Below are 57,671 nucleotides of genomic sequence, written 5' to 3'. Positions count from 1 at the left end.
GCCGTCGGCGATCTGCAGCAGCTCCGCCGACATCCCGAAGTTGGCCGCGATCGGCTGCAGCAACTGGTGGCGGACCATCAGCGCGGCCCGCTCGACCGCGCCGCCGGAGACCCAGGTGTGCCGGCCGCGGGCGGAGGGCCCGGCGATCGACTGGTCGCTGTCGGCCGGCGCGATGTAGACCTCGCTGACGCCCAGCACGGTCTGCACGATCTGCCGGGCCAGTGTGGCGAAGCCCTGCCCGGCGTCGACGGCCGCGCAGATCACCGTGGCGTGGTCCCCGCTGACCCGCACGGTCGCGGTGGACACCTCGTCCTCGCCCTCGGCGCCCAGCATGTGCACCATGCCGACGGCGTAGCCGATGCCGCGCCGCACCGCCGCCGGGTCGCCCGCACCACCGGGCCCGCCGGGCAGCAGCCACTCGGCGTCCGGGTCGTCCACCGGCAGGGCCGGCAGCGGCTCGTCCGCGACGGCGTCCAGCAGGGCGAGCACCGGCGCGGGGCAGGTGACGGCCTGTCCGGTGGGCAGCGGGTCGCCGGTGGACATCGCGTTGCGCCGGCGGATCTCCACCGGGTCCACGCCCACCCGGGCGGCCAGCTGGTCCAGCTGCGACTCGTACGCGAAGCAGGCCTGCAGCGCGCCCTCGCCGCGCATCCGCCCGGCCGGCGGGTTGTTGGTGCGCACCGCCCAGGCGTCCACGAAGACGTTCGGGCAGACGTACGGGCCGACCGAGAACGCCGTCGCGGCGGCCAGCGCCTCGGCGGAGACGTCCGCGTAGGCGCCGCCGTCCAGCAGGATCTGCGCCTCCACCTTCACCAGGGTGCCGTCGGCGTCGGCGTGGTGGCGGTAGCGCAGCAGCGCGGGATGGCGCGAGGTGTGGGTCTGGAAGGACTCCTCGCGGGTGAGGGTCATCTTCACCGGGCGTCCGGTGCGCAGCGCCAGCAGCGCCAGGGTGACCTGGAAGGAGAGGTCCTCGCGGTCGGTGGTGGCGCCGGGCACGCCGGTGACGACCAGCCGGACCCGGTCGGGCTCCAGGCCGAGGCAGGCGGCGGTGCGGTCGCGGTCGCCGTGCGGGTCGGTGGAGGACAGGTGCAGCTCGACACCGCCGTCCGGGCGCGGCACGGCCAGCCCGGCCTCGGCGCCCAGCGGCGCCGGGTCCTGCCGGCCGACCTGGTAGAGGCCCTCGACGACGATCTCGCCGACCGCGTCCGGGTCCCCGGTGCGCAGCGGCAGGTGGCGGAAGAGGTTGCCGTCCGGGTGCAGCGCCGGCGCGGTGAAGGCCTGCTCGGGGTCGGTCACGGCCTCCAGCGGCTCGTAGTCGACCATGATCAGGCCGACCGCCAGCCGGGCGGTGTCCGGGTGGTCGGCGGCCACCGCGGCGATCGGCTCGCCGTGGTGGCGCACCACACCGGAGGCCAGCACCGGCCGGTCGGCGACGACCGGGCCGGCCGGGGCGCCGTCGGGGGCGCCGTCCGGGCCGGGCGGCAGGTCCGCGGCGGTGACCACCGCGTGCACGCCGGGCAGCGCGAGTGCGGCCGAGGTGTCGATGCCGCGGATCCGGGCGTGCGGGTGCGGCGAGCGCAGCACCGCGCCCCACAGCAGCCCCTCGGCCCACAGGTCGGCGGCGTACGGGTAGATGCCGAGCGCCTTGGGCAGCGCGTCGCTGCGCAGCGGGGAGCTGCCCAGACCGAACGGCTCCGGTGCGCCGCCCTCGCCGCCGTCCTGCTGGAGTGCTGCGCCGATGTCGGTAGGCGACGTCATGATGCGTGGTCGTCCTCGGGGAGCCGGATGCCGTGGGCGGGGGTGGCACCGTACGGGACGCCCTCGACCGGGGCGGCGTACGGGGTGCCGTGCGGCGGCGTGCCGTCGAAGGCGGGGCCGTCGAAGGCCTCGCCGGGCAGCGGGGTGCCGTGCGCGGGGGTCGTCTCGTAGACCGGGGCGTCGTACCCGGTGTCGTAGCCGGTCTGCTGCTGGTGGCCGTCCGGGTAGGGCAGGTAGGTGCCGTGGGCGGGGGTGCCCTGGTACGGCTGCTCGGGGTAGCCCTGCGGCGGGTAGTAGACCTGGTCGTCGGTGGTCTGGGCGGGGATGGCCCCCTGGACCTGGGTCAGGGCGGTGGTGTCGTACACGCCGGTGTCGTAGCCGCCCGACCCGTCCCCGTACGGCGCCCCGGGCTGCTGCGGGGCCGGGTGCGCTTCGAGGGGTTGGGACCCGAAGGGCTGGGCCTCGAAGGACTGGGCCTCGAAGGACTGGGCCTCGAAGGGCTGGGGCTCGAAGGGCTGCTGCGGGACGTGCTCGATCCAGGCGTCGGCGTCGGTGTAGACCGGCGGCTCGACGGCGGGCCCGGGCTCGGCGGCCACGAGCGGCGCCTCGGCGACCGCCTCGACGGGCTGTCCGGCGGCTTCCGGGGCGGGGGCGGCGGCGGTCTCGGCGAGCGCCGCGGCCTCCTCCGCCTCCTCGGCCTCCAGCGCGCGGGCGTCCGCGACGGTCTGGACGGCGGCCAGCACGCCCTTGTAGCCGGTGCAGCGGCAGAGGTTGCCGCAGAGCGCCTGCCGGGCCTCGACCTCGGTGGGCCGGTGGTTGCGCTGGAGCAGGTCGTGCACGGCCATCGCCATGCCGGGGGTGCAGTAGCCGCACTGGACGGCGCCGGAGGCGGCCAGCGCCTGCTGGACGTCGCTCGCGCCGTCGGCGGCCGACAGGCCCTCGACGGTGTTGATCTCGCTGTCCGCGGCGAGCGCGGCGGGCACCAGGCAGCCGGCCACCAGCTGGCCGTCCACCTGCACCGAGCAGGCTCCGCACTCGCCCTGCTCGCAGCCGTCCTTGGCGCCGGCCAGGCCCAGCCGCTCGCGCAGCACGTAGAGCAGGCTCTCGCCGATCCAGGCGTCGGTGACGGGCCGTTCGAAACCGTTGACCCGCAGCGTGTAGGAGGCGCACGGGCGCAGCTCGCGGCTGACCTGCGGGGAGAGGCCGAGCGGGTCGGCGTCCAGGGTCTCGATGGGGTCTGTGGTCACTTCAGCGCCCTTCCCAGTGCCCGTCGGGCCAGCACCGCTACGGTACGCCGCAGCCGAACGGCCGCTGCGGTCGGCCCCTCGGTGACGGCCTCCCAGGAGCCTTCGGCACCGTAGTTGTCGGGGACGCACGCGGTGGCCACGTACTCGCCGAAGGCGGCGTTCGCGGCCGGGTCGATCTCCCGGCTGCCGTCCCAGTCGATGCAGCCGGCCACCCAGGCCTCGGCCTCCAGCGGGCGCAGCGGCACCGGGGCGACGGCGCCGACGGCGCAGCGCACCGAGCGCCGGGCCGGGTCGAGGACGAGGGCGACGGAGGCGGTGGCGCGGGCCGGGCCGCTGCGGCCGGTGGCCTTGAGGAAGACCTGCGGGGCGTGCAGCAGCGGGACGCGCACCCAGGTGAGCAGTTCGCCGGGGCGGACCGGGTCGAGTCCGGTGATCAGGTGGCTGACCGGCACCTCGCGGCTGGCTCCGGCCCGGGCGAGGGTGACGGTGGCCTCCAGGGCGGCGAGCACCGGGAGGGTGTCGCCGGCCGGGGCGGCGGTGACGATGTTGCCGCCGAGGGTGCCGACGTTGCGGACCTGCGGCGGGCCGGCGGTGCGGGCGGCGTCGGCGAGGGCGGGGATGAGCGCGGCGAAGTCGGGGCGGTCCATCCGGGCGTGGGTGAGTCCGGCGCCGAGGACGGCGGTGCCGCCGTCCTCGTAGCGCCAGCCGCGCAGTTCGGTGATCCGGCCGAGGCCGACCAGGGCGGCGGGGCGCAGCCGTCCGGCGTTGACGGCTTCCATGAGGTCGGTGGCTCCGGCCACCGGTACCGCGGCCGGGGCGGCGGCCAGCGCGTCGACGGCCTCGTCGAGCGAGGCCGGCAGCATGATCGTCCGGTTCACCTGGGTCCCACCGTGCTCCACTTGCTCATCGATCGCCTGCCGCCCGCGGCCTTGGGCCGTGGTGTCCGCGTCAGCAGCCCGGCCTGGCCCGTAGGGTACGGGCGATCGGGCCGGGTTGGGCAACTCTGGCACACAATGCTCGATGATCACTTCGGGGCCGGTGAACGGGACTGCCCGTTTGGGACGGATACCGGGCGGTATCTGCCCCGACCCGGTCCAGGCCAGGGCAGATGTTCATCTGTTCTTGACGTCCGACGACCACTCAGAAGTTCCCGGGAGCCACTCGGGCAGTCGCGGTCAGCGCACCGGCGGCGGGCCGTCGATCGGTCGGCCGACCACACCGGGCCGGCGCTGCCAGGGCAGCGGCCCGTCGGCCGGGCGGTACTCGACGCCGAGCGCGTCCAGCGCCTTCAGGTGCGTCGTCAGCCGCCGCTCGAAGCCGGCGTAGTCGCGCTCGGCCGGCTCGGCGGGCAGCTCGGACCAGGCGACCTCGGCGAAGGCGACCAGCCGGGGGAAGGCCCGGTAGTCGATGTCCCGCGCGCTGTCCGCGAACTCGCTCCACAGGTTGGCCTGGGTGCCGATCACGTGCCGCGCCGCGGCCTCGTCCAGCTGCCCCGGCACCGGCTCGAAGCGGTAGACGTCCTCCAGCGTGCGCACGAAGCCGACCGGGATCGGCTCGTCCGGCCCGTCCGCCTGCCGGTGGTCGAAGTAGACGTGCTGCTCGGGGCACATCACCACGTCGTGCCCCGCCCGCGCGGCGGCGATCCCGCCGCCGAAGCCCCGCCAGGAAGAAACCGCGGCGCCCGGGGCCGGCCCGCCTTCCAGGATCTCGTCCCAGCCGATCAGCCGGCGGCCTCGCTCGGCCAGCCAGCGGTCGAAGTGCCGGATGACGTGGCTCTGCAGCTCGTCCTCGTTGGCCAGGCCCAGCTCGCGTATCCGGGCCTGGGCGGCGGCGCTGTCCTTCCACTGCCCCTTGGGGCACTCGTCGCCGCCGAGGTGGATGAACTCGGACGGGAAGAGCTCCAGGACCTCCTCCAGCACGCCCTCGAAGAAGCGCAGCGTCTCCTCGGAGGCGTTGAGCACGTGGTGGCTCACCCCCCAGTCCGTCCAGACGCCGAGCGCGGCGGTGTCCACCACGTCGGTGTTGCCCAGCTCGGGGTAGGCGGCGACGGCGGCCTGGGTGTGGCCGGGCAGGTCGATCTCCGGGACGACGGTCACCCCGCGCGCGGCCGCGTACGCGACGATCTCGCGCAGGTCGTCCTGGGTGTAGTAGCCGCCGTGCGGACGGTCGTCGCGGCGCCGCCCGGTCCGGTAGCCGACCATCGAGCGCTCCCGCCAGGAGCCGCGCCCGGTCAGCCTCGGGTAGCGCTTGATCTCCACCCGCCAGCCCTGGTCGTCGGTCAGGTGCAGGTGCAGCACGTTCAGCTTGTGCGCGGCCAGCAGGTCGACGAACCGCAGCACGTCCGACTTGGGCAGGAAGTGCCGGGCGACGTCGAGCAGCGCGCCGCGCCAGCCGAACCGGGGGGCGTCCTCGATGTCGGCGCCGGGCAGCACCCAGCCCTCGCGGCGCAGCGGCGCGCGGCGGTAGGCGTCCGGCCCGAGCAGCTGCCGCAGGGTCTGCGCCCCCCACAGCGCGCCCGCCGGTCCGCCCGCGGCGAGCAGCGCGTGGCCGGGGCGCACCGTGATCCGGTACGCCTCGGCGGCGAGCGCGTTGTCCCGGACCAGTTCGATGCCCGCGCCCGGCCGGCCCGGGCCGAACGGCAGCCCGGTGGCGGCGGACAGCGTGCCGCGCAGCCAGCGCTCGGCGTCGGCCAGCGCGGGCGGGGCGGTCAGCGTGGTGGCGGCGTCGAGCGGGTAGTCCTCGTCCGGGCGGCGGACGGCACGCGAAGGTGCGGGAATGAGGTCCATTCCGACATCCTGCCCACGCCCGGAGCGATTGGCATAGACCACTGCGCGAACGCGGTGCTATGCAAAACGGCGCAGTGCAACGGCGCTGTGCGGAACGGCGCGACTACTTGTTGTCGCCGTCGCCGCCCTGCGGCTTGCCGATGCCGTCGTAGATCTCCTTGCACATCGGGCAGACCGGGTACTTCTTCGGGTCGCGTCCGGGCACCCACACCTTGCCGCAGAGCGCCACCACGGGAGACCCGGAGAGCGCGCTCTCCATGATCTTGTCCTTCTGGACGTAGTGCGCGAAGCGCTCGTGGTCGCCGTCCCCGTGGGACACCTGCGGGACGGGCTCGACCAGGGTGCCGGTGCCGAGGCCGCGCTCGGGCTCAAGAGTGCTCATGAGTGCCAAGTCTATGGGGGCCCCGGGAAAGCGGGCCAGTGTCGCGCCGCGGGGCCGCGGCTCAGTTCATCGTCGGATCGTCCGGGTAGGTCGCCAGCAGGGCGAGCGGACCGCGCTGGCGGCGCAGCACCGAGCGCCACAGCCGCTCCGGCTCGGGGCTGGAGACGTCCCCCGGCTCGCAGTCCACCAGGTACCAGGCGCCGCTCTCCAGCTCCGCCTCCAGCTGCCCCGGCGACCAGCCGGCGTACCCGGCGAAGATCCGCAGGCTGCCCAGCTCCCCGGCCAGCACCTCGGGCGGCGCCTCCAGGTCCACCAGCCCGATCGCGCCGTGCACCCGCCGCCAGCCCAGCGGCTCGCCGCTGCCCGGCTCCCCCGGTGCCACCGCGAGGCCGAGCGCCGAGTCCAGCGCCACCGGGCCGCCCTGGAACACCACGGCCGGCTGTCCGACGAGTCTGCCCCAGCCGTCCAGCACGCTGCCCACCTCGACCGGCGTCGGCCGGTTGAGGACCACGCCGAGCGCCCCCTCGGCGTCGTGGTCGAGGAGGAGCACCACTGCCCGCGCGAAGTTCGGATCGGTGAGCAGGGGCGTCGCGACGAGCAGACGGCCGGTGTGGGACCGGCCTCCGTGCGAATGGGCCGCCGTCATGCCTCACATGATCCCGCAGAACCGCACCGGCCGGACACCGCAACGCCCGAAACCGCCGCCCCCGACGAACACCCGTACGGCCGCACCGGCGGGCGTCCGCGGGCCCGGGGAGAGCACCATCACGGGAGAGGCTCACGGGAACCGTCGGCGCGCCTACTACCATCTACGTCTGGTGGACGCCCTTATACGGTGCCGACTCGGTTTCGCCGGGGGCCCGAACGCGCCCGTACGACCGGTCCACCACCGGCTCTCTCCCGGAGCCCCACCCCAACTCCTCTGGCACCCCGGATTGCGAGAACGATGACCGACGACGTCCTGCTGGTCCACGGCGGAAACCCGCTCGAAGGCGAGATCCGCGTCCGCGGTGCGAAGAACCTGGTCCCCAAGGCCATGGTCGCCGCCCTGCTCGGCCAGGGCCCCAGCAGACTGCGCAACGTCCCGGACATCCGCGACGTCAAGGTGGTCCGCGGCCTGCTCCAGCTGCACGGCGTGACCGTGCGCACCGGTGACGAGGAGGGCGAGCTGATCCTCGACCCCTCGCACGTCGAGAGCGCCAACGTGGCCGACATCGACGCCCACGCCGGCTCTTCGCGGATCCCGATCCTGTTCTGCGGCCCGCTGCTGCACCGCCTCGGCCACGCCTTCATCCCGGGCCTGGGCGGCTGCGACATCGGCGGGCGCCCGGTCGACTTCCACTTCGAGGTGCTGCGCCAGTTCGGCGCCACCATCGAGAAGCACCCGCAGGGCACCTACCTGGTCGCCCCGCAGCGCCTGCGCGGCACCAAGATCGAGCTGCCCTACCCCTCGGTCGGCGCGACCGAGCAGGTGCTGCTCACCGCCGTCCTCGCCGAGGGCGTCACCGAGCTGCGCAACGCGGCCATCGAGCCGGAGATCGTCGACCTGATCTGCGTCCTGCAGAAGATGGGCGCGATCATCACGCTGGGCACCGACCGGACCATCCTGATCACCGGCGTGGACGAGCTGAACGGCTACAACCACCGCGCGCTGCCGGACCGCCTGGAGTCCGCCTCCTGGGCCTGCGCGGCGCTCGCCACCAAGGGCGACATCTACGTCCGCGGCGCCCGCCAGCTCGAGATGATGACCTTCCTCAACACCTTCCGGAAGGTCGGCGGCGCCTTCGAGGTGGACGACGAGGGCATCCGCTTCTGGCACCCGGGCGGCGAGCTCAAGGCGATCGCCCTGGAGACCGACGTGCACCCGGGCTTCCAGACCGACTGGCAGCAGCCGCTGGTCGTCGCGCTGACCCAGGCCACCGGCCTGTCCATCGTCCACGAGACGGTGTACGAGTCGCGCCTCGGCTTCACCGGCGCGCTGAACCAGATGGGCGCGCACATCCAGCTCTACCGCGAGTGCCTGGGCGCCACCCCGTGCCGCTTCGGGGCCCGCAACTTCCTGCACTCCGCGGTCGTCTCCGGCCCGTCCAAGCTGATCGGCTCCGAGCTGGTCATCCCGGACCTGCGCGGCGGCTTCTCGTACCTGATCGCGGCGCTGGCGGCCGAGGGCACCTCGACCGTGCACGGCATCGACCTGATCAACCGCGGCTACGAGAACTTCATGGAGAAGCTGCGCGACCTGGGCGCGCACGTCGAGCTGCCCAGCGAGCAGCTGGTCGAGGCCTGACCGACCGGCACCTGACACGACGAGAGGCCGGGCTCCCCGCGGGGAGCCCGGCCTCTCGGGCGTTCAAGGGGTGACTCAGGCGCCCTTGGCGGCTTCCTTCAGCTTGGAGCCGGCGCTCACCTTGGCGCTGTAGCCGGCCGCGATCTGGATCGGCTCACCGGTCTGCGGGTTGCGGGCGGTGCGGGCAGCGCGGTGGGTGCGCTCGAAGGTCAGGAAACCGGGGATGGTGACCTTCTCGTCGCCCTTGGCGACGACCTCGCCGACGATCTCGGCGAAGGCGGCCAGAACGGCGTCGGCGTCCTTGCGGGTCACCTCGGCGCGCTCGGACAGCGCGGCCACCAGCTCACTGCGGTTCATGTGTACTCCTGTGGTCTGTTCGCTTGCGGTGTGCGGGGGCCCATCGGTGCTCCCACCGGGGGGCACCCGGATGGGCCGCAGGTCCGCACACTGTGCTCATGCAGGCAATGCGTGGTCGCAGGCCGGGTCCGTACCCGATGCCGCGCGCCGGAGCCTTCGAAGGCCCGCCCGCCTGCCTGGATACGAATCCTGCCCCGACCGGCCCCGAGAAAGCCAATCGGGCCCCGGCCGAGACACCCGAACATCGCCCGCCCGTTGGAGGTGTGACGCTCCGTCGGCTCCGGCGGACCGGGCGCGGACGGCGGTCGGGACGACTCGCCGGAAGACCAGGGGGACGTTCCGTACTTGTCGGACACGCCTGCCCCGTGCAGGGCTACCGTACGCCCTGGGACTGACAAGCCCAAACACGCCCCTCGCCCTTGTGTCGCAAGGGTTCGGGGCGGGCTGGGCGGGTATGACCGCTATTCGCGCATTTGAGCGATCGGCGACACGTCCGCCGGTCGTGCCGTCAGAGCTTGACGACGGGGAAGGCGGAGGTGTCCAGGGTGCCGACGATGCCCGGGGTCGGACGGGCCGGCGCGGGGGCCTCCTGACCGCCGGCCAGGGCCGCCTCGCGCACCGCGGCGGCGACGGTCTTGGCGACGTCCTTGTGGAAGACGCTCGGGATGATGTAGTTGGCGTTCAGCTCGTCGTCGGCGACGGTGGTGGCCAGCGCCCGGGCGGCGGCGATCATCATCTCGGTGTTGACCGTACGGCTCTGGGCGTCCAGCAGGCCGCGGAAGACGCCCGGGAAGACCAGCACGTTGTTGATCTGGTTCGGGAAGTCGCTGCGGCCGGTGGCGACCACGGCGGCGGTCTGCCGGGCGACGTTCGGGTCGACCTCCGGGTCCGGGTTGGCCAGCGCGAACACGATCGCGTCCTCGGCCATGGTGGCCAGGTCGTCGCCGTCCAGGACGTTCGGGGCCGAGACGCCGATGAAGACGTCCGCACCCGCCACGGCCTCCTTGAGGGTGCCGGTACGGGCCGAGCGGTTGGTGTGCTCGGCGATCCAGCGCAGGCTCTCGTTGAGGTCCTCGCGGCCCTGGTGGACCACGCCGTGCACGTCCGCGACGGTGGCGTGCTCGACGCCGGCCGCCATCAGCAGCTTGAGGATCGCGGTGCCGGCGGCGCCGGCGCCCGACATCACCACGCGGATCTCGCCGATCTCCTTGCCGACCACCTTCAGCGCGTTGGTGAGGGCGGCCAGCACCACGATCGCGGTGCCGTGCTGGTCGTCGTGGAAGACCGGGATGTCCAGGGCCTCGCGCAGCCGGGCCTCGATCTCGAAGCAGCGCGGCGCGGAGATGTCCTCCAGGTTGATCCCCGCGAAGCCGGGGGCGATCGCCTTGACGATGGCGACGATCTCGTCGGTGTCCTGGGTGTCCAGGCAGATCGGCCAGGCGTCGATGCCCGCGAAGCGCTTGAACAGGGCCGCCTTGCCCTCCATGACCGGCAGCGCGGCCTCCGGGCCGATGTTGCCCAGGCCCAGCACCGCGGAGCCGTCGGTGACCACGGCGACGCTGTTGCGCTTGATGGTGAGGCGGCGGGCGTCCTCGGGGTTCTCGGCGATCGCCATGCAGACCCGGGCGACACCCGGGGTGTAGATCATGCTGAGGTCGTCACGGTTGCGGATCGGCAGCTTGGACGACATCTCGATCTTGCCGCCGAGGTGCATCAGGAAGGTGCGGTCCGAGACCTTGCCGATCGACACGCCGTCGATCGCCCGGAGCTTCTCGACGATCTCCTCGCCGTGCGCGACCGAGGAGGCCGCCACCGTGACGTCGATCCGCAGCGCCTCGAGGCCGGAGGCGGTGACGTCGAGACCGGTCACCGATCCGCCGGAGGACTCCACGGCCGTGGTGATCGCGCTGACGGCGTTGCCCCGGGCCGGGACCTCCAGCCGTACCGTGATCGAGTTGGAGACACTGGGCACCGTCGCCATCGACGCTTCCTTCTTCCGTCCGTCCCGCAGGTTCAACATTTTGTTGAAGGCATCGCCTGCGCATGCTAGACCTCGATCGTCGCACCTTCCAAGGGGAAGCCAGAAATAACGTTCATTGAGTGTGCGGATCCGACAATCCCGACCGATCGCGGCCGCCCTCCCGACGCCTTCCGGCCTTTCTCCGGCCGACCTCCTGCCGTCCACTCCTTGCCTCTGCGGGCCGATGCGTTACATTGGACAGGCACCGGCTCGATCCAAGCCCCCGGGCCCAACCTTCGTCCCTTCGAGGGACCACTTGCCGCGAGGCGAGCATGGCGGGTCGGTGTACTAAACGTCTGAAGGCCCCTCACCAAGCGGTGGGGGGCCTTCTTCCGTCGGTCCGTAGGGTCCGTCAGCCGTGCAGCAGCGCGGGCACGCCGGCCGAGTCCGGCAGGTCGTCCGGGCCGGACAGCACGGTCAGCCGCTGGGTCGCACGGGTCAGCGCGACGTACAGCACCCGCAGTCCGGCCTCCGACTCACCGGCGATGCCGGTCGGGTCCGCCACCACGGTCGCGTCGTACTCCAGGCCCTTCGCCTCCAGGCTGCCCAGCGCCACCACGCGCTCGCCCAGGCCCTCAGCCCACCCGGCCGCCTCGGCCCGGCGGTCCATCGGCACCACGATCGCCACGGTGCCGTCCACCTCGGCCAGCAGCCGCTCCAGCTCGGCCCGGGCGGCCTTGCCGAAGGCCTCCGGCGAGGGGTCGGAGACGGCCGCGAAGCGCGGCTCCACGCCGACGTGCCGCACCGCGCTCGGCGAGGGCGTGCCCGGCGCGGCCAGCGCCAGCACCTTGGCCGCGACCTCGGCGATCTCGGCCGGGTTGCGGTAGTTCACGGTCAGCGTGAAGCGGCGGCGCGGCTTGCCGGACAGCACCTCGTCCAGCGCGGCCTGGGCCTCCTGCGGGAACGGCCAGGAGGACTGCGCCGGGTCGCCGACGATCGTCCAGGTCGCCATCCGGGACCGCCGGCCGATCATCCGCCACTGCATCGGGGTGAGGTCCTGCGCCTCGTCCACGATGACGTGGGCGTACTCCTTGCGCTCCACCGGCTGGCGGTCGCGCCGACCGCCGGAACGGTCGGCGAAGGTGGTGACCTCCTCCAGGCCGGTCAGCAGGTCCATCGCGTCCACCTCGCGGACCTTCGGACGGGCCGGCTCGCCGAGCAGCAGCTGGAGCTCGTCCACCAGCGCGACGTCGTGCGCGGACAGCGCGCCCTCGCCCTCCGGGGACAGGTGGCGCCAGGAGGCGGCCAGCAGCCTCGCCTCGTCCGGGGTCACGGTCCGGCGGGCGATCCGGTTGGTGTGACGGTGCTGCTTGAGCGTGGCGAGCACCTTGCGCGGGGTCAGGGCGGGCCACCAGGCGTCCAGGAAGTCCAGGAACGACGCCTCGTCCGAGACGTACTCGTCGAAGCTCTCCTTCTCCTCCTGGCGCTGCTCGCGGGCGTAGTGGTCGGTGGGCTTCGGCAGGTCCTTGACGACCTCCTGCCACAGGGCGTCCAGCAGCAGCCGGCGGGCGCGCGGGCGCAGCAGGTTCAGCGGGGTCCCGCCGGAGCCCACCACGTTGCCGCGGACGGCCTTCAGCCGGCCCGCGTCCAGCTTCAGCACCTCGCCTCGGGCGACCACCTTCAGCTCCTGCGGCGCGCCCAGCTCCAGCGCCGCACGGGCGGCCCGGCGCAGCAGGTGCACCATCCGGGCCGAGCCCTTGACCCGGGCCGCCTCGGGGGTGTCGTAGGTGCCGGCCTCGATGCCGTCCACCAGCGAGCCGATCGCGCGGACGGCGACCTGGCCCTCCTCGCCGAGCGCGGGCAGCACGCCCTCCGTGTAGGAGACCAGCAGCGGGGTCGGCGAGACCACCAGGATGCCCCCGGCGTAGCGGCGTCGGTCCTGGTAGAGCAGGTACGCGGCGCGGTGCAGGGCGACGGCCGTCTTGCCGGTGCCCGGGCCGCCCGTGACCAGGGTGGCGCCCGCGGCGGCGGCGCGGATCACCTCGTCCTGCTCCTTCTGGATCGAGGAGACGATGTCGCGCATCGAGTGGCTGCGGGCGCGGCCCAGCGAGGCCATCAGGGCGCCGTCGCCGACCACCGCGAGCTCCGCGCCGCCCAGGGTCGGGGTGAGGTCGGGGCGCAGCAGGTCGTCCTCGACGCCGATCACCTTGCGACCCTTGGAGCGGATCACCCGGCGGCGGATGACCCGGCCCGGCTCGACCGGGGTGGCGCGGTAGAACGGCGCGGCGGCGGGCGCGCGCCAGTCGATCACCAGCGGGCCGTACTCGGCGTCCAGCACGCCCAGGCGGCCGATGTGGAGGGTCTCGGCGACGACCGGGTCGGCCGGGTCGAGCGGGGTGTTCGAGGGGATGCCGTGCTCCTCCGGGGCGTCCGCCTCCTGGAGGTCGATCCGGCCGAACAGGAAGTCCTCGAACTCGTTGTTGAGGCGCTGGAGGTGCGCGCCGGCCCGGTAGACCTGGGCGTCGCGCTCGGCGAGCGCTCCGGGAGTACCGACCTGGACCCGCTTGGCGGCGTCCTCCAGGATGTACTCGGCCTCGGCGAGCTTCTCCTCCAACCGGTGGTAGACGGTGTCGAGGTGCTGCTGCTCACCGGCGATCTCGCGCTCGCGGACGGTCTCGTGGTCGGCAGTGGGGGTGGTGTCCGTGTTGCTCTGCATGGCCTCGGTGGTTGCGACGGAATCCGGCTCCGGAAAACGAGCGGACGGATGATCCTACGCCGCGACCCCCGGGCCGCGCCGCTCCGGAACGTACAAAAATCGAAGGCCGCCCTCCGCGGAGCGGTGGGCGGCCTTCGGTGTGAACATGGGGTGGTGGAGATGCCGGGAATCGAACCCGGGTCCAGTGGAGTCAATTCAGGGCTTCTCCGAGCGCAGTCCGCTGTGCTTTTCTCGGCCCTGGCGGTCACGCGGACAAGCCGCCAACAGGCCCAGCTGCTGTTTGATTTCCCATCCACCCCCGCAGCCCGGGCGGACGGTTGAGTTCCCTAGATTATGCCAGGGTCCGGGTCGGGAACCCCCCGGTCTGACACCCAAGCGCTATCGGTGCTTATTAGGCAGCGAGAGCGAACTGCTGGGAATCGCGCTTAGAGTTGGCGATTATTTTTTTGCGACACGTGGTTAACGAGATCATTGCCGCGTTCCTCGGCTCGCTTCCCCTGTTTCAACATCCCCTGTCGAAACCGATCATCCCCATGTTTTTTTGAGAAACAGCTCGGACGGTGACCGTCCGTGTTGCTTGCGCCATAGTACGCGAGGCGACGGGCGAGGGTCCAGCGGATTAACGCTGGCGCCGTCGCGCCGCCGCCACCGCGCGGGCCGTCTCGCGGGTGTCCTGCTTCTCCCGGAGCGTCTGGCGCTTGTCGTACAGCTTCTTGCCGACGGCGAGGGCCAGCTCCAGCTTGACCCTGCCGTCCTTGAAGTACAGCGAGAGCGGGACCAGGGTGTGGCCCGCGTCGCGGACCTTGGTCTCGATCTTGCGGATCTCCAGCTTGTGCAGCAGCAGCTTGCGCTTGCGCCGGGCCGCGTGGTTGGTCCACGTCCCCTGGGTGTACTCGGGGATGAAGACGTTGTCGATCCACGCCTCGTGGTTCTGGATGTAGGCGTAGCCGTCGACCAGGTTGGCCCGCCCCTCGCGCAGCGACTTGACCTCGGTGCCGGTGAGGACGAGGCCGCACTCGTAGGTGTCGAGGATCGTGTACTCGTGTCGCGCCTTCTTGTTCTGCGCGATCAGCTTCTGTCCGGTTTCCTTTGCCATAGCGCGGTCATTCTCGCACTTCGGGGGCCGGTCGGGCAGCTGCTTTAGGCGCGGGTCCCGGGCGTCAGGCGCGGGTGCCCAGCCCGGCGAGCACCCGCAGGGCGAGGGCGTCCACGTCCTCGGAGCCGGCCGCCGGGACGTCGGGGGTCAGGCCGGTGCCCTCCGGGGAGCGGCCGGCCGGGGTGAAGTAGCGCCCGACGGTCATCTCCAGCACCGCGCCGTCGGCGAGCCGGCTGGGCTGCTGGACGGTCCCCTTGCCGAAGGTCCGGGTGCCGACCACCATGGCGCGGCTGCGGTCCTGCAGGGCGCCGGCGAGCAGTTCGGCGGCGCTCATCGTGCCGCCGTCCACCAGCACCACCAGCGGGGTGCGCTGGTCGCCGCCGCGCGGGGCGGTCAACTCCCTGGTCCCGCCGCGCTCCTGGTACGAGCCGACCGGGCCGCCGTCCAGGAAGACCCCGGCGGTGCCGGCCGCCTCGTCGACCAACCCTCCGGAGTTGCCGCGCAGATCGAGCACCACACCGGTGTGCGGGGCGCGCAGCGCGGCGCGCACCCGGTCGGTCACGCCGCTGGTGAAGGCCCGTACGGTGATCCGCAGCACGCCCCGGTCCAGGTGCTCCGCGGCGACCTGCTGACTGTCCAGCAGCGCGCGCCGCAGCCGCAGTTCGCGCACGTCGCCCGCGCCGCGCCGGACCTCCAGGGTGACCTCGGAGCCGGCCCTGCGCTCGTCGCCCTGCCCGCGCAGCCGCGCGACCACCTCGGTGACCGGCAGGTGGTCGGCCTGGTCCTCGCCGATCCGCAGCAGCCGGTCGCCGGGGGCGATCCCGGCCGCGGCGGCCGGGCCCTCGGGCGCGACCTGGGAGACCTCGGTGACGCCGTCCTCGCCGCGGCCGACCGAGAGGCCGACGCCCAGGTAGCGGCCGTCCAGGCCCTGGCTGAACTCGGCGTACTCCCGCGCGCTGTAGTACGCGCCCCAGCGGTCGCCGTTGGCCCCGAGCAGGTGCTCGGCCTGCTGCTCGGACAGCGCGGTACCCGCCGGGTCCGCCAGGAGCCCGCCCGCGGCCCGGGCGGCGTCGGCGGAGGGCCGGGGCGGCAGGTCGCTCGGGCCGCCCCAGGCCCCGGTGGCCGCGCCGGCCAGCAGGACGGCACCGAACACCAGGCCGAGGGCGGCCACCTGACCTGCCCTGCGCGGAGTTTGCAGCATGGCACCGGAGTGTAGACACCGCATCGCGCGCGACGGGCCGGAACGGGGGAGCGCGGAAAGGCGACGGCCCCGGACGGCGCAGTGCCGTCCGGGGCCGTCGGGGCGTCCGGGGATCAGACCTTGAGGTACTTGCGCAGCGTGAAGAACGCCGCGATGCCGGCCATGCCCATACCCACCACGACCAGCAGCGGTATCACCGCGAGCACCGAGCCGAGGCCGATGAAGTGGATGAACTGCACCCGGTCGGCCAGCCAGCTGTGGACGAAGAAGTGCCCGCCGATCAGCAGCCCGGAGGCCATCACCGCGCCGAGCAGCGCGGAGAACGCGGCCTCGGCGATGAAGGGCATCTGGACGTAGAAGTTCGAGGCACCCACCAGGCGCATGATGCCGGTCTCGCGCCGCCTGCTGTACGCCGACACCCGGACGGTGTTGACGATCAGCAGCAGGGCGACGAAGAGCATCAGCACCATGATCACGAAGGCGGCCTTCTGCAGACCGTTGAGCAGGCCGAAGAGGTTCTCCAGGATCTTCCGCTGGTCCTCGACCGACTTGACGCCGGGCTTGCCGGCGAAGGCGCTCTGGATGACGTCGTACTTGGTCGGGTCGTTGAGCTTGACCCGCCAGGACTGCGGCATCGCGTCCGGGCCCAGGACGGCGATGAGCGGGTTGTCCGGGTTCATCTCCTTCCAGTGCTTGTACGCGTCGGGGGAGCTCTCGTAGGTCGAGGACTGGACCACCGAGCTCATCTTGTCCAGCTGGTCCTTGATGTCCTGGACCTGCTGGTCGGTGGCCGCGCCCTTGTCGCACTGGGGCGAGTTCCGGGCGTCCGCCTTGGTGCAGAAGTAGATGCTCACCTCGACCTTGTCGTACCAGTACCCCTTCATGGAGTTCACCTGGTCGCGGACCAGGAGCGAGGAACCGGCGAGGGCGAGGGAGAGCGCGACGCTGACCACGACCGCGATGGTCATGGTCAGGTTGCGTCGGAGACCCACACCGATCTCCGACAGGACGAACTGGGCACGCATGCGGGAAACAACTCCAGGGTCGGTACTGCGGGGTCGGGCGGTTCGGGCCTGCGGCCCTACGGGCTCAGCGCTGGTGGGTCAGTGCTGGTACCCGTAGACGCCGCGGGCCTGGTCGCGGACGAGCAGCCCCTTGTCGAGCTCGATGACGCGCTTGCGCATCTGGTCGACGATCGCCTGGTCGTGGGTGGCCATCAGCACCGTGGTGCCGGTGCGGTTGATGCGGTCGAGCAGCTTCATGATGCCGACCGAGTTCTGCGGGTCCAGGTTGCCGGTGGGCTCGTCCGCGATCAGCAGCATCGGACGGTTCACGAAGGCGCGGGCGATCGCCACGCGCTGCTGCTCACCACCGGACAGCTCGCCCGGCATGCGGTCCTCCTTGCCGCCGAGGCCGACCAGCTCCAGCACCTCGGGCACCACCTTGTTGATGGCGCTCTTGGGCTTGCCGATCACCTCGAGGGCGAAGGCGACGTTCTGCGCGACCGTCTTGTTGGGGAGCAGACGGAAGTCCTGGAAGACGGTGCCCAGCTGGCGGCGCATGTGCGGCACCTTCCAGTTGGACAGCTTGCCGAGGTCCTTGCCCAGCACGTGCACCGAGCCCGTGGAGGGACGCTCCTCGCGCAGGCACAGGCGCAGGAAGGTGGACTTACCCGAGCCGGACGAGCCGACCAGGAAGACGAACTCACCCTTCTCGATCTCCAGCGAGACGTTGTCCAGGGCGGGACGGTTCTGCTTGGGATAGGTCTTGGAGACGTTGTCGAATCTGATCACGGCTGCATCACGGAGGCCATCCTAGGCGGCGCCAGTCCTCGGTCGGTCCGCCCCGGAGGCCCGGGTCCGGGGGCGGGCGAAAGGAGCCGCAGAGGGCCGCTCCCGGTCTGGGACCATACGCGAATCGGCAACCGGCCCGCAGGGCCAGCCCGTGACAGCGACCCGAACCTGGGGGACAATGTCCGTTTATGCCCCGAATATTGCGAGGCATCTCACAGCCCGGGAGCCGGAACCGCCAGAACCTGGCAGAGTGGGAGGTGGCGACCGCGTCCGGCCGCTCCCCCGTACAGGGCAAGAACTGGAACCAAAGCCCCGTCCGGCGCGTTGGCTGTAGCAGCGAGGAGGAGATCGCATGACCTGCGACCATCTGGTGTGCGCCAACTGCAACGGCCGAGTCAGCGACGGGCGTTGCCCCGTGTGCCGCGCCAACCGGGCCCGGCTGCAGGAGCAGCAGGGGCCGTTCGCCGCGCTCTCCCCCGCGATGCTGCTGGCCCTGCTGGCCGGACTGCTCGCGGTGGCACTGATCGCGCGGCAGGCACTGGCCTGACGACCACGGGACGTACGAGAAGGCCCCCGACCACTGCGGTCGGGGGCCTTCGTCGTGTCCGGTGCTTACTCGGCGCCGGTCTCGCGGTGCTTGCGCCGGCGGATGCCGGCCTCGATGCTGCGCTTGATTCTCATCGAGGCCCGAATCCTCACGCCTCGTTCGAGGTCTCGCGCTGCTTGCGCCAGCGGATGCCGGCCTCGATGAAGCCGTCGATGTCGCCGTCAAGGACGGCCTGCGGGTTGCCGGCCTCGAACGTGGTGCGGACGTCCTTGACCATCTGGTACGGGTGCAGCACGTAGGAGCGCATCTGGTTGCCCCAGGAGCTGCCGCTGTCCTTGAGCGCGTCCATCGCCGCCTTCTCCTCCTGGCGGCGCCGCTCCAGGAGCTTGGCCTGGAGGACGTTCATCGCGGACGCCTTGTTCTGGATCTGCGAGCGCTCGTTCTGGCAGGAGACCACGATGCCGGTCGGGATGTGCGTGATGCGCACCGCCGAGTCGGTGGTGTTGACGCCCTGGCCGCCGGGGCCGGAGGCGCGGTAGACGTCCACGCGCAGGTCGCCCTCGTCGATGTCGACGTGGTCGGACTGCTCGACGACCGGGAGGACCTCGACACCGGCGAAGGAGGTCTGCCGGCGGCCCTGGTTGTCGAACGGCGAGATGCGGACCAGACGGTGGGTGCCCTGCTCGACCGAGAGGGTGCCGTAGGCGTACGGCGCCTTCACGGTGAAGGTCGCGGACTTGATGCCGGCCTCTTCGGCGTACGAGGTGTCGTACACCTCGGTCGGGTACCCGTGCCGCTCGGCCCAGCGCAGGTACATGCGCATCAGCTGCTCGGCGAAGTCGGCGGCGTCCACGCCGCCGGCCTCGGCACGGATGTTGATCAGCGCCTCGCGGGCGTCGTACTCGCCGGACAGGAGGGTGCGGACCTCCAGCTCCTCGACCGCCTTCTGGAGGGCGACGAGCTCGGTCTCGGCCTCGGCGCGGGTGTCCGCGTCGTCCTCGGCCTCGGCCAGCTCGAACAGCACGCCCAGGTCGTCGATGCGGCCGCGCAGGCCCTCGACCCGGCGCAGTTCGCCCTGGAGGAAGGAGAGCCGGCTGGTCACCTTCTGCGCGTTCGCGACGTCGTCCCACAGGGTGGGGGCGGCTGCCTCCTCCTCCAGGACCGCGATGTCGGCCCGGATCTTGTCCAGGTCGAGGACGGCCTCGATCGACCCCATGGTCGTATCGAGGTTCTTGAGCTCTTCGGAAGGATCGACGGCTGCCACGCCCCCCAGGGTAATGGTTCCGGGGGTGGTCATGACGACACCCCCGTTCCCATCGGGACTACGGTGCCCGCGGGGCGGTGCTGTGGACGGCCGGGCGGGCCGGGTGACCGCGGTCCGGCGTGGTGGCGGCGAAGGCCGTCCAGGCCGCGGCGGCGCCCGCCAGCAGCAGGACGGTGGCCAGCAGGACGGCCAGCAGCCGGCGGCGGCGCAGCAGGGCCTGGCGGTGGTCCCTGCGGTGGCCCGGGGCGGTGCGCTGGGCGCGGGACTCGGCGGCGTACGCGGCCAGCTCCTCGGCGGACGGGCGGCGCAGGCTGGTGTGGGTGTCCCGGGTGGAGTCCGGGGCGGTGCCGGGCACCAGCGGGACGGCCGGGCCGCGGCGGCGCTTGTGCAGGCCGGGGCCGGCGTCGACTTCGGCGTAGACGGCCTCGCCGGGGGTCAGCTGCTCCTCGGCCGGGGCGCGGCCCTGGCTGGGCACGGCGAGCACCGGCAGGCCGGCCAGCGAGGGCAGCTGCTCGCGCAGCCGGGCGGCCAGCTCGGCGGCGCGCAGGCGGGAGGCGGGGGCCTTGGCGAGGCACTCGGAGATGATCCGCCACAGTCCGTCCGGCAGGCCGGGGATCGGCGGCACCTGCTCGGTGACGTGCCGGCGCAGCACCGCGCCGGTGTGGCCGCCGCCGAAGGGGGTGGAGCCGGCCAGCAGCTCGTACAGGACGGTGGCGAGGGCGTAGATGTCGACGGCGGCGCGCGGCTCCAGGCCCTCGATGATCTCGGGGGCGAGGTAGTCGGGGGTGCCGATGATCCGGGTGGCGCGGGTGCGGCGCGGGGCGTCGACCAGGCGGGCCACGCCGAAGTCGGTGAGCTTGGCGCGCGGGGCGCCGCCGGGGCCGGGGGCGGCGGCGAGGTCGAGCAGGACGTTCTCCGGCTTGACGTCGCGGTGGACGATCCCGGCCGCGTGCGCGGCGGCGAGGCCGTCGGCGACGTCGGCGATGATCGACGCGGCGGTCTGCGGCGGCAGCGCGCCGTCCCGCTCCAGCCGGGAGCGCAGGTCGGTGCCCTGGACCAGCTCCATCACCAGGGCGAGGTCGCTGCCGTCCACGACCATGTCGCGCACGCCGACCACCCGGGGGTGGTCGAGGCTGGTCAGCGCGGTGCGTTCCTGGACGAAGCGGCCGACCAGCACCTGGTCGGAGGCGAGGTCCTCGCGCAGCAGCTTGACCGCCACCGGGCCGTCGGGCCCCTCACCGAGCCAGACCGTCCCGGCCGAACCCCGGCCGATCACCTGGTGGACGGTGTACCGGCTGCCGATCTTGCGTGCCAATGCTGCTCCGTGGGCGGCGCGGGAGCACTCCGGGGGTCCGGTGCGCTCGGTGGGGCGGGACAACAGCGACCAACCTACGCGCCCTCGGGCCCCCCGGGGGCCGCCTGAGGGGCCCCGAACGGGAGTCTCGGGCGAGAAATCTCAAGAATTGTCGACAAAGCGTCAATCTTGCCGTCCGGGACGGGTCCGGAGCCCGACTCGGCCCCGAACCGGTCCGCCGCGGCGCTACGTGCCGACGACGCTGTTCACCCAGTCCCGCGCCGAGTCGAACCAGCCCACGACGTTGTCCCAGTAGTGCGGGAGCGGCGTGAAGTTCCACAGCGCCACCGCGGCCACGGCCAGCACCAGCAGCACCATCAGGCAGCCCTTGAGGCAGCCGAGGCCCGGGATGTACATCCGGTTGCGGCTGCGCGGGCGCGGCTCGCGGGCCGGAGCGGGCTCGCGGCGGGCGGGCTCGCGCGGCGGCTCCTCGCGACGCGGCGGGGCCTCCCGGTACTGCGGAGCGGGCGGCTCGGCGCGGCGCGACACCGGGGCGGGCGGGGGTGGCGGCGGGTAGCCGCCCTGCGGCTGGCCGTACCCGGCGGGGGCCTGCCGGTAGCCGCCGGGCGGCTGCGGACGGCCCCCGGACCGACCACCCTGGCCCGCCTGGCTCCCCTGACCGCCCTGACCGGCCTGGTAGGGCGGCGGGGCCACCGGCGGGCGCTGCGCGTAGCCGGGCGGCGGCGGGGCCTGCCGGTAGCCGGCCGGCGGCTGCGGCTGGTAGCCGGGCCGTCCGCCCGGTGCGCCCTGGCCTCCCGGCTGCCCCTGTCCGGCCGGCCCCCCTTGTCCGGCTTGATAGGGCGCCGGGGCGACCTGCGGATCGCCGTAGTCCTCGTAGTCCTCCGGGCCGAAGTAGCCGACCTGGGTCTGCTGGTTGCGGTCCCGTGCCGCGCGCAGCTGGGTCTGCCACGGGTGCGGCGCCTCCTCCTGCGGCCCCGCGGGCGCGGCGGGCGGGGGCGGCGGCACGGCGGTGGGCGGCATCACCTGGGTGCGGTCCTGGGCGCCGTACGGGGGCGCGGGCGGCGGCTGGGTGCTCATCACCCGGGTCGCCGCGGCGGGGTCGTACTGCGGGGCGCCGGCCGGCGCCCCCGGGACGACGGGGACGACGGGGACGACGGGGACGGTGCCGGGCACCGCGGTGGGCTGCGGGTCCGGCTGCAGCAGGGCGGCGACCGCCAGCGCCTCGTCCACCGCCGCCGGGGAGGCGTGCACGCCGACCCCGGCCGCGACCACCCGCAGGGCGCGGGCCAGCGAGGTGGCGCTCGGCCGCTGGGCCGGGTCCTTGCGCAGGCAGCGCTCGATCACCGTCCAGAGCGGCTCGGGCATGGTGCTGGGCCGCTGCGGCTCCTGCGCCAGGTGCGCCTGGAGGACGGCCAGCGCGCTGTCGCCCTGGAACGGCTGCCGGCCGGTGACCAGCTCGTACAGCATGATCCCGGCGCCGTACACGTCCACCGCGGAGGTCTGCGGGCGGCCCTCGGCGGACTCCGGGGCGACGTACGCCGGGGTGCCGACGAACTCGTGGGTGCGGGTGACGCCCGGGGAGTCGGCGAGGCGGGCGATGCCGAAGTCGGTGAGCAGCGGGTGCATCCGCTCGACACCGTCCACCACGGTGGAGGCGAGCAGCACGTTGGCCGGCTTGAGGTCGCGGTGGACGATCCCGTCCGCGTGGCTGGCCGCCAGCGCGTCCGCGACCTGGGCCATCAACAGGGCGCCCGCGATCGGGCTGAACGGGCCGTTGGCGCGCAGGTAGCGGGCCAGGTCGGGGCCCTCCACCAGGTCCATCACCAGGGCCAGCAGCTCGCCCTCGACGACCAGGTCGCGGACCCGGACGATGTTGGGGTGGGTCAGCCGCAGCAGCAGCGAGCGCTCGCGCAGGAAGCGCATCACGACGTCCGGGTCGGCGGCCAGCTCCTCGCGCAGCACCTTGATCGCCACCCGCTGCCCGGGCTCGCTGCCCGGCACGTGGACGTCCTCGCGCACCACGCCGCGCCAGACGGTGCCGGTCGCACCCCGACCGAGGGTCTCATCCAGCAGATACTTGCTGCCGACTGGCCGCACCTGTCGCACTCCTCGCCGTGCCGCCCGCGCGGGGCGCTCCTCCGCCGGTGCGGTGAGCCTGCCGGGCCCGTGTCTGCGGCCACTCTAACGGTGTCCGTGCGGGTTTTCGGGGTGACCGGCAGGCCATCCGAGGAGGGTTGGGGGACTTCCCCTAGGGGAGTACCCGGAGTGGCCGGCGGGCCCGCTCAGGGGGCCGCGACGGCGGCGGTTGACCTGACTCACCGTCGCCTCCACCATGGCGATGATCGCAAGATCGTCAAATCCGGTACCGTGCGCGGACCGTCCGTGACGGATGGCAGGATGGACACTCGCCACTCGTGTGGCCCAATGGGGTCGCCGCGGCCGCCCGGTGCGTCCGCGACGGCGCCGGGGTACCAGGCTTCACACCAGCAGAAGGGACCCGCGGGCGAGATGCAGATCCGGCTGACCGTCCTCCGACCGCGCAGCGGCCCGACCGCCGCCGGCTCCGCCATCCCCTACGTGGACGTGCTGGTCACCGCACCCGTCGGTACCGCGCTCGGCGCCATCGCGGGCGCCCTCGCGGGCGCCGTGGGCGTACGCGGGCCGCGGGCCGCCACCCACGTGCACCTCTACGCCGGGGCGCACCGGGTGGACGAGCACACCCTGCTCGGCCACCCCCCGCTGCTCGACGGAGCCGTCCTCAGCCTCAACGAGCCCGACCCCACCGCCGACGACCCCGACGACACCCCCGCTGCCGCCGAACTGCGCGTGATCGGCGGACCGGACGCCGGCGGCGTGCACCGGCTGCACGGCCGGGAGATCCGGATCGGCCGCTCCGGCGAGGCCGACGTCCCGCTCGACGACCCGGACGTCTCCCGGCTGCACCTCGCGCTGCACCTCGCCGAGACCGGCCGGATCTCCGTCCGCGACCTCGGCTCCACCAACGGCACCGCCCAGGACGGCCGGATCGTCCCGCCCGGACCGCCCGAGGCCGCCGTCCCGCTGGAGCCCGGCGCCCTGCTGCGGATCGGCGAGTCCACCCTGCAGGTGGCCGCCCCCGACGCGGCCGAGGCCACCGGGGCCGCCCGCGCCGCCGTGCCCGACGGCCACGGCCACCTCCAGCTCTCCGCCCCCGGCCCGGTCCGGCCCGCACCCCCGGTCGTCGAGCCGCCCGCCGCCCCCGAGCCCGCCCAAGTCCGCGGCCGCGGCCTCTTCTCCCTGCTTCCCGGCCGCGCCGCCGAACCCCTCGGCCAGGAGAGCGCCGAACGCCACCACACCGCCGTACGGCTGCGCCAGGCCGCCGCCCAGCGCGAGCGCTGGCCCGACCTCGCCACCCTGCTGCTCAGCGCCATCGGCCCCGGCCCCCGGCTCTGGGAGCGCGGCCCCGGCCACCCCGACGCGCTCACCCTGCGCCTGGGCACGGCCGACCGCCCCGGCGGCCCCGGCACCACGCCCGGCGCCATGCTGCCCGCCGTCCCGGTCACCCTCGACCTGCAGACCGCCGGCAGCCTCGGCCTCTGCGGCCCGCGCGAGCGCCTGGACGCCCTCACCCGCGCCGTCGTCGCCCAGCTCGCCGCACTGCACCCGCCGACCGGCCTCAGCCTGGTCGTGGTCGACGCCGACCCGGCCCGCACCGCCGAGGAACGCACCGACACCTGGGCCTGGGCCCTGTGGCTGCCCCACCTGCGCCCGGCCGACGGCCAGGACTGCCGCCTGCTGATCGGCCTGGACGACGAGCAGGCCACCGCCCGGCTGACCGAGCTCACCGCCCGGCTCAGCGGCCCGAGCGGGCTCGGCGGCCACCCCGCCACCGTGGTCGTGGTGGACGGCCGCCCCGCCACCGAGACCGCCCGGCAGGCCCTCGACCTGCTGCTGCGCCAGGGCCCGGCGGTTGGCATCTTCCCGATCTGCCTCGCCGAACAGCCCGAACTGCTCCCCCGCGGCCTCGGCGCCACCGCCCTGATCACCGGCGAGGTCGGCACCCAGCTCTCGCTCGACCGCCCGGTCGCCCGCGGCCGCGAGACCCTGCACGAGGTCTCGCTGGACGCGGTCTCCGACGCCTGGGCCGAGCGGCTGGCCCGCGTCCTCGCCCCGCTGCGCGAGGCCGCCCCGGCCGCCCGCGGCCCGCTCCCCGACGCCTTGCGGCTGCTCGACCTGCTGCAGCTCGACACCGTCACCCCCGCCAAGCTGTCCGCCCGCTGGGCCGCGCACGCGGGCGGCATCGGCGCGGCCACCGCACTGCTCGGCACCACCCGGGACGAGCTGTGCACCCTCGACCTGGCCGACCCCGAACTCGCCCTCCCCTCCCCCGACCCGGGCGGCCCGCACCTGCTGATCGGCGGCGCCCGCGGCTCCGGCAAGACCGAGCTGCTGCGCACCCTGGTCGCCTCGCTCGCCGTCTCCGAACGCCCCGAGCGGCTGACCGTCACGATCGTCGAGGGCCGGGCCGACTCGGACGGCCAGGACGGACTGGACGGCTGCACCGAGCTGCCGCACGTCACCGGCCTGGTGAACGCCGCCGCCGACCCGCGCGCCGCGCTGCTCGCGGCCGAGGCGCTCGAGGACGAACTCGCCCTGCGGGAGCGGCTGTTCGACGGCCTGGACTTCGCCTCCTGGCACGCCGCACGCATCCTGGACGGCCAGCAGGAGGAACCCGCCGACCACCCGCAGGTGCCGGTGCCCGCCACCGTCGGAGCCGCGTCGGCCGTTGCGCCCCGGATCATCTCGCCGCGCAGCGCGGAGGGCTCCCGGCCCGCCGCCCCCGCGGCGCCCGTCCCCTCGTCGCCCGTCCCGGCCCGCCTGGTCGTCGTCGTGGACGACTACGACGCCCTGCTCTCCCCCACCTCCCCGGCCGGCCGCCCGCTCGCCCGCGCGCTCGCCGACATCGCTCGCCGCGGCGGCCCGCTCGGCATCCACCTCGCCGTCGCCACCGGCCGCCCGGAGGACAGCGCCGGCACCGAGGTGGACGAGGCCGCCCTGCTGCGCATCGCCCTGCGCACCGACGACCCGGCCGACTCCGACCTGCTGATCCACCTCGGCGACGCCGCCGCCCTCCCCGAGGACACCCCCGGCCGCGGATACCTCCGCCTGCCGGACGGCGGCGTCACCGCGTTCCAGACCGCCCGGATCAGCGGGCGCATCCCCCGCACCGCCACCCTCCGACCCACCGTGGTCGCGATAGACCCCCTCCAGCTCGGCGCCCCACCGGCCCGCCGCCCCGTCCGCGAGCTCGGCAACGGCCCCACCGACCTCGCCCTCCTGGCCAGCGCCCTCCAACGCGCCGCCGCCCGCTGACACCTCCCCCGGCTAGAACCGACAGGACGTCAAAGGGCCCCGACGGCCGGCTCGGTCCGTCGGGGCCCTCACCGGCCGTCAGCCGGTCACACGCACTTCAGCTCGCGGTTCACCACGGCCATCCCGGCGACCTTGCCGCCGTCCATGGTGAACTCGTACTGCCAGCCCTGCTGCCCCTCCACCGGGAACACGTACTTGCCGCTCTTGGCCAGCTGGAGGCCCTTGGCGCCGTAGGCCTGCTGCAGCGCCTCCAAGGTGGCGCCGGCGCCGATGCCCTCGGCGGTCTTCGCCTCCGCCGGGGCGACCAGCTCGCGCAGGCCCGCCGCGGCGAAGGAGACCCGGCCGCTGGCCAGGTACGCCTTCTCCTTGGTCTCCCGGGCGACCATCATGTCGACGATGGACTGCGTCGCGTCCGCCATCAGCTTGGCGGTGGCGGCGGAGTCCTTGGCCGCGGCGGCGGAGCCGGCGGCAGCAGCCGCGGCGTCCTTCGCGGAGGCGTTCGGCGGCAGGGTGCCCGCCGGGGCGGGCGTCTTGCCGGCAGCCGCGTCGGCCTTGGCGTTGAGGTCCTTGTAACGGGCCTCGGTGGCCGCCTCGGCGGTCATCCGGGCCTGGTCCGGCGCCGGGCCGCCCTTGTAGACGAAGTCCGTGCAGCCGTCGAGCAGCGAGACCGGTGCGGCCTCCAGCGCGCCGGTGGCCAGGCCCGCGTCCTTGGCCATCCCGGGCTTCAGCCCGCGGTAGCCGGCCGCCGCGAAGGCCTCCGGCCCCTTCGTCGTGGGCGCCGCCGAGGGCGTGCCCGTCTGGGCCGCAACCGCGCTGTCGCCCTTCGCCGTGTCCTTCTTGTCGTCGGACGTGCAGGCCGCCGCGCCGGCGACCAGCAGTGCCACCGAGATGCCCACGCCCACCGCGCGGACCGAGGCTCGGTTCTTCCCCATGTCTCAAAACCCCCACTTGATCGTTCGAGGGTCACCGTAGCGAAGGTCCGCCCACGACCCGCAATCCATTTCCGCGGCCGGGAGCAGCCACGCAAAGCGGAAGGGGCCCGCGTCCGTGGACGCGGGCCCCTTCCGTGCGACTGTCCGTCAGCGCATCGAGCCGGTGCGCAGCAGGGTGCGGATGACGCGCATCGCGACCGAGAGGCTGGACAGCTCGTAGTTGTCCGAACCCCTTATGTCGTCGAGGGTGCTCTTCGCGCGGTTCAGCAGCGTCGCGTTGAGCTCCGCCCAGGCGGTGTAGCGCTCCTCCGGGGTGGCGCCCTCGGGGCCGCAGGCCAGGATGTCGGCGGTCAGCGCCGCGTGCGCCGCGAAGAGGTCCTCGCGGATCGCGGCCCGGGCCATCGACGACCAGCGGTCGGTGCGGGGCAGCTCGATGATGCGGTCGAGCAGGTGCGAGATCTGCAGCCGGTCGCCCAGGTCGTAGTACAGCTCGGCGACGTCGGCGACGTCCTTGCCGGAGCGGTCCGCGACCTCGGTGATGTCCAGGGTCGGGAAGACCGAGGAGAGGCCGGCGATCCGGGTGGCCAGCTCCTCCGGCACCCCGGCCGCGGCGAGCTCGTTGTAGATCGACTCGTACCAGGCCAGGTCCTCGCCGCGGAGCGGCTTGGGCAGCGAGCCCCAGACCTGGTTGACCCGGTCGTGGAAGAACTCGATGGTGCCGGCGATGTCGAGCGGCTGGCGGCGGTTGTTGAGCATCCACCGGGTGGCGCGCTCGACCAGGCGGCGCGAGTGCAGGCGCATCTTGGTCTGCACCCGGGCGGGGACCTGGTTGTCCAGGCCCTCGATCTCGCCCCAGATCGACTCCAGGCCGAAGACGGCCCGCGCGGCGGTGTGCGTCCGGGCGATCTCCTCGTAGGTCGCGCCGGTCTCCTCCTTCAGGCGGAAGGCGAAGGTGCAGCCACCGCGGTTGATCGTGTCGTTGACGATCAGCGTGGTGATGATCTCGCGGCGCAGCGCGTGGTTGTCGATCGCGTCGGCGAACCGGGCCCGCAGCGCGCTGGGGAAGTACTCGTGCAGCGCGGTGCGGAAGTACGGGTCGTCGGGCAGGTCGGTGGCGAGCAGCTCGTCGGCCAGGATGATCTTGGTGTAGGCGAGCAGCACGGACATCTCGGGCTGGGAGAGCCCGCGGCCGTTCTGCTGGCGCTCGCGGATCTGGCGCTCGGTGGGCAGGAACTCCAGGGCCCGGTCGAGCCGGCCGGCCGCCTCGAAGCGGTTGATCATCCGGGCGTGGACGTTCACCATGCTGTGCGCCTGGGCGACGGCGTTGGCCAGCACCACGTTCTGCGCGTAGTTGTTGCGCAGCACCAGGCGGCCGACCTCGTCGGTCATCTCGGCCAGCAGGGCGTTGCGCTGCTTGACCGTCATGTCGCCCTCGGCGACGACCTGGTTGAGCAGGATCTTGATGTTGACCTCGTGGTCCGAGGTGTCCACACCGGCCGAGTTGTCGATCGCGTCGGTGTCGATCCAGCCGCCGGTGCCCTCCGGGCCGCCGGTGGCCGCGTACTCGATGCGGCCGAGCTGGGTGCAGCCGAGGTTGCCGCCCTCGCCGATGACCCGGGCCCGGACCTGCTCGCCGTTGACGCGGATGGCGTCGTTGGACTTGTCGCCGACCTCGGCGTTGGTCTCGGTGGAGGCCTTGACGTAGGTGCCGATGCCACCGTTCCAGAACAGGTCGACCGGCGCCTGCAGGATCGCCTTCATCAGCTCGGCCGGGGTGACGCGGCTGTCCTCGATGCCGAGGGCGGTCCGCACCTGCGGGGTCAGCTGGATCGACTTGGCGCTGCGCGGGAAGACCCCGCCGCCGGCCGAGATCAGCGACTTGTCGTAGTCGTCCCAGGAGCTGCGCGGCAGCTCGAAGAGGCGGCGGCGCTCGGCGTACGAGGCGGCCGCGTCCGGGTTCGGGTCGAGGAAGATGTGGCGGTGGTCGAAGGCGGCGACCAGGCGGATGTGCTCGCTGAGCAGCATGCCGTTGCCGAAGACGTCGCCGGACATGTCGCCGATGCCGATGACGGTGAAGTCCTCGGTCTGGGTGTCGACGCCGAGCTCGCGGAAGTTGCGCTTGACCGACTCCCAGGCGCCGCGGGCGGTGATGCCCATGCCCTTGTGGTCGTAGCCGGCCGAGCCGCCGGAGGCGAACGCGTCGCCCAGCCAGAAGCCGTACGACTCGGCGACACCGTTGGCGATGTCGGAGAAGGTCGCGGTGCCCTTGTCGGCGGCGACGACCAGGTAGGTGTCGTCCTCGTCGTGGCGGACCACGTCGGCCGGGTGCACGACCTCGCCGCCGACCAGGTTGTCGGTGATGTCCAGCAGCGCCGAGATGAAGGTCTTGTACGAGGAGATGCCCTCGGCCAGCCAGGCGTCGCGGTCCACCGACGGGTCCGGCAGCTGCTTGGCGACGAAGCCGCCCTTGGCGCCGACCGGCACGATGACGGTGTTCTTGACCATCTGCGCCTTGACCAGGCCCAGGATCTCGGTGCGGAAGTCCTCGCGCCGGTCGGACCAGCGCAGACCGCCGCGGGCGACCTTGCCGAAGCGCAGGTGCACGCCCTCGACCTGCGGCGAGTAGACCCAGATCTCGAATGCCGGGCGCGGGGCCGGCAGGTCCGGGACGGCCTTCGGGTCGAACTTCATCGACACGTAGGAGTGCCACTCGCCGTCAGCGGCGTGCTGGAAGAAGTTGGTCCGCAGGGTGGCCTTGATGAGGTTCAGGAAGGAGCGCAGGATGCGGTCCTCGTCCAGCGAGACGACCTCGTCGAGCGCGCCGGCCAGCTCCTCCAGGATGCCCTCGGTCAGCTCCAGGGCGCCCGAACGGTGGCTCGGGCTCAACCGGGCCTCGAACAGGTTGACCAGCAGGCGGGTGGTGTGGGTGTTGTTGCGGAGCGCGTCCTCCATGTAGTCCTGGGAGAACGTGGAGCCCGCCTGGCGCAGGTACTTGGCGTACGCGCGGAGCATCATCGCCTGGCGCCAGCTCAGCCCGGCGGTGAGCACCAGCTCGTTGAAGCCGTCGTTCTCGGCCTTGCCGGTCCAGGTGGCGGCGAAGGTCTCCTGGAAGCGCTCGCGGGCCTCGTCGGTGAGGTCGGTGGCCTCGCTCAGCTTCAGGCCGAAGTCGTACACCCACGCGGTGGTGCCGTCGGAGCGGCGCAGCGCGTACGGGTGCTCGTCGAGCACCTCGACGCCCAGGCGCTGGAGCACCGGCAGGACCTCGGTGAGCGAGATCGGGCCGCCGACCCGGTAGATCTTGAAGCGGCGCTCGTCGTCGCCGGCGCCGACCGGCTGGTACAGGTTGAGGCGGAAGTCGCCCTCGCCGTGCAGCGACTCGATCTGCTTGATGTCGGCGACGGCGGTGCGCGGCGGGAAGTCGGCGCGGTAGCCGTCGGGGAAGGCGTTGGCGTACTTGTGGCCGAGCTCGGCGGCCTTCTCCTCGCCCAGCTCGAGGTGCAGCTGGTCGTGGAAGCCGTCCATCCAGAACCGGGCGGCGTCGGCCAGGCGGTTCTCGATCCGCTCGATGTCGGAGTCGGTGAGCTGCGGCAGCTCGGTGCCCGGGGCGACCCGGACCACGAAGTGCAGGCGGGTCAGCACCGACTCGGTGGCGTACACCGTGTAGTCGATGGTGGCGCCGTTCAGCTCCTCCTTGAGGATGTCGGTGAGCAGCAGCCGGATCCGCGTGGTGTAGCGGTCGCGCGGCAGGTAGATGAACGCCGAGAAGTAGCGCCCGTACTCGTCCTGGCGCAGGAAGAGGCGCAGCTTACGGCGCTCCTGCAGGTAGAGCACGCTGGTGGCGATGGAGAGCAGCTCGGAGGCCGGGGTCTGGAAGATCTCGTCCCGCGGGAAGGTCTCCATGATCTGCAGCAGGTCGCGGCCGTCGTGGCTCTCGCTGGAGAAGCCGGACTCGTCCAGGACGGCCTGGACCTTGCGGCGCACGACCGGGATGCGGGTGACCGACTCGGTGTAGGCGGCGGAGGAGAACAGGCCGAGGAAGCGGCGCTCGCCGATCGGCTCGCCGGCGGCGTTGAACTTCTTCACGCCGACGTAGTCCAGGTAGGCCGGGCGGTGCACGGTGGCACGGCTGTTGGCCTTGGTGAGGACGAGCAGCTTCTTCTCGTGGGCCTTGGCGCGCACCGGCGCGGAGAGGCGGCCGAAGGCCTCGCTGACCGAGTGGTGGCGGTCGTCGTGGCTGTGCGGGTCGGCGCGCAGGATGCCCAGGCCCGTCCCGGCGACGGCCTTGAGGACCTCCTCGCCCTCGTGCTCGACCAGGTCGTACTCGCGGTAGCCGAGGAAGGTGAAGTGGTCGTCGGCGAGCCAGCGCATCAGCTCCCAGGCCTCGCCGACCTCCTGCTCGGGCAGACCGGCCGGGGGCTCCTCGGCCAGCTCGTCGGCCAGGCGCAGCGCGCTCTCGCGCATCTTGCCCCAGTCCTCGACGACCTCGCGGACGTCGCCGAGCACGCGGCGCAGGTTGCTCTCGATGGCGCGCAGGTCGTCGCGGTCGGTCTCGCGGTCGATCTCGATGTGCATCCACGACTCGACGGTCGCGTCGGCAGGCCACTCGGCGCCGGCGGCCTGGCTGCGGGAGCAGGCGTCGACGTCCAGGATCTCCAGCAGCTTGCCGGTGATGTCACGGCGGACGACCAGCTGGGGGTGGATCACGATGTGGATGCCGCGGTCCTGGCGGGACAGCTCGTTGGTGACGGAGTCGACCAGGAAGGACATGTCGTCGGTGACGACCTCGACGACGGTGTGGCCGCAGGACCAGCCGTTCTCCTCCACCGAGGGGGTGTGGACCCGCACCTCGGCGGTGCCCTGCGGGCGCTTGAGGCCCAGGCGGTAGTGGGAGGCGGCCGCGCCGTACACGTCGACCGGGTCGCGGTCGACCAGGTCCTCGGGCGCGGTGTGGAGGTAGTAGTGGTGCAGGTACGCGGTCAGAGCTCCGTTGCTCAGACCCTCCCCCGGCGCCGCTCCCCCCACCTGGCTGTTCTCAGCGGCTGCGGCTGCCTTCTTGAGCAGTTCGGCCTTGGCTGCGTCCAGCTTGGTCTGCATGACTTCTTGGCTCCTGTCGCGCGCCGTTGCGTGACTCGGTGGTGTGTGGATGTACACCGACGGGTCAGCCGCAATCCTGCCGCACCATCCGACTGAAAGGGGCTCATGGCACGCATGAAACGTCCTCCCAGTGGGTAGGACGACACGTTCGTCCTGCAAGCCACCCGACGACGCCAGCCAGCCTAACCGGATCAATCGAAGGTGCACAGGGACAGGGAGGCGCAAACCTGCAGGATGTCGGGTCCGTCCTGGACAGCATGTCCAAACCGGAGGCTGATGTTCACTCTCAGCCCATGTGCGGGTATCCGTGGTGGGTCGGCGGGACGAAGGTCTCCTTGATCGAACGGGCCGAGGTCCAGCGCAGGAGGTTCTGGGCGGCTCCGGCCTTGTCGTTGGTGCCGGAGGCCCGGCCGCCGCCGAAGGGCTGCTGGCCGACCACGGCGCCGGTCGGCTTGTCGTTGATGTAGAAGTTGCCGGCGGTGAAGCGCAGCTCCTCCACGGCCTGGGCGATGGCGTAACGATCCTGCGCGATCACCGCGCCGGTCAGGCCGTACGGGGCGCCGCCGTCGACCCGGCGCAGCACGTCGTCCCAGCGGGAGTCCTCGTAGACGTGGACGGCCAGGATCGGGCCGAAGTACTCGGTGCGGAAGATCTCGCCGCGGTGGTCGGAGGAGACCAGGACGGTGGGCCGCACGAACCAGCCGATCGCGTCGTCGTACTGGCCGCCGGCCGCCAGTTCGATCGTCGGGTCGGCCTTGGCGCGGTCGATGGCGTCCCGGTTCTTCTCGAAGGCGCGCCGGTCGATCAGGGCGCCCATGAAGTTGGACAGGTCCGTCACGTCGCCCACCGCGAGCGCGTCCACCTCGGCCAGGAAGTCGTCCTTGATCTTCTGCCAGAGGCTGCGCGGCAGGTAGGCGCGGGAGAGCGCGGAGCACTTCTGGCCCTGGTACTCGAAGGCGCCGCGGATCAGCGCGGTCTTCAGGATCTGCGGGTCGGCCGAGCGGTGGGCCAGCAGGAAGTCCTTGCCGCCGGTCTCGCCGACGATCCTCGGGTACGTGCGGTAGCCGCCGATGTTGGCGCCGATGGTCTGCCACAGGGCCTGGAAGGTGGCGGTGGAGCCGGTGAAGTGCAGCCCGGCGAGCGCCGGGTCGGACAGCGCGATCGGGGAGACCTGCAGGCCGTCGCCGGTCACCAGGTTGATCACCCCGGGCGGCAGGCCGGCCGCCTCCAGCAGCCGCATCAGGTGGTGGGCGGCCAGCGTCTGGGTCGGCGCGGGCTTCCAGACCACGGTGTTGCCCATCAGTGCGGGAGCGGTGGGCAGGTTGCCGGCGATCGCGGTGAAGTTGAACGGCGTGACCGCGTAGACGAAGCCCTCCAGCGGGCGGTGGTCGGTGCGGTTCCACACGCCGGGCGAGGAGAGCGGCTGGTCGGCCAGGATCTGCCGGGCGAAGTGGACGTTGAACCGCCAGAAGTCGATCAGCTCGCAGGCGGAGTCGATCTCGGCCTGCTGCGCGGTCTTGGACTGGCCGAGCATGGTGGCCGCGTTGAGCGTCTCCCGCCACGGCCCGGAGAGCAGGTCGGCGGCGCGCAGGAAGACCGCGGCGCGGTCGTCGAAGGAGAGCGAGCGCCACTGCCGCCCGGCGGCCAGCGCCGCGTCCACCGCCGCGCGGGCGTCCTCCCGGGTGGCGTTGCCGAGCACGCCCAGCTTGGCCGCGTGGTGGTGCGGCTGGACGACCTCGATCCGCTCCCCGCCGCCGAAGCGCTGCTCGCCGCCGATGGTCATCGGCAGCGGGACCTGCTCGGCCGCCAGCTCGTCCAGCCGCCGGACCAGCCGGTCCCGCTCCGGGCTGCCCGGCGCGTACGCGTGCACCGGCTCGTTGACCGGGGTCGGCACCTCGGTGACTGCGTCGATGGGCATGGCGGCTCCGTCCTGCTGACTGATCGGGTGGTGGAGCCGGAAGACAGGCCCTCTGCTCCAGCCTGACCAGCGCGGGCCCGATCCGCCCGCTCAGACACGCGGACGGCGGACGTGGCGCCCGCCACTACGACCCGCGGCGGCGACACCCTCAGGCGGTCAGCCGCGCCGCCAGCTCGACCGCCTCGGCCAGCGTGTCCACCACCGGGACGCCGACCGGCTCCAGCTTCGCCCGGGTGTGCGAGCCGCCGGTGTACAGCACCGCGTGCGCGCCCACGCTCAGCGCGGCCAGGGCGTCGTCCGCGGCGTCGCCGATGAGCACCGTACGGGCCGGGTCCACCTGCTCGCCGAGCGCCTCCAGGTGGCGGACCAGGTGCTCCGCCTTCTGGCCGCCGGCCGGGCCGCTGCGCCCGTCCACCCGCAGGAAGTGGCCGCTCAGGCCGAACGCGTCGATCAGCGGCACCAGCTTCTCGTGCACGTACAGCGACAGCAGCGACTGGCTGTGCCCGGCCGCCTGCCAGCCGTCCATCAGCTCGCGCACGCCCTCGGTCAGCCCGCAGGCCGCGCTGAGTTCGTAATAGCGGTCGTGGAAGGCGTCGTCCAGCTTCAGCCACTCCTCCCGGGAGGGCTCCCGGCCGAGCAGCCGCTGATAGAACCTCGGAATCGGGATCTCGTACTGCTCGCGGTACTCCTGCAGGCTCATCGGCCCGACGCCGATGGTCGCGAAGGCGGCGTTGCTCGCCCCGAGCACCGCCTCCATGTCGTGGAAGAGCGTGCCGTTCCAGTCCCAAACGATGTGAGTGCGCACGGGGCACAACGGTAACGCCGGGCACCGACGCGCCGGTAGGACCGAGCTCACGCACCCGCCCCACCCGGCGCACCCGGGGCGCGCGCCCGAGGCACGCGCCCGCTCAGCCGGGCATCAGCCGAGCAGCGCGGAGATCTCCTGGGTCGCGAACCAGAGCAGGTCGTGGTCCTCGGCGCCGTCCACGGTGAACTGGGCGTCCTGGTCGCCCGCGTCGGCCGCGGCCACCGCCGCCACCGCCGCCGCGACGTCCGTGACCACCTCGTCGTCGGCCACGTCCGCGTGCACCGCGGCGGCCTTGGCCAGCCGCACCGGGCCCGCCAGCACCACCCGGCCGAGCGAGGCCTGGTCCTGGTACTCGTCGCCGGGGAACGGCCGTACGGACGCGTCGGCCACGTCCAGCGCCACCACGACGCGCCGGCGCGGGGCGTCCGGGTCGGCGGCCAGCAGCCGCAGGGAGGACTGCGCGGCCCGGTTCAGCGCCGCGTACTCCAGCTCCTCGATGTCGTCGCTGACGTACCACTCGCGCAGCGCGGGCGTCACGGCGTACGCCGCGGACTGCTCCAGGGCGCCGCCCTCGTGCGCCGCCGCCAGGCCGGTCAGGGTGGTGGGCACGTACACGCGCATCGGTGGCACTCTCCGGTTCGGTCCAGCGGGCTTCGTCCAGCGGAACGGATTCTCCAGCGCCCCAAGAATAAGCTCCGCCGGGCTCCCGTGATCACCTCCGGTGAAGTCGGCCCCTTCCGGGGACAGCCGATCACCGTGCCGCCCGCAGCGCCTCCCGGCTGGTGCGCAGGGCGCTCTCCAGGACGGCATCGCGGCGGGCCGGGTCCATCATGTTCGGGCCCATCACCGCGAGGTCCGCCAGGGTCGGCGCGAGCAGCCGCACCCGGACGCCCTCGGCCCGCAGCAGCGCGGCCTCGCGCAGCAGCTGCCGGGTGACGGAGTGCCGGTAGCGGCTGACCAGCTGGGCCAGCACGCCGCGCGGACGGTCCCGGTCGCGCCACTCGCGCAGTGCGGCCATGGTGTCGCGCCCGCGCCCGGTCGGCCCGGACCGCTCGGGCCGGGGGTCCAGCCGCAGGGCCATCGGGGCCAGCACGTACACCTCGTCCAGGCCGCGGCCGAGCATCAGGTCGGCGTTGGTGGCCGACCAGCAGCCGCCGTCCACGTACGCCGAGCCGTTCAGGCGCACCGGCGCGAACCAGCCGGGGATCGCGCAGGAGGCCATCACCGCGTCCGCGACCGCGACCGCCGGGGCGTCCGGGTCGCCGAAGACCACCCGGTGGCCACTGCGGTAGTCCACGGCCGCCACCCGCAGCGAAGCGCCCGCCGCGCCGTCGCCCACCTCCGGACCCGACCCCGCCCAGCCGCCCGGACCGAGCAGTCCGCGCACCAGCTCGCCGACCGGCGCCAGCGAGCCCCGGCCGTGCGGCGCCATCGCCGAGACCATGGTCAGCAACGGGTACTCGCGCGGGTGCCGGACGGCGTCGCGCAGCAGCCCGGGCGAGCCGATGCCGGCCCTGGGCCGGGGCGGCAGCGCACCGCCGACGGCGGTGTCGTAGTCGAAGGCGACCCCGGCCAACGGGCCGTCGGTGATCGGCAGCCCGCCCTGGTGGTCGCGCAGCTGCTCGGGGCGGACGCCGCCGGACAGCATCGCGGCGAGGATCGCACCCGCCGAGGTGCCGAGCAGGACGTCGGCCCCGCCCGGCTGCCGCCCGGTGGCCTCCTCGACGGCGCACAGCGCGCCGACCGTCCAGGCGGCGCCGAGCATCCCGCCGCCGCCCAGCACCAGACCGCGCCGGGGTGCGCCCGCGGCGGGCGGGGCGGTGCCCGCGACCGCCGGGGCCGGCACCGCTGCTGCTACCCGTGTCGTCATGGCGGCCGCCCGTCGTCGTGGGGGCGGCTGTCCGCTCCCCGCGGTTCCCGGTCAGGCTCCGATGGTGCGCGCCGGGCCGGTACGCCGCAAATGCGGCGGCGGGGTGCCGGCCACCCGGTCCGCCGAACCGCAGCGTCCCCTTTCGGGCCGTACCGCCCGCTCCCCCACGTCAACCGGGCGCCGTACGACCGGTGTGCGGGCCCTTCGCCGCACCGGCCGGTTCACCCGGATAGGTGAACTCGGAACCCGGCTCCGGCAGCCCGGAAAAGACCTTGCCGCCCCGCCCCGGAGGACGCCAGCCTGGACCCGTCCGTACCCGCACCACCCCGTCGAGGAGCCGCCGTGACCGCCCACCTCTCCGCCCGCCCGCACCGCGGCACGCGCACCGCCGGCGGCACCTGCGACCCGGCCGGGCGCCGACCCCGGCACCCCCGCGCCGACTGCGCCGCCGCACCCGGCCACGATCCCCGTGCGCTGGCCGCCCGGTTCGCCCACCAGCTGGTCGAGGTGCTCACCGGCGCGCGGCCCTCCGGCCAGCTGATGCGGCACACCAGCCTGGACGGCTACGGACAGCTCGCCTCGCTGGTCCGGATGGGCGCGCTGCGCCGCGGCGGGGCCGCGGACCGGCCCCGGCTCGGGCCGGTGCACGACCGCTCGCCCTCGCCCGACGCGGTCGAGGCCTGCGTGCGGGTCGACCTCGGTCGGCGGCACCACATGGTCGCCTTCCGGCTGGAGCAGCGCGGCCCGGCCGGGCAGTGGCAGTGCACCGCCGTGGAGGCACGGTGAACACGCGAGGCCAGGGGACGGCGCAGGGCGCCGCCCCCGTCCGGGAGCGGCGCCCTGCGCGTCGTCCTGCCTGGTGTCCCACGGCCCGACCGGGCCGTGCGGCCGGCTCAGGCCTTGCGGCGGCGGCCCTTGGCCGACTTGGCGGCCTTGCGGCGCTCGGCGCGGGTCATCCCGTCGCCCTCGTCCTCCGGCGCGAGGTCCTCGAAGTCGCCCTCGACCACACCGCCGCCGATCTCGTCCGAGGGGGCCGTGTAGTGCAGCCGCTGCGGCTTCGGGGCCTCCAGGCCCTTGGCCTTGATCTCCGGGCGGGCGGAGTCCTTCTCCAGCTTGTCGAGCACCACCTGGGCGTCCTCGACCGGGACCTCCTCGACCTGCTGCTCGACCTGGACCTCCAGGTTGAACAGGTAGCCGATGGACTCCTCCTTGATGCCCTCCATCATCGCGGTGAACATGTCGAAGCCCTCGCGCTGGTACTCGACCAGCGGGTCGCGCTGCGCCATGGCCCGCAGGCCGATGCCCTCCTGGAGGTAGTCCATCTCGTAGAGGTGCTCGCGCCAGCGGCGGTCCAGCACCGACAGCACGACCCGGCGCTCCAGCTCGCGCATGATCTCCGCGCCGAGCTGGTCCTCGCGGGCGCCGTACTGCGCCTGGATGTCCTCCTGGATGACCTTGACCAGGAACTCGGGGGTCAGGCCGGCCGAGCCGCCGGCCTCCTCCTCCAGCTCCGCCAGGTCCAGGGTGATCGGGTACAGCTGCTTGAGCGCGGACCAGAGCTTGTCCAGGTCCCAGTCGTCCTCGAAGCCCTCGCCGGTGGCCGCCTTGACGTAGGCCTCGACGGTGTCGTCCATGAAGTGGCCGACCTGCTCCTGCAGGTCCTCGCCCTCCAGGACGCGGCGGCGCTCGCCGTAGATGACCTCGCGCTGGCGGTTGAGCACCTCGTCGTACTTGAGGACGTTCTTGCGGATCTCGAAGTTCTGCTGCTCGACCTGGGTCTGCGCGGAGGCGATCGCGCGGGTGACCATCTTGGACTCGATCGGCACGTCCTCGGGCACGTTGGCCATCGAGAGCACGCGCTCGACCATGCCGGCCTTGAACAGGCGCATCAGGTCGTCGCCCAGCGACAGGTAGAAGCGGGACTCGCCCGGGTCGCCCTGACGGCCGGAGCGGCCGCGGAGCTGGTTGTCGATCCGGCGGGACTCGTGCCGCTCGGTGCCGAGGACGTAGAGGCCGCCGGCCTCCTTGACCTCGTCCTGCTCGGCCTTGACCGAGGCCTTGGCCTTCTCCAGCGCGGCCGGGAAGGCGGCCTCGTACTCGTCCGGGGTGTCCGTCGGGGTGATCCCGCGCTGCGCCAGCTCGGCGGCGGCCAGGTGGTCGGCGTTGCCGCCCAGCATGATGTCGGTGCCGCGGCCGGCCATGTTGGTGGCGACGGTGACGGCGCCCTTGCGGCCGGCCTGCGCGACGATCTGCGCCTCGCGCTCGTGGTGCTTGGCGTTCAGCACCTCGTGCGGGATGCCGCGCTTGCGCAGCTCCTGCGACAGGTACTCGGACTTCTCGACCGACACGGTGCCGACCAGCACCGGCTGGCCCTTCTCGTGCTTCTCGGCGATGTCCTCGACCACGGCGGCGAACTTGGCCGGCTCCGACTTGTAGATCAGGTCGGGCTGGTCGATGCGCAGCGGCGTCTTGTTGGTCGGGATCGGCACCACGCCGAGCTTGTAGATCTGGTGGAACTCGGCGGCCTCGGTGGTGCCGGTACCGGTCATGCCCGCGAGCTTGTCGTACAGGCGGAAGAAGTTCTGCAGGGTGATGGTGGCCAGGGTCTGGTTCTCGTTCTGGACCTCCACCCCCTCCTTGGCCTCGATCGCCTGGTGCATGCCCTCGTTGTAGCGGCGTCCGGCCAGGATGCGGCCGGTGTGCTCGTCGACGATCATGACTTCGCCGTTCATGACGACGTAGTCCTTGTCCGCCTTGTACAGCTCCTTGGCCTTGATGGCGTTGTTCAGGAAGCCGACCAGCGGGGTGTTCACCGACTCGTAGAGGTTGTCGATGCCCAGGTAGTCCTCGACCCGGGTGACGCCCTCCTCCAGGATGCCGACGGTGCGCTTCTTCTCGTCGACCTCGTAGTCGCGGTCGATCTTCAGACGCAGCACCAGCTTGGCGAAGTCGGCGTACCACTTGGTCGCCTGGTCGGCCGGGCCGGAGATGATCAGCGGGGTGCGGGCCTCGTCGATGAGGATCGAGTCGACCTCGTCGACGACCGCGAAGTTGTGGCCGCGCTGGACGAGTTCGTCCTTCGACCAGGCCATGTTGTCGCGCAGGTAGTCGAAGCCGAACTCGTTGTTCGTGCCGTACGTGATGTCCATCGCGTACTGCTGCTTGCGCTCGGCGGGCGTCATGTTGGCCAGGATCACGCCGACTTCGAGGCCGAGGAAGCGGTGCACCCGGCCCATCCACTCCGAGTCGCGCTCGGCGAGGTAGTCGTTGACGGTGATCAGGTGGACGCCCTTGCCGGTGAGCGCGTTCAGGTACGCGGGCAGGGTGCCGACGAGCGTCTTGCCCTCACCGGTGCGCATCTCGGCGACGTACCCGTGGTGCAGGGCCGCGCCGCCCATGAGCTGGACGTCGTAGTGCCGCTGGCCGAGGACGCGCTTGGCGGCCTCGCGGACGGTGGCGAACGCCTCGGGGAGGATGTCGTCCAGGCTCTCGCCGTCCGCGAGCCGCTGCTTGTACTCGTCGGTCAGTGCGCGCAGCTCGGCGTCGGTGAGGTTGACGAAGTCCTCTTCGATGGAGTTGACCTGGGCAGCAATCCGCTGCAGCTTGCGAAGGATCTTGCCTTCGCCTGCGCGCAGGATCTTGTCGAAGACGGACACTTGAGCGGGCTCCTTGCCTGTATTGGCACTGGACGACTGCACGGCGGGTCCACCCCACCGCACGGGCCATCGTATGCGAGGAGTCCAATGCGCCGGGAGGTGCGTCAGCACGGTATTCCCGTGTCACCCGCGCGGGCACATGGCCCGATAGCCCCGCCCACCGGGACAAAACACCCTGCGGGCCGGGGAATCCACCGCATAATCGGATGCCCTCGTTCCCGGTCCGACGGAATAATCCGTACATGGAAGAGCCCCTCACCGCACCGGTCACCCTCACCACCGAGCGCCTCGTCCTGCGCGCCCCGCAGGAGTCCGACATCGACGCCGTCTTCGCCGCCTGCCAGGACGCGGAGATCCAACGCTGGACGGTGGTCCCCTCCCCGTACCGGCGCGAGGACGCGGAGTTCTTCGTGCGCGACCTCGCCACCGACGGCTGGCGCACCGGCGCGAACCGGATCTGGTGCGTGTTCGAGCGCGAGTCCGGCGCGCTGGTCGGCACCCAGGGGCTCGTCCTGCGCGACCACGACCCGCGCTGCGCCGAGATCGGCTGGTGGGCCGTGAAGGAGTTCCGCGGCCGCGGCTACACGGTCGAGGCCGCCCGCGCGGTCTCCCGCTACGGCCTGCGCGCGCTCGGCCTGCGCCGCCTGGAGTGGCAGGCCTACGTCGGCAACGAGGGCTCCCGCGCGGTCGCCGAGAAGGTCGGCTACCGCTTCGAGGGCACCCTGCGCTCGTACGCCGAGCAGCGCGGCGTCTTCCACGACGCCTGGGTGGCCTCGCTGCTGGCCTCCGACCTGGACTGACCGGGCCGCCCCGGCCGGCAGCCCGGAGAGCCGGTCCGGAGAGCCGGTCCGGCGGGCGCAGCCCGGGGCCACTGTCAGTGCCCCGGGCTACGCTCGCCGGCATGACCGCCGCAGCCGCCCACAGCGCCCCCGTCACCGTCCTGAGCGCCGACGAGGCCCGCCGGATCGCCCTGCGCGCGCAGGGACTTCTCGGCGCGCCCGACCGCCGGGCCGGGGTGCGCGGGGTGCTGCGGCACCTGGGCGCCGTCCAGTTGGACACCATCTCGGTGCTCGCCCGCTCGCACGAGTTGGTGCCGTACGCCCGGCTCGGCGCGGTCGGCCGCCCGGCCGTCGAGGCGGCGTACTGGGGCGGGGGCACGAGCTTCGAGTACTGGTCGCACGCGGCCTGCGTGCTGCCGGTCGAGGAGTGGCCGCTGTTCGCCTTCCGGCGCCGCCGCTACCGCAGCCGCGGCGGGCTCTGGGGCCACCAGGTCTCCCCCGAGACGTACCGGCTGGTGCTCGACAAGCTGCGCGCCGAGGGGCCGTTGACCTCCACCGAGCTGGGCGGTGCGAAGAAGACCGCCGAGTGGTGGGACTGGTCCGACACCAAGATCGCGGTCGAGCGGGCGCTGGCCTTCGGCGACGTGGTCTGCACCGAGCGCCGCAGCTGGAAGCGCGTCTACGCACTGGCCGAACAGGCCATCCCGGACGGACTGTTCGGGCAGGAGCGGTCGGACGAGGAGTGCGTGCGCACCTTGGTCGCCCAGGCCGGCGCCGCACTCGGTGTGGCCACCCGGGCCGACCTGCAGGACTACCACCGGCTGCGCGCCGAGGAGTTGGACCGGGCGCTCGCGGACAGCGGACTCGTCCCGGTCGAGGTGGCGGGCTGGGGTCCGGACGGCACCTCCGCCCCGGCCTGGGCCGATCCGTCCGCCCTCGCCACCGCCCCGCGCGGACGCCACCGCACCACGCTGCTCTCGCCGTTCGACTCGCTGATCTGGGACCGCCCGCGCACCGAGCGGATCTTCGGCATGACGCACCGGCTGGAGGCCTACACCCCCAAGCACAAGCGGGTGCACGGCTACTTCGCGATGCCGCTGCTGGCCGGCGGCCGGCTGGTCGGCCGGGTCGACCCGGCCCGCGAGGGCCGCACCCTGGTCGCCCGGCAGGTCTCGCTGACCGGCGACGGGCGCAGCGCCGCCCGGCATGTCGAGTCCCTGGCGGCGGCGCTGCGCGAGGCCGCCGCCTGGGTCGGCTGCGACGGAGTGCGGGTCGAGGCGCTGCACGACGAACGGCTGCGCCCCGCCCTGGAGAAGCTGCTCGCGGACTAGGCCGGCCCGGCTCACCCTATTTCGAGGATCTTCTCCCGCATCGCGTACACCACCGCCTCCATCCTGGAGTGCAGTTGGAGCTTCTCCAGGATGTTGCGCACGTGGTTCTTCACGGTGTTCTCGCTGATGAACAGCTCCTTGGCGATCTCCCGGTTGTTCATCCCGGTCGCCACCAGCTTGAGCACCTCCAACTCCCGGTCGGTGAGCCGGGGTGCGGGCACCAGGTCCCGGTCGTCGGAGCGGCGCTGGATCATCGACTTGAACTCGGTGAGCAGCTTGGAGGCCATCGAAGGGCTGATCTGCGACTGCCCGTCGGCGACCGCCCGGATCGCGGTGGCGACCTCGTCGGTGGAGATCTCCTTGAGCAGGTAGCCGGTGGCCCCCGCCTTGATCGCCTCGTAGAGGTCGGCCTCCTCGTCGCTTATCGTCAACATGATGATCTTGGTGCTGGGCGCCACGTCCTTGATCGCCGTGCAGGCCTCGATCCCGCTGCGGCGCGGCATCCGAACGTCCATCAGGATGATGTCGGGCAGCAGGTCGGCGGCCTTCAGCACGGCCTCGGCGCCGTCCCCCGCCTCGCCGACGACCTTGATGTCCGGTTCCTCCGCGAGCACGATCTCCAGCCCCCGCCGGAACAGCGCGTGGTCGTCCACCACGAGCACACGGATCGGCTCACCCCGGTGCGGCGCGTACGCGGGCTCCTCCTCCGGCTCCAACGGCAGTCCGGGCCCAGCCGCGGGCCCCAGCCCGAAGCGATCCCCCATCCGCTCCTCCCCCTTCGCGGGTCGTCGTGCGCCAATCATTCCACGCCCGGCACCCGCCACGGTCACCCTCCGGCGCCGATTCCCCCGCATCGGGTGACCCTTGCCCCGGGACCCGACCGCGTTCGAACCACCCGGCCCCCGGAACGCCGGTGACCCCGGCGGCCGCGGCCACCGGGGTCACCCCTCCATCACTGCTCGGACGGTCAGTCCTCGTCGTCGGCCTCGCCGATCGCGCCGCCCGCGCCACCGCCCGGCCCGGCCTGCAGGTCGGTCTGCAGGTGGATGACGCCGTAGTGGTAGCCGTGTCGGCGGTAGACGACGCTGGGCAGGCCGCTGTCCTTCTCGACGAAGAGGTAGAAGTCGTGGCCGACCAGCTCCATCTCGTAGAGCGCCTGGTCGAGCGCCATCGGGGCGGCCGGGTGCGTCTTCTCCCGGACCACCAGCGGGCCTTCGCCCTCCACTTCCAGGGATCCCATCATGGTCTTGCGGACGGCTCCGTTCGTCCCGCCCTCCTGCGCCGTCGTGTCGGGCAGCGCGGCCAGGGCCGCGGTCGCCTCGGCGACGCTGATGGGGGTGCGGTTCACGCCGCCCTTGTGCACCCGGCGCCGGTCTGCGGACTTGCGCATTTGCGCGTCGAGCTTCGCCGAAGCCAGGTCGAGCGCCGCGTACGGGTCCCCGGCGGCGGCTTCGGCCCGGATCACCGGCCCACGGGTACGGAGAGTGATCTCCACCCGCTCCGACCGGTCGGCCTGCCGCGGGTTGTGCTCCTTGGACACCTCGACGTCGAGGCTGATCACCTTGCCGTCGAACTTCTGGACCTTCTCCAGCTTCTCGGCCACGTGCTCGCGGAACCTCTTGGGCACCTCGGTCTTGCGGCCCTTGACGACGATGTCCACGCAGAACTCCGATCCCTCGTGCTGACGCCGATCCGGGTGCTACCGGATCGGGCTGAGACCCAGCTGGACCAGCCCATCCACTGCCGGCCCCCCGCCCCCCGCCGCCAGCGGCGGGAAACGACTGGCCCTCACCTCACTTCCTCCCCACCAGGGACGGTTGAAACCCCCTGGAGCCTTATCGAACACCTCACACGGGGTTTTCGCCTCCCCGGGCGGGAAGGAGGGTACGACCCGATACTGCGAGCGGGCGGTCAAGCTGCTGCACCCTGTCTACCCTCCCGCGAGTGAAGTATGGGTAAATACCTGGACAACGACCCCCATACGGCGCATCCTTTGCTCACTCCCCGTGCCTGTCGCCGCCAGGAGCAACCGTGCCGCCGTGCCCCTCCCCCACCCGTCCGCCGTCCGCCCACGGACCGTTCGGCCACGCACTGGCCGGGCTGTTGGACGTCCTGCTCCCCGCGAACTGCGCGGGCTGCGGCACCGAGCGCACTCAGCTCTGCCCGGTCTGCCGGCACGTCCTGGCCACCGCCCGGTCCGGCCCCACCCTGCTGCCCTGGGCGCACGCCGCCGCGCCGTACACCGACCCGGTCCGACAGTTGCTGCTCGCCCACAAGGAGCGCGGTGCGCTGCGGCTGGCCGGACCGCTCGGGGAGGCCCTCGGCCGGGCGGTGCGCTCCGCCCTGGGGTCACGGGCCGGAGCCGCGCCGCTGCTGCTGGTGCCGATGCCGTCGGCGCGCGCGGCCGTCCGCGCCCGCGGACACGACCCGACGCTGCGGCTGGCCGGGGCCGCCGCCCGCTCGCTGCGCCGGGCCGGCCTGGACGCCCGGGCCGCGTCACTGCTGCGGCACGCGCGTCCGGTCGCCGACCAGACCGGGCTGAACGCGGCGGAGCGGCGCCGCAACCTGCACGGCGCGCTCACCGTACTGCCGCGCGCCCGGGCGGGCCTGGCGGGCCGTCACCCCGTCCTGGTGGACGACCTGGTGACCACCGGGGCCAGCCTCGCCGAGGCCGCCCGGGCGCTGGCCGACGCCGGCCTGCCGGTCCGGGCCGGCGCCACCGTCGCGGCCACCGTCTCGCCCGCCGCCGCACGCCCCGCGGGCTGACCACCGCTGTCGGCACCTCAGCCCGCCCGGACGCGGCGTCAACCCGGGCGGGCTTCAGCCCTCGCAGCGTCAGCCCTCGTAGCGTCAGCCCGCGCAGCCGTCAGCCCGCGTAGAAGAACGACCGGGGCTTGTCGATCAGCGGGGCCTCCCGCCACTGGTTGTTGACCAGCCGGTAGGCCTTGACCTCGCTCGGCTTGCCGTCCGGCTGCTTGACCTCCGCCATCGCGAGCACCGGCGGCGCCTGGGTCAGGCTGTCGCCCCGGGACTCCGAGGCCGCGACGGTCATCATGCTCTCGGCGCTCTGCAGCTGGATGTCCGTGCTCTGCGAGCCGTCGGTGCTGATGAAGTAGAGCTGCTGGGTCCGGTCGGCCTCCTTGCCGAGCACCAGCAGTTGGTCGGCGTCCGCCCAGGACACCGAGGCCACGTCGGTGAGCGTGGGGACGGCCCGGCGCAGCCCGGTGATCTTCACGGTCGGCGCCTGCGGGGTGCCGCCGTGCACCACCAGCCCGAACATCAGCGAGCGGATCGCGACGCCCGGGGTCTTGACCACCAGGGCGACCCGGACGCCGTCCGAGGAGATCTTCACCGCCTGCACGGTCTGCCCGGTCAGCCCCTCGACCGGCACGGTGTACGGCTTGTTGCCGCGCACCATCACCACCCGCTGCCCCTGCTGGTTGCGGTCCACCACCCAGAGGTCGCCGCGGCCGTCCCAGCTGGGCGAGGCGAAGCCGTCCTCCTTGTCGCCGGACTTCGCCGACGAGCTGAGCACCGGCTCGCCCAGGTTCACCGCGTTGTCGGTCAGCTGCACCGAGTAGACCTGGTGGCCGTCCTCGCTGATCGCGGCGGCCTGGGCGCCGCCTCGGCCGACCGCGATGGCACCGAGCGGCGGCTTGGTGTTCGACTGCGGCTTGCCGAGGATGCCGCGGACCGGCTCGCCGGGGCCCCCCTCGTTGGTCGCCACCAGGGTGCCGTCGGCGCGCTGGTAGTACTGCGTCGCGGCCGTCGGCCCGGCCAGGGCTCCGGGGCCGGTGGCCGGCACGTCGGTGCGGCTGGCGGTACAGGAGCCGCGCCGCCCCTTCAGCTCCAGCCGCTCGACCTGGCCCTTGCCCTGGTCGGCGAGGGTGTAGAAGAGCTGGGTCGCCATCCGCCGACAGGCCATCGGCTCGCCGAGGTCGGCCGCGCCGAGCTGCACATGGGCGACCCGGTTGTCGTCGATGGTCACCCGGTCGACCTTGACGCCGCCCGGGAAGGCCGTCCGGACCACCGGCGAGAGCCAGGTCGAGGGCCCGTCGGCGACCGCTTGGGCGGCCGAGGTCAGCGGGTCTATCCGGCGCCGCAGGTAGATCGGGTCGGCGACCAGCACCTCCTGGCCGACGTTCCCGGAGGCCACCGCGGACGGGTCCGGCGCGGTGTAGAAGAACCGCTCGACCTGCCGGAAGCTGTTCCGGAAGTTGGTCTCGTTCATGATCACGCCGGGCGGCAGCTTGTCGATCCGCCACTCGCCGTCCTTCTCCCGGACGAAGGTGAACTCGGACGAGACGTTGTTGTTCTGCCCGGCCACCGGCACGTACGAGTGCCTCTCGTCGACGCCGGCGACCAGCTGCCCGCTCACCGTCACCGAGGCCTGGGTGTCCGCGTCGGTGACGTCCTGACCGCTCGGGATGCTCGTGGACGAGAGCACCTGTATGCCGGCCTCCGGCTTCCAGGCCGCGGCGGCGCTCTCGGTGAGGTACTTGCGCGCGGTCTCGTACCCCTCGTCGGCGGTCACCGCGTCCAGGAACCCGGTCATCAGCTCGTTCGGCTTGGCGCCCTTGCCGGGCGCCACCGGGTAGACCCTGGCCTGCAGGTTCTTGTCCGCCGAGCCCTGGGACAGCCCCACCTTGGTGATGCCGCCGGAGTCCGGCATGGCGGCGCAGCCGCTCGCCGCCAGGGCGAGCAGCGCGCCGGTCACCGCGAGGAGCCGCGGCTCAGTCCTCTTGCTCGTACCTCGCACGCTGCGACCCCTCCACGTCCGTCCCACCCGTCACGTCCGGCTCCGCCGTCCGCTGCGCCACCGACGGCCGTCCGGGCGTCGGGTCCACCATGACCTGGGCACCGGTCGCACCGTAACCGGCCCCTGCCGTCCGCACGTCGGACGGGTCCGCGCGCGGGCCCTCGGGCAGTCGGCGCTGACCGAGGCCGGGGCCGATGTTCAGCACCCCGCCGAGTCCGCTGCCGAAGCCGCCGCCCATGCCGTCCGGCGCCTCCGTCGGCTCCTCGGCGACGGCCATCGCCGTCGAGCCGGCCGGGCTGATCGCCCGCCGGTACGGCGTCCCGTACGTGCCCAGGCCCCGGTTGTTGCGGGAGTCCTCCGGCTCCAGCCGGAACGGCGCCCGGGAGATCTCGCCGCCGCGGGTGCGCGGCAGGGTGAGCCGGAAGTGCGAGCCGCCGCCGGGCTCGCCCCAGGCCTGGAGCCAGCCGCCGTGCAGGTGGGCGTCCTCGACCGCGATGGACAGCCCGAGGCCGGTGCCGCCGGTGGTCCGCACCCGGGACGGATCGGCCCGCCAGAAGCGGTGGAACACCCGGGACGCCTCGCCCGGCTTGAGGCCGATGCCGTAGTCGCGCACGCCGACGGCGACCGCGCCGTCCGCCGAGCCCAGCCGGACCACCACGTCGCGGCCCTCGCCGTGCTCCAGCGCGTTGACCACCAGGTTGCGCAGGATGCGCTCGATCCGGCGGGAGTCCACCTCGGCCAGCACCGGCTCGCCGTCGCCGCGGATCACCACGGCGCTGCCCTTGGCCTCGGCCAGCGGTTCGGCGGCCTCGACCACGCGGCCGACGATCTCCCGCAGGTCGACCGGCTCGGCGTCCAGGATCGCAGCGCCGGCGTCGAAGCGGCTGATCTCCAGCAGGTCGGCGAGCAGCGACTCGAAGCGGTCCAGCTGGCCCTGCAGCAGCTCCGCCGAGCGGGCCGCCATCGGGTCCAGGTCCTCGCGGCTGTCGTAGATGAGGTCGGCGGCCATCCGGACCGTGGTCAGCGGGGTGCGCAGCTCGTGCGAGACGTCCGAGACGAAGCGCCGCTGCACCCGGGACAGCTCCTCCAGCTGGCGGATCTGCGCCTGCAGGGCGTTGGCCATGCGGTTGAACGACTCCCCGAGGCGGGCGATGTCGTCCGTCCCGGTCACCTTCATCCGCTCTTCCAGGTGCCCGTCGGCGAGCCGCTCGGAGATCCCTGCGGCCATCCGGACCGGGGTGACCACCTGGCGCACCACGACCCAGGCGATGCCGCCCATCAGGATCACCACGAACACGCCGGCGGTCGCCAGAGTGCCGGTGACCAGGTTGAGGGTGTCGGTCTCCTGGCCGAAGGAGAACACGTAGAACATCTGGTAGCTGTTGCCGTTCACGGCCGGGCCGCTGAACTGCATGCCGAGGGCCAGCCCGGGCTCGGACTTCCCGCCGCTCTCGGGCGAGCGGTGGATCCGGGTCGGCTGGTCGAACATCTGGCCGGGCTCGGCGACGAGCTTGGCGCGCAGGGTGTCCGGGATGCTGCTGGGCTGGATGTCGCCCGAGTAGCGCGGCGCGAAGCCGGCGGCGTCCGGGACGACGGCGCCGGTGCCGGGGGACATCGCGATCACCGAGTAGACGGTCTGACCGCTCCCGGCCAGGTCGTTGACCTGCCGCAGCAGCCAGGTGCCGGTCTCGTCGACGGTCGGGTCGGCAGTGCCCCGCAGCTTCTGGTCCCGGGCCTCGTCGATCTTCTTCTGCTCGACCTGGAAGCCGATCCTGGCCTGCGCCCGGGCGGCGTCCATCTTGGTGTCGAGCAGGCCGGTGCGCACCTGCGCCACCACAACCACGCCCAGCACCAGGACCACCGCGATGGACGCCAGCAGGGACACCGCGACCACGCGCAGCTGGATCGACCGCCGGTACAGCGCGGTGACCCGGTGGGTGGGACGGCGCAGCTGACGCTTCACCAGTCCGAGCACGCCGACCAGGCCGCGTCGGCGGCGGGTGGTCGAACTCAAGACGTCCCCGCGCACGGCCCCGGCCCCGTCGGTCGCGGTACCCGACGGGGTCTCGTCAGCCCGGTCCGTCACGTCAGCTGGGTCCGGCCTTGTAGCCGACGCCGCGGACGGTCACCACGATCTCGGGGCGCTCCGGGTCCTTCTCGATCTTGGAACGCAGGCGCTGCACGTGGACGTTGACCAGGCGGGTGTCCGCCGCGTGGCGGTAGCCCCAGACCTGCTCCAGCAGCACCTCGCGGGTGAACACCTGCCAGGGCTTGCGAGCCAGCGCGACCAGGAGGTCGAACTCCAGCGGGGTCAGCGGGATGCCCCGGCCGTCCCGCTTCACCGAGTGTCCGGCCACGTCGATCACCAGGTCGCCGATGGTCAGCTGCTCGGGCGTCGGCTCCTCGGCGCGGCGCAGCCGGGCGCGCACCCGGGCCACCAGCTCCTTGGGCTTGAACGGCTTGGTGACGTAGTCGTCGGCACCCGACTCCAAGCCCACCACGACGTCGACCGTGTCGGTCTTCGCGGTCAGCATGACGATCGGGATGCCGGATTCCGCCCGGATCTGCCGGCACACATCGATGCCGTCCCGGCCGGGCAGCATCAGGTCGAGCAGCACCAGGTCGGGCTTGGTCTCCCGGAACGCGGCTAGCGCCTTGTCCCCATCCGCGACGAAAAACGGCTCAAAACCCTCACCACGCAACACGATGCCGAGCATCTCGGCCAGTGCGGAGTCGTCATCAACGACGAGGACGCGTCCCTTCATGGGTCCATCTTCTCATTACCGGATTGTGACCTGCCGCACAGCAGTGCCAATGCTCCAGAACGGCCAACTCCTGCGCCGCCGAATTCCGGCCATAACGGGCGAATGACCCCGGTCGGAGCGCCACCCAACCGTCCGCGGCCCGCCGCCCGCCCCGCGGCGGCCGCCCGTTGCCGATCAGCAACCGGATCCCCATGGGGCCTCCTGCGGCCCCATGGCACGATGGGCGCTGCGCGCGGGCGGAAGATCCGTCCGGAGCCGCGCCCACGACGCCCCTCCGAGGAGCAGTGATGACCGACACCCCGGGCTGGGCCTCGCCCGGCTCGTCCGAGCCGTCCCGCGACGGCGCCCGGCCCCCGGCCGACGCGCCCGCCGCCGTGCCCGGGCCGTCGGCACCACCTCAGGCCACCCCCGACTGGAACGGCCAGTACGGCCCGCACGGCCGGCCGCAGTGGGGGCAGCAGCCCCCCGGCCGCCCCCCGTACGGCTGGAACGCGCCGCAGAGCCCCAAGCCGGGCGTCATCCCGCTGCGCCCGCTCGCCCTCGGCGAGCTGCTCGACGGCGCCGTCAGCACCGTCCGCCGACAGTGGCGGACGGTACTCGCCCTCTCGCTCGGCATGGCCGTGATCGCCCAGGGCGGGACGGTCGTGGTGGACCTCCTGGTCAAGGGCAAGACCGGCGCCGCCACCCAGACCCTGCGACTGCTGGCCGCCCTGCCACTGCAGCTGCTGCTCGACGTGCTCGCCGCCGCGCTGCTCACCATCGTGGTGAGCCGCGCCGTCCTCGGCCGCACCGCCACCGCCGGGGAGGCCTGGCGCGACGCCCGTCCGCGGCTCCTGCAGCTGTTCGGGGTCACCCTGCTCACCGTCCTGATGGGCCCCGGGGTGGTGCTGCTCGGCTTCGCGCCGCTGATCGGTTACGGCGCCGACGGCTCCAACGAGCCCACCACCGTCGGGCTGCTCTTCCTGATCGGCCTGCTGGCCCTGCCGGTCGCCGCCTGGCTGTGGATCCGCTACAGCCTCGCCGCCCCCGCGCTGATGCTGGAGAAGCAGGGCGTGGCCACGGCGCTGTCGCGCTCGCGGCGCCTGGTCCGCGGCTCCTGGTGGCGGGTCTTCTGGATCATCCTGGTGAGCAAGCTGCTGTCGCTGGTCGTCGCGGTCGTCATCGCCGTCCCGTTCCGCTTCCTCGGCGTGCTGCTGGGCTTCGACAGCCTCGACAGCCCTGGCCTGACCACCGCGACCCAGCAGAGCGCCGGGATGGTCGCCGTCATGGCGGTCGCCGGGATCATCGCCGGCACCCTCACCACCCCCTTCATGGCCGCCGTCGGCGTGCTGGTCTACATCGACCAGCGGATCCGCCGCGAGGCACTGGACATCGAACTCGCCCGCGCCGCCGGCCTGCCCGAGTACGGCGGCACCGGCTGGGGCGAGCAGACCGGCCCGACCCCGGCGAGGCGCTGAACCGGATGCCTAGTTGGGGGGACAGGCTTCTCGCCGCGGGCGGCGCCCCGGTCACCGTCCCGCGCGATCCCGCGCGCGACGCCGCCCGGGACGAGCTGCTCAACGCCGAGTACCACAAGCACGACCCGTCGATCCTGCAGCGGGCCATGGACTGGTTCTGGGACCACGTCTCGGGCGCGCTCGGCAGCATCTCCGGCGACGGCACCAGCGGCACCACCGGCCTGGTGCTCTTCCTGGTCGTCGCGCTGCTGATCGGCGCCGCCCTCTGGTGGCGCCTCGGCGCGCCCCGCCGTGCCGCCCGCACCACCCTGGACGTGTACGGCGTCGAGGGCCCGCGCAGCGCCGCGCAGTACCGGACCGACGCCGCCGAGCACGCCGCCGCCGGGCGCTGGGCCGAGGCCGTCCGCGAACAGATGCGTGCCCTGGTGCGCGGCCTGGAGGAGCGCACCCTGCTCGACACCCGCCCCGGCCGCACCGCCGACGAGGCCGCCGCCGAGGCCGGCCGGGCGCTGCCCGAGCACGCCGCCGCGCTGTCCGCGGCCGCCCGTACCTTCGACGACATCGCGTACGGCGAGCGCACCGCCGACCAGGCCGCGTACCGGCTGCTGCACGAGCTCGACCGGTCGCTGGAGCGCGCCCGGCCGGTCCTCGCACCGGCCCCGGCCGACCCCTCCACCCCGACCCCGACCCCGGCCCCGGGAGGAACGGCATGACCGCCACCGCCCCCGCGCCGCCGCCCGTGGCCGAGGCCCCCTCCGGCGCCGCCCCGACCAGCCTCGCCCCCACCCCGCGCGGCCTGTGGCGCCGGGCCCGCTGGTACCTGGCTTTCCTCCTCGCCCTGCTGGTCGGCACCCTCGCAGTGACCGCCCTCGGCCAGGACCACCGCTACCCGCCGCTCGACCCCCGCTCGTACGACCGCGACGGCGCCCACGCCGTCGTCGCCCTGCTCCAACAGCAGGGCCTCAAGGCCGAGTTCACCACCGACCCGACCGGCAGCCCGACCGGCCCCGACACCCTCGTGCTCCCCGAGCCCGACCTGCTCTCTCCCACCGAACTGCGCGCCGTCGCCGGCGCCCGGCACCGGCGGCTGGTCCTGATCGCCCCGGGCCCGACCGCCCTCACCACCCTCGCCCCCGGCATCCGGCTGTCCGAGGAGGACGGCGGCCTCCCGTACGCCTCCGTCCGCAGCACCGACCCGGACTGCCCGCTCGCCGAGGCCACCCGGGCCGGCAGCGCCCACCTGGGCGGCAGGCTCTACACCAGCGGCAGCCGCGGCCAGGGGTGCTACCCGCGCGGCCACGGCTACCCGCTGGTCAGCACCCCGGTCGACGGCGGCGAGGTCGTCGTGCTCGGCAGCGGCACCTTCCTGCAGAACGAGCAGCTCCCCAAGGACGGCGACGCCTCCCTCGCCCTCGGCCTGCTCGGCTCGCAGCCCCGCCTCACCTGGCACCTGCCCGACTACTCCGCCCCGCTCGTCGACGGCGGCGGGCGCAAGACCTTCGCCGACTACATCCCGAACGGCTGGCACTGGGCCTACTACCAGCTGGTCGTCGCCGCCGTGCTCGCCGCCCTGTGGCGCGGCCGCCGACTCGGCCAGGTGGTCAGCGAGGACCTGCCCGTGGTGGTCCGCGCCTCAGAGACCACCGAGGGACGCGCCCGCCTCTACCGGCGCGCCAAGGCCCGCGGCCGCGCCGCCGAGGCCCTGCGCCGGGCCGCCACGCACCGCCTCGCCCCGCCCCTGGGCGTCCCGCTCCGGGCAGGCGCACCCGACCCCGAAACGCTCTGCGCGGCCGTGGCCGACCGCCTCCCCCACCGGCCCGCCGGGGACGTCCGGGCCCTGCTGTACGGCCCGCCCCCCACCGACGACGCCGCACTGCTGCGGCTCGCCGACGACCTCGACACCCTCGAAAGGCAGGTACGGAACCCGTGACCGACCAGGCAACCGCCCAGCTCCGCACCGTTCCCGGCACGGCGACCGCTACCCCCGGCAGCATCGACCCGCGGGCGGCGCTGACCGCCCTGCGCGCCGAGATCGGCAAGGCCGTGGTCGGCCAGGACGCCGCCGTCACCGGGCTGGTGGTCGCGCTCCTCTGCGGCGGCCACGTGCTGCTGGAGGGCGTCCCCGGCGTCGCCAAGACCCTGCTGATCCGCACCCTGTCCACCGCGCTCAGCCTGGAGACCAAGCGCATCCAGTTCACCCCGGACCTGATGCCCGGCGACGTCACCGGCTCGCTCGTCTACGACGCCCGCACCGCCGAGTTCTCCTTCCAGCCCGGCCCGGTCTTCACCAACCTGCTGCTCGCCGACGAGATCAACCGCACCCCGCCGAAGACCCAGGCCGCCCTGCTGGAGGCCATGGAGGAGCGCCAGGTCACCGTGGACGGCGAGCCGCGCGCCCTGCCGGTGCCGTTCCTGGTCGCCGCGACGCAGAACCCGGTCGAGTACGAGGGCACGTACCCGCTGCCCGAAGCCCAGCTGGACCGCTTCCTGCTCAAGCTGATCCTGCCGCTGCCCGACCGCGACCAGGAGTTCCAGGTCCTCTCCCGGCACGCCGCAGGCTTCGACCCCCGCGACCTCGCCGCGGCCGGCGTCCGCCCGGTCGCCGGGCCCGAGCACCTCGCCGCCGCCCGCGAGCAGATCGCCAGGCTGACCATCGCCCCCGAGGTCCTCGCCTACATCGTCGACCTCTGCCGGGCCACCCGGCAGTCCCCGTCGCTGTCCATCGGCGTCTCCCCGCGCGGCGCCACCGCCCTGCTCGCCGCCTCGCGCGCCTGGGCCTGGCTGGCCGGCCGCGACTACGTCACCCCGGACGACGTCAAGGCGCTCGCCCTGCCCACCCTGCGGCACCGGGTCGCGCTGCGCGCGGAGGCCGAGATGGAGGGCGTCACCGCCGACTCCGTCATCCAGGCCGTCCTCGCCCAGACGCCGGCCCCCCGCTGACCCGCCCGGTCCGTCCGGTCCGTCCGGTCACCCGACCTGCCTGATCCACCTGATCCGCCTGATCCGCCGCCCGCTTCCCGTCGTCCGTTCCCCTCGCGGGCATCCGGACGACGGGACTCCGAAGGAGCGCACCGCATGGCCCTCACCGGGCGAACCGCCCTGCTCGCCGCACTCGGCGCGCTCGTCGTGGGCCTGCTGATGCCGTCGGCCGCCGGGATCTGGCTGGTCACCGGCACGGTCCTGCTCGCCGTCGTGGTCGACCTGGTCCTCGCCGCCCCCGTCCGCGGCCTGCGGTTCGGGCGGGGCGGCGACACCACCGTCCGGCTCGGTGAGCCCGCGTCGGTCGAACTGACCCTCACCAACCCCTCCGGGCGCCCCCTCCGAGCCCTGGTCCGCGATGCCTGGGCCCCGTCCGCCTGGCGCCCCGGCACCGCCGAGACCGCCTCCCGGCACGCCCTGACCGTCCCGGGCGGCGAACGGCGCCGGACCGTCACCCTCCTCACCCCGACCCGCCGCGGCGACCACCGCGCCCACCGGGTGACGGTCCGCTCATTCGGGCCGCTCGGCCTCGCAGCCCGCCAGGGCTCGCACCTCGTCCCCTGGACGGTCCGCGCGCTCCCCCCGTTCGCCAGCCGCAAGCACCTGCCCTCCCGGCTCGCCCGGCTGCGCGAACTCGACGGCCGCACCTCGGTGTTGACCCGCGGCCAGGGCACCGAGTTCGACTCCCTGCGCGAGTACCTGCCCGGCGACGACGTCCGCTCCATCGACTGGCGCGCCAGCGCCCGCCGCACCACCGTCGCCGTCCGCACCTGGCGCCCCGAACGCGACCGGCACATCCTCGTCGTCCTCGACACCGGCCGCACCTCGGCCGGCCGCGTCGGCGACGCCCCCCGCCTGGACGCCGCCCTCGACGCCGCCCTGCTGCTGACCGCGCTCGCCACCCGCGCCGGCGATCGCGTCGACCTGCTCGCCCACGACCTGCACAAGCGCGTCGCCGTGGCCGGGTGCTCCGCCCACGAGGTCCTGCCCGCGTTCACCAACGCTATGGCCGACCTGGAGCCCGCGCTGCAGGAGACCGACATGCGCTCGCTGGTCTCCACGGCCCTCAAGATGGCACCGCACCGCTCGCTGATCGTCCTGCTCACCGGCCTCGACGCGGCACCCGTCGAGGACGGCCTGCGCCCGCTGCTGCCACTGCTCACCAAGCGCCACGAGGTCGTCCTCGCCTCCGTCGCCGACCCCCAGTTGGACGTCCTCGCCGCCGGCCGCGGCACCGTCGAGGCCGTCTACGGCGCCGCGGCCGCCGAGCAGACCCGCGCGGACCGCCGCGCCACCGCCGACCGCCTCACCCGGCACGGCGTCACCGTCCTCGACGCGCCGCCCACGCAGATCGCCCCCGCCCTGGCCGACACCTACCTGGCACTGAAGGCCGCCGGACGGCTCTGAGCCCCTTGAGCCCCCGGCGCCTCTCTCAGCGGGGTCTGCGGGCCTTCGACTCCGCGTTGAGCCGGGCCGCCTGACGGGTCAGATGGTCGCGCTCGGCGAGGTTGGACGCCTTCTGCGCCGCCTCGACGTACAGCCGTGCCGCCGTCTCCCGGTCTCCGGCGCGCTCGTGCAGGTACGCCGCCGCGGCGTCGTACCGGGGCAACGAGTCGTCCAGCTCGGCGAGCGCCGCCAGCCCGGCGCGCGCCCCGTCCGCCTCCCCGACCGCCACCGCCCGGTTGAGCCGGACCACCGGGCTGTCCGTCAGCCGCACCAGCTCGTCGTACCACTCGACGATCTGCACCCAGTCGGTCTCCGCGGCGGTGGGCGCGTCGGCATGCAGCGCCGCGACGGCGGCCTGGGCCTGGAACTCGCCCAGCCGGTCCCGGGCCAGAGCCGCCTGCAGGATCTCGACCCCCTCGGCGATCAGCCCGGTGTCCCACCTGCCGCGGTCCTGCTCGGCCAGCGGCACCAGGCTGCCGTCGGGCGCGGTCCGGCCCGCCCGACGGGCGTGGTGCAACAGCATCAGGGCCAGTAGCCCCGCCACCTCGGGGTGGTCGATCGTCGCCGAGAGCTGCCGGGTGAGCCGAATGGCCTCGGCGGCGAGGTCGACCTCCCCGGAGTAGCCCTCGTTGAACACCAGGTAGAGGACGCGCAGGACGGTGGAGACGTCACCGGGCCGGTCGAACCGCACACCGGAGACGGTCCGCTTGGCCCGGCTGATGCGCTGAGCCATCGTCGCCTCGGGCACCAGGTACGCCCGGGCGATCTGGCGGGTGGTCAGACCGCCCACGGCCCGCAGCGTGAGCGCGACCGCCGACGAGGGCGTCAACGACGGGTGGGCGCACAGGAAGTAGAGCCGCAGCGTGTCGTCCGCCTCGGCCGCGGGCCCCGGCTCCGGCTCCTGGTCGACCAGGTCCTCCCGCCGACGGCGAGCCGTGTCCGACCGGGCCGCGTCGAGGAACTTGCGCCACGCCACGGTGACCAGCCAGCCCTTCGGATCCCGCGGCTGATCGGCCGGCCAGACCCGAACCGCCTCGACCAGGGCGTCCTGCACGGCATCCTCGGCCGCCGCGAAATCGGCTCCGCGGCGGACGAGGATCCCGAGCACGCCCGGAGTGAGGTTCCGCAGCAGTGCCTCGTCCATCGGGCAGGTCACTCCGTGATGGTGGGCGGCTCGGTCAGGAACGGACGCAGCTCCAGCCACTCGTGGATCGGCTCCCCGCCCGCCCCGGGCGCGGCCGACAGCTCCCCGGCCAGCTGCAGGGCGCGCTCGTAGCTGTCGACGTCGATCACCATCCAGCCGGCGATCAGGTCCTTGGTCTCGGCGAACGGACCATCGGTGACCGGCGGCCGGCCCTCACCGTCGTACCGCACCCACGTCCCCTCGGGGGCGAGCGCCTGACCGTCGACGAACTCGCCGCTCTTCTCCAGCCGAGCCGCGAAGTCCTGCATGTACCGGATGTGCGCGGAGATCTCCTCGGGCTTCCACTGGTCCATCGGCACGTCGTTCACCGCAGCCGGGGCGCCTCGGTAGTGCTTGAGCAGCAGATACTTGGCCATCGTGCTTCTCCTTCGGTGCTGATGCGACCCATTGTGGCCGCGTTCACCCCGGGGACGGAGCCGACCACGCGTTCTCGACACCGCCGGCCAAGATCTTTTCGTGTCCTCTGCGGACGCGCTGCGGGCCCGGAAATGCGAAGAACCCCCATCCGGAAACCGGATGGGGGTTCTTCTGAAGAATTGTTCGGCGGCGTCCTACTCTCCCACAGGGTCCCCCCTGCAGTACCATCGGCGCTGTGAGGCTTAGCTTCCGGGT

General features: G+C 73.2%; 42 protein-coding genes, 1 rRNA gene and 1 other RNA gene (1 of these 44 running past the window's edge). 12 read left to right on the top strand and 32 right to left on the bottom strand.

What is annotated here, in order from left to right; translation table 11 throughout:
- From ACZ3TI_RS20355 to ACZ3TI_RS20330, 6 genes are all read right to left on the bottom strand, one after another.
- Positions 1-1,758, bottom strand: partial view of a xanthine dehydrogenase family protein molybdopterin-binding subunit gene (locus ACZ3TI_RS20355; RefSeq protein ID WP_465728019.1) — the 5' portion only. It extends 570 nt beyond the left edge of the window; the window shows 1,758 of its 2,328 coding nt (coding positions 1-1,758); it begins with the start codon at positions 1,756-1,758; its stop codon lies beyond the left edge, outside the window.
- Entirely contained in the window at positions 1,755-3,005 is a 1,251-nt protein-coding gene (locus ACZ3TI_RS20350; RefSeq protein WP_465728017.1) for a (2Fe-2S)-binding protein, read from the bottom strand. Before ACZ3TI_RS20350 ends, ACZ3TI_RS20355 begins: the two co-directional genes overlap by 4 nt.
- Positions 3,002-3,868 carry an FAD binding domain-containing protein gene (locus tag ACZ3TI_RS20345; protein ID WP_465728324.1) on the bottom strand — a complete coding sequence of 289 codons (867 nt, stop codon included), beginning with the start codon at positions 3,866-3,868 and terminating at the stop codon, positions 3,002-3,004. Before ACZ3TI_RS20345 ends, ACZ3TI_RS20350 begins: the two co-directional genes overlap by 4 nt.
- A 312-nt stretch (positions 3,869-4,180) precedes the next feature.
- Entirely contained in the window at positions 4,181-5,791 is a 1,611-nt protein-coding gene (locus tag ACZ3TI_RS20340; RefSeq protein WP_465728015.1) for a beta-N-acetylhexosaminidase, read from the bottom strand.
- A 103-nt stretch (positions 5,792-5,894) separates the two neighbouring features.
- Positions 5,895-6,173: a DUF3039 domain-containing protein gene (locus tag ACZ3TI_RS20335; protein WP_359904233.1), complete on the bottom strand. Its 279-nt coding sequence runs from the start codon at positions 6,171-6,173 to the stop codon at positions 5,895-5,897.
- A 61-nt stretch (positions 6,174-6,234) separates the two neighbouring features.
- Entirely contained in the window at positions 6,235-6,819 is a 585-nt protein-coding gene (locus tag ACZ3TI_RS20330) for a YqgE/AlgH family protein (protein WP_465728013.1), read from the bottom strand.
- A gap of 300 nt (positions 6,820-7,119) precedes the next feature.
- On the opposite strand from ACZ3TI_RS20330, the gene murA reads away from it, so the two are divergent.
- The gene (gene murA / locus ACZ3TI_RS20325) at positions 7,120-8,460 is read left to right on the top strand and encodes a UDP-N-acetylglucosamine 1-carboxyvinyltransferase (protein WP_465728011.1); all 1,341 of its coding nucleotides are present in this window, start codon (positions 7,120-7,122) and stop codon (positions 8,458-8,460) included.
- Between the two features lie 75 nt (positions 8,461-8,535).
- Here the strand turns inward: murA and ACZ3TI_RS20320 are convergent, their stop codons facing one another.
- The 8 genes from ACZ3TI_RS20320 to ftsE all read right to left on the bottom strand — a co-directional run bounded on the left by ACZ3TI_RS20320 (position 8,536) and on the right by ftsE (position 17,583).
- Positions 8,536-8,817, bottom strand: coding sequence for an HU family DNA-binding protein (locus tag ACZ3TI_RS20320; RefSeq protein ID WP_030059737.1), 282 nt, complete (start codon positions 8,815-8,817; stop codon positions 8,536-8,538).
- A 508-nt stretch (positions 8,818-9,325) separates the two neighbouring features.
- Positions 9,326-10,798: an NAD-dependent malic enzyme gene (locus ACZ3TI_RS20315; RefSeq protein ID WP_465728009.1), complete on the bottom strand. Its 1,473-nt coding sequence runs from the start codon at positions 10,796-10,798 to the stop codon at positions 9,326-9,328.
- Between the two features lie 391 nt (positions 10,799-11,189).
- Positions 11,190-13,493, bottom strand: a complete 2,304-nt coding sequence (locus tag ACZ3TI_RS20310; RefSeq protein WP_465728007.1) for a HelD family protein — start codon at positions 13,491-13,493, stop codon at positions 11,190-11,192.
- A 151-nt stretch (positions 13,494-13,644) separates the two neighbouring features.
- Positions 13,645-14,026: a transfer-messenger RNA gene (ssrA, locus tag ACZ3TI_RS20305) on the bottom strand.
- Between the two features lie 86 nt (positions 14,027-14,112).
- Complete coding sequence (gene smpB, locus ACZ3TI_RS20300) at positions 14,113-14,589, bottom strand: SsrA-binding protein SmpB (RefSeq protein WP_224282587.1); 477 nt, start codon at positions 14,587-14,589, stop codon at positions 14,113-14,115.
- 64 nt (positions 14,590-14,653) lie between these two features.
- Positions 14,654-15,790: a S41 family peptidase gene (locus ACZ3TI_RS20295; protein ID WP_465728004.1), complete on the bottom strand. Its 1,137-nt coding sequence runs from the start codon at positions 15,788-15,790 to the stop codon at positions 14,654-14,656.
- A gap of 113 nt (positions 15,791-15,903) precedes the next feature.
- Complete coding sequence (ftsX, locus tag ACZ3TI_RS20290) at positions 15,904-16,815, bottom strand: permease-like cell division protein FtsX (RefSeq protein ID WP_465728002.1); 912 nt, start codon at positions 16,813-16,815, stop codon at positions 15,904-15,906.
- 78 nt (positions 16,816-16,893) lie between these two features.
- Complete coding sequence (gene ftsE / locus ACZ3TI_RS20285; RefSeq protein ID WP_360239098.1) at positions 16,894-17,583, bottom strand: cell division ATP-binding protein FtsE; 690 nt, start codon at positions 17,581-17,583, stop codon at positions 16,894-16,896.
- A 352-nt stretch (positions 17,584-17,935) separates the two neighbouring features.
- Between ftsE and ACZ3TI_RS20280 the strand changes: the two genes are divergently transcribed.
- Positions 17,936-18,130: a hypothetical protein gene (locus tag ACZ3TI_RS20280; RefSeq protein WP_030059729.1), complete on the top strand. Its 195-nt coding sequence runs from the start codon at positions 17,936-17,938 to the stop codon at positions 18,128-18,130.
- Positions 18,131-18,278: 148 nt separating this feature from the next.
- Here the strand turns inward: ACZ3TI_RS20280 and prfB are convergent, their stop codons facing one another.
- From prfB to ACZ3TI_RS20265, 3 genes are all read right to left on the bottom strand, one after another.
- Positions 18,279-19,394: a peptide chain release factor 2 gene (prfB, locus tag ACZ3TI_RS20275; protein WP_465728000.1), complete on the bottom strand. Its 1,116-nt coding sequence runs from the start codon at positions 19,392-19,394 to the stop codon at positions 18,279-18,281.
- 58 nt (positions 19,395-19,452) lie between these two features.
- On the bottom strand, positions 19,453-20,709 hold the full coding sequence (locus ACZ3TI_RS20270; RefSeq protein ID WP_465727998.1) for a serine/threonine-protein kinase: 1,257 nt from the start codon (positions 20,707-20,709) through the stop codon (positions 19,453-19,455).
- Positions 20,710-20,934: 225 nt separating this feature from the next.
- Entirely contained in the window at positions 20,935-22,806 is a 1,872-nt protein-coding gene (locus tag ACZ3TI_RS20265; protein WP_465727995.1) for a serine/threonine-protein kinase, read from the bottom strand.
- Positions 22,807-23,217: 411 nt separating this feature from the next.
- Between ACZ3TI_RS20265 and ACZ3TI_RS20260 the strand changes: the two genes are divergently transcribed.
- Positions 23,218-26,061, top strand: coding sequence for an FtsK/SpoIIIE domain-containing protein (locus ACZ3TI_RS20260; RefSeq protein ID WP_465727993.1), 2,844 nt, complete (start codon positions 23,218-23,220; stop codon positions 26,059-26,061).
- 86 nt (positions 26,062-26,147) lie between these two features.
- Here ACZ3TI_RS20260 and ACZ3TI_RS20255 read toward each other — a convergent pair whose 3' ends face one another.
- The 6 genes from ACZ3TI_RS20255 to ACZ3TI_RS20230 all read right to left on the bottom strand — a co-directional run bounded on the left by ACZ3TI_RS20255 (position 26,148) and on the right by ACZ3TI_RS20230 (position 36,683).
- Complete coding sequence (locus ACZ3TI_RS20255) at positions 26,148-26,993, bottom strand: hypothetical protein (protein WP_465727991.1); 846 nt, start codon at positions 26,991-26,993, stop codon at positions 26,148-26,150.
- Between the two features lie 147 nt (positions 26,994-27,140).
- Positions 27,141-32,087, bottom strand: coding sequence for an NAD-glutamate dehydrogenase (locus tag ACZ3TI_RS20250; RefSeq protein WP_465727989.1), 4,947 nt, complete (start codon positions 32,085-32,087; stop codon positions 27,141-27,143).
- Between the two features lie 286 nt (positions 32,088-32,373).
- Entirely contained in the window at positions 32,374-33,999 is a 1,626-nt protein-coding gene (pruA, locus tag ACZ3TI_RS20245; RefSeq protein ID WP_465728323.1) for an L-glutamate gamma-semialdehyde dehydrogenase, read from the bottom strand.
- A 154-nt stretch (positions 34,000-34,153) separates the two neighbouring features.
- Positions 34,154-34,810 (bottom strand): HAD family hydrolase, encoded by a 657-nt coding sequence (locus ACZ3TI_RS20240; protein WP_465727987.1) that lies wholly within the window; start codon positions 34,808-34,810, stop codon positions 34,154-34,156.
- A gap of 114 nt (positions 34,811-34,924) precedes the next feature.
- On the bottom strand, positions 34,925-35,434 hold the full coding sequence (locus ACZ3TI_RS20235) for a DUF6912 family protein (protein ID WP_465727985.1): 510 nt from the start codon (positions 35,432-35,434) through the stop codon (positions 34,925-34,927).
- Between the two features lie 130 nt (positions 35,435-35,564).
- On the bottom strand, positions 35,565-36,683 hold the full coding sequence (locus tag ACZ3TI_RS20230; RefSeq protein ID WP_465727983.1) for a patatin-like phospholipase family protein: 1,119 nt from the start codon (positions 36,681-36,683) through the stop codon (positions 35,565-35,567).
- Between the two features lie 342 nt (positions 36,684-37,025).
- Between ACZ3TI_RS20230 and ACZ3TI_RS20225 the strand changes: the two genes are divergently transcribed.
- Positions 37,026-37,469 carry an Rv3235 family protein gene (locus tag ACZ3TI_RS20225; RefSeq protein WP_465727981.1) on the top strand — a complete coding sequence of 148 codons (444 nt, stop codon included), beginning with the start codon at positions 37,026-37,028 and terminating at the stop codon, positions 37,467-37,469.
- A 107-nt stretch (positions 37,470-37,576) separates the two neighbouring features.
- Here ACZ3TI_RS20225 and secA read toward each other — a convergent pair whose 3' ends face one another.
- Positions 37,577-40,339 (bottom strand): preprotein translocase subunit SecA, encoded by a 2,763-nt coding sequence (gene secA / locus ACZ3TI_RS20220; RefSeq protein ID WP_465727979.1) that lies wholly within the window; start codon positions 40,337-40,339, stop codon positions 37,577-37,579.
- A gap of 242 nt (positions 40,340-40,581) precedes the next feature.
- Here secA and ACZ3TI_RS20215 point away from each other — a divergent pair, with 242 nt between their 5' ends.
- Both ACZ3TI_RS20215 and ACZ3TI_RS20210 read left to right on the top strand, forming a co-directional pair.
- Positions 40,582-41,139, top strand: a complete 558-nt coding sequence (locus tag ACZ3TI_RS20215; protein WP_465727977.1) for a GNAT family N-acetyltransferase — start codon at positions 40,582-40,584, stop codon at positions 41,137-41,139.
- A 101-nt stretch (positions 41,140-41,240) separates the two neighbouring features.
- Complete coding sequence (locus ACZ3TI_RS20210; RefSeq protein ID WP_465727975.1) at positions 41,241-42,449, top strand: winged helix-turn-helix domain-containing protein; 1,209 nt, start codon at positions 41,241-41,243, stop codon at positions 42,447-42,449.
- An 11-nt stretch (positions 42,450-42,460) separates the two neighbouring features.
- Here ACZ3TI_RS20210 and ACZ3TI_RS20205 read toward each other — a convergent pair whose 3' ends face one another.
- Together ACZ3TI_RS20205 and hpf are read right to left on the bottom strand one after the other, a co-directional pair.
- Positions 42,461-43,213, bottom strand: a complete 753-nt coding sequence (locus tag ACZ3TI_RS20205) for a response regulator (protein ID WP_465727973.1) — start codon at positions 43,211-43,213, stop codon at positions 42,461-42,463.
- Positions 43,214-43,416: 203 nt separating this feature from the next.
- Positions 43,417-44,109 carry a ribosome hibernation-promoting factor, HPF/YfiA family gene (gene hpf, locus ACZ3TI_RS20200; RefSeq protein ID WP_465727971.1) on the bottom strand — a complete coding sequence of 231 codons (693 nt, stop codon included), beginning with the start codon at positions 44,107-44,109 and terminating at the stop codon, positions 43,417-43,419.
- A gap of 371 nt (positions 44,110-44,480) precedes the next feature.
- Here hpf and ACZ3TI_RS20195 point away from each other — a divergent pair, with 371 nt between their 5' ends.
- Positions 44,481-45,215 (top strand): ComF family protein, encoded by a 735-nt coding sequence (locus ACZ3TI_RS20195; RefSeq protein WP_465727969.1) that lies wholly within the window; start codon positions 44,481-44,483, stop codon positions 45,213-45,215.
- Between the two features lie 100 nt (positions 45,216-45,315).
- Here ACZ3TI_RS20195 and ACZ3TI_RS20190 read toward each other — a convergent pair whose 3' ends face one another.
- From ACZ3TI_RS20190 to mtrA, 3 genes are all read right to left on the bottom strand, one after another.
- On the bottom strand, positions 45,316-47,208 hold the full coding sequence (locus ACZ3TI_RS20190; RefSeq protein WP_465727967.1) for an LpqB family beta-propeller domain-containing protein: 1,893 nt from the start codon (positions 47,206-47,208) through the stop codon (positions 45,316-45,318).
- Complete coding sequence (mtrB, locus tag ACZ3TI_RS20185; protein ID WP_465727965.1) at positions 47,183-49,222, bottom strand: MtrAB system histidine kinase MtrB; 2,040 nt, start codon at positions 49,220-49,222, stop codon at positions 47,183-47,185. Before mtrB ends, ACZ3TI_RS20190 begins: the two co-directional genes overlap by 26 nt.
- 73 nt (positions 49,223-49,295) lie before the next feature.
- Positions 49,296-49,973 (bottom strand): MtrAB system response regulator MtrA, encoded by a 678-nt coding sequence (gene mtrA, locus ACZ3TI_RS20180; protein ID WP_030061806.1) that lies wholly within the window; start codon positions 49,971-49,973, stop codon positions 49,296-49,298.
- A 287-nt stretch (positions 49,974-50,260) separates the two neighbouring features.
- On the opposite strand from mtrA, the gene ACZ3TI_RS20175 reads away from it, so the two are divergent.
- The 5 genes from ACZ3TI_RS20175 (at position 50,261) to ACZ3TI_RS20155 (ending at position 55,816) form a co-directional block, all read left to right on the top strand.
- Positions 50,261-51,430, top strand: coding sequence for a hypothetical protein (locus ACZ3TI_RS20175; protein ID WP_465727963.1), 1,170 nt, complete (start codon positions 50,261-50,263; stop codon positions 51,428-51,430).
- A gap of 5 nt (positions 51,431-51,435) precedes the next feature.
- Positions 51,436-52,143 carry a DUF4129 domain-containing protein gene (locus ACZ3TI_RS20170; RefSeq protein ID WP_465727961.1) on the top strand — a complete coding sequence of 236 codons (708 nt, stop codon included), beginning with the start codon at positions 51,436-51,438 and terminating at the stop codon, positions 52,141-52,143.
- The gene (locus ACZ3TI_RS20165; protein WP_465727959.1) at positions 52,140-53,360 is read left to right on the top strand and encodes a DUF4350 domain-containing protein; all 1,221 of its coding nucleotides are present in this window, start codon (positions 52,140-52,142) and stop codon (positions 53,358-53,360) included. Before ACZ3TI_RS20170 ends, ACZ3TI_RS20165 begins: the two co-directional genes overlap by 4 nt.
- Positions 53,357-54,370, top strand: coding sequence for an AAA family ATPase (locus tag ACZ3TI_RS20160; RefSeq protein ID WP_465727957.1), 1,014 nt, complete (start codon positions 53,357-53,359; stop codon positions 54,368-54,370). Before ACZ3TI_RS20165 ends, ACZ3TI_RS20160 begins: the two co-directional genes overlap by 4 nt.
- Positions 54,371-54,505: 135 nt before the next feature.
- Positions 54,506-55,816, top strand: a complete 1,311-nt coding sequence (locus tag ACZ3TI_RS20155; protein ID WP_465727955.1) for a DUF58 domain-containing protein — start codon at positions 54,506-54,508, stop codon at positions 55,814-55,816.
- Positions 55,817-55,841: 25 nt separating this feature from the next.
- On the opposite strand, the gene ACZ3TI_RS20150 is transcribed toward ACZ3TI_RS20155, so the two are convergent.
- The 3 genes from ACZ3TI_RS20150 to rrf form a co-directional block, all read right to left on the bottom strand.
- On the bottom strand, positions 55,842-56,999 hold the full coding sequence (locus ACZ3TI_RS20150; protein ID WP_465727953.1) for an RNA polymerase sigma factor: 1,158 nt from the start codon (positions 56,997-56,999) through the stop codon (positions 55,842-55,844).
- A gap of 8 nt (positions 57,000-57,007) precedes the next feature.
- A complete protein-coding gene (locus tag ACZ3TI_RS20145; protein ID WP_465727951.1) occupies positions 57,008-57,415 on the bottom strand; it encodes a YciI family protein in 408 nt (135 codons plus the stop codon).
- Positions 57,416-57,597: 182 nt separating this feature from the next.
- Positions 57,598-57,671 (bottom strand): 5S ribosomal RNA (rrf, locus tag ACZ3TI_RS20140); the annotation flags it as partial.

The organism is Kitasatospora sp. NPDC023120 (assembly GCF_055560835.1).
This window is presented reverse-complemented; position numbering and strand designations above follow the sequence as displayed.

What these genes read in the sequence shown, in the direction of transcription:
- ftsX (WP_465728002.1), bottom strand. Translation starts at nt 16,815, where the DNA reads ATGCGTGCCCAGTTCGTCCTGTCGGAGATCGGTGTGGGTCTCCGACGC.
- ACZ3TI_RS20205 (WP_465727973.1), bottom strand. Translation starts at nt 43,213, where the DNA reads ATGGGGGATCGCTTCGGGCTGGGGCCCGCGGCTGGGCCCGGACTGCCG.
- ACZ3TI_RS20145 (WP_465727951.1), bottom strand. Translation starts at nt 57,415, where the DNA reads ATGGCCAAGTATCTGCTGCTCAAGCACTACCGAGGCGCCCCGGCTGCG.
- ACZ3TI_RS20215 (WP_465727977.1), top strand. Translation starts at nt 40,582, where the DNA reads ATGGAAGAGCCCCTCACCGCACCGGTCACCCTCACCACCGAGCGCCTC.
- ACZ3TI_RS20165 (WP_465727959.1), top strand. Translation starts at nt 52,140, where the DNA reads ATGACCGCCACCGCCCCCGCGCCGCCGCCCGTGGCCGAGGCCCCCTCC.
- ACZ3TI_RS20345 (WP_465728324.1), bottom strand. Translation starts at nt 3,868, where the DNA reads ATGCTGCCGGCCTCGCTCGACGAGGCCGTCGACGCGCTGGCCGCCGCC.
- ACZ3TI_RS20235 (WP_465727985.1), bottom strand. Translation starts at nt 35,434, where the DNA reads ATGCGCGTGTACGTGCCCACCACCCTGACCGGCCTGGCGGCGGCGCAC.
- ACZ3TI_RS20170 (WP_465727961.1), top strand. Translation starts at nt 51,436, where the DNA reads ATGCCTAGTTGGGGGGACAGGCTTCTCGCCGCGGGCGGCGCCCCGGTC.
- ACZ3TI_RS20230 (WP_465727983.1), bottom strand. Translation starts at nt 36,683, where the DNA reads ATGACGACACGGGTAGCAGCAGCGGTGCCGGCCCCGGCGGTCGCGGGC.
- ACZ3TI_RS20150 (WP_465727953.1), bottom strand. Translation starts at nt 56,999, where the DNA reads ATGGACGAGGCACTGCTGCGGAACCTCACTCCGGGCGTGCTCGGGATC.
- ACZ3TI_RS20315 (WP_465728009.1), bottom strand. Translation starts at nt 10,798, where the DNA reads ATGGCGACGGTGCCCAGTGTCTCCAACTCGATCACGGTACGGCTGGAG.
- ACZ3TI_RS20310 (WP_465728007.1), bottom strand. Translation starts at nt 13,493, where the DNA reads ATGCAGAGCAACACGGACACCACCCCCACTGCCGACCACGAGACCGTC.
- ACZ3TI_RS20210 (WP_465727975.1), top strand. Translation starts at nt 41,241, where the DNA reads ATGACCGCCGCAGCCGCCCACAGCGCCCCCGTCACCGTCCTGAGCGCC.
- smpB (WP_224282587.1), bottom strand. Translation starts at nt 14,589, where the DNA reads ATGGCAAAGGAAACCGGACAGAAGCTGATCGCGCAGAACAAGAAGGCG.
- ACZ3TI_RS20175 (WP_465727963.1), top strand. Translation starts at nt 50,261, where the DNA reads ATGACCGACACCCCGGGCTGGGCCTCGCCCGGCTCGTCCGAGCCGTCC.
- ACZ3TI_RS20330 (WP_465728013.1), bottom strand. Translation starts at nt 6,819, where the DNA reads ATGACGGCGGCCCATTCGCACGGAGGCCGGTCCCACACCGGCCGTCTG.
- ACZ3TI_RS20255 (WP_465727991.1), bottom strand. Translation starts at nt 26,993, where the DNA reads ATGGGGAAGAACCGAGCCTCGGTCCGCGCGGTGGGCGTGGGCATCTCG.
- mtrA (WP_030061806.1), bottom strand. Translation starts at nt 49,973, where the DNA reads ATGAAGGGACGCGTCCTCGTCGTTGATGACGACTCCGCACTGGCCGAG.
- ACZ3TI_RS20340 (WP_465728015.1), bottom strand. Translation starts at nt 5,791, where the DNA reads ATGGACCTCATTCCCGCACCTTCGCGTGCCGTCCGCCGCCCGGACGAG.
- ACZ3TI_RS20260 (WP_465727993.1), top strand. Translation starts at nt 23,218, where the DNA reads ATGCAGATCCGGCTGACCGTCCTCCGACCGCGCAGCGGCCCGACCGCC.
- ACZ3TI_RS20295 (WP_465728004.1), bottom strand. Translation starts at nt 15,790, where the DNA reads ATGCTGCAAACTCCGCGCAGGGCAGGTCAGGTGGCCGCCCTCGGCCTG.
- ACZ3TI_RS20335 (WP_359904233.1), bottom strand. Translation starts at nt 6,173, where the DNA reads ATGAGCACTCTTGAGCCCGAGCGCGGCCTCGGCACCGGCACCCTGGTC.
- ACZ3TI_RS20155 (WP_465727955.1), top strand. Translation starts at nt 54,506, where the DNA reads ATGGCCCTCACCGGGCGAACCGCCCTGCTCGCCGCACTCGGCGCGCTC.
- murA (WP_465728011.1), top strand. Translation starts at nt 7,120, where the DNA reads ATGACCGACGACGTCCTGCTGGTCCACGGCGGAAACCCGCTCGAAGGC.
- ACZ3TI_RS20250 (WP_465727989.1), bottom strand. Translation starts at nt 32,087, where the DNA reads ATGCAGACCAAGCTGGACGCAGCCAAGGCCGAACTGCTCAAGAAGGCA.
- ACZ3TI_RS20280 (WP_030059729.1), top strand. Translation starts at nt 17,936, where the DNA reads ATGACCTGCGACCATCTGGTGTGCGCCAACTGCAACGGCCGAGTCAGC.
- ACZ3TI_RS20320 (WP_030059737.1), bottom strand. Translation starts at nt 8,817, where the DNA reads ATGAACCGCAGTGAGCTGGTGGCCGCGCTGTCCGAGCGCGCCGAGGTG.